The organism is Ruegeria sp. HKCCSP346, assembly GCF_017872595.1.
Lineage (GTDB): Bacteria > Pseudomonadota > Alphaproteobacteria > Rhodobacterales > Rhodobacteraceae > Ruegeria.
In genome coordinates this window covers 173,014-223,055 of record NZ_JAEDOT010000005.1, presented here as the reverse complement: position 1 = coordinate 223,055, position 50,042 = coordinate 173,014, and the positions used below count along the sequence as shown (strand labels likewise).

The following is a 50,042-nucleotide window of genomic DNA, read 5'->3' as shown; positions in this document are numbered from 1 at the left end:
GAGCATGCGCTACCAAAACTAAGCTTGACCTGACAGGTGGGAACAAAGTTTGCGACAGAACCCATGCTCGGGTCAACAACTTGGCAATACCCAAGAAACCGTTTCCCAAAAATTATCGTGTCGCAATCCCCATACCTGCTTTACGCGCAAAAACAGACTATTTTGATCGTTACTTTCGTCATTCCATCAAATTTCAATTAAACCTGATAAGTACCGCTTATCAGATGTGATTGATTTCCCGCCGATTTGCGCGCAGAGTGGCCGCAATGTCACCCGTGTTCTCGCGTCACATATTGCAAATTGCAATCTCGAGCCAGAATCGAGACTCCTACCGTGACCTGAACGTACGAACCCGGACAAGACGCCGTGATGTTAGGCCCCGACAGCACTCCGCGAAACCGACTGTTCCAGAACCAACGTTAATGGCTGACTCCACATGCCTCGACCTCAAGCCCCTGCCCCACCGGTTTCAGGTCACAGCTTCAAGGCAAGAAGACATATGGCAGGAATCCACTGCTGAGAACGCCCTGGCATTTGCGACAAGACAACGGCGCCGGATTCGACCGGCGCCTTTTCTCAGACCTTCAAACCAAACCTTACCCGTGGGTAAGATCGTCTTCCTCGGGAAGAGCATCGATGAAAGCAGCTATTGCCGCCTCAAGTTTGCTGCGATCAACACGCGTAAAGTCCAAATCATATCTCAACTCAATTCGACCACTGGATGCCGAGCACTTGGCGATCCCTGCCCGCCCTGATACCTGAAACGTGGTCTTTGCACGTCGTGGTTTATCGGCGCTTTCAACCGGAGCCTTCTTCGCCACGCTTGTTTCCGGCGCGCCCAGAAATGACCTGAGGATAGCAACCTCACGCGCTCCGTCACGGTCCGGCTCGCTCATGACCGCGGCACTCACCTGGCGCACCAAACCGGGCGTTGCATCCAGTTTGCGCTTCAGCTCTACGCCTACGTTGCGCGGAATGTCGTTCGGATGTTTCAGAACCTTGTCCAACATCATCAGCAAACTGGCAAATGACCTAATGTAACTCCGCTTTGTGTAACTGGCGGATTTGAACAGCGTGGACACCGCCTTGTCTACATCCGGGCAATCATTTGCCGGGTCCTCGGCATACGCGCGTGCCAAAGCACCCATTTCCGCAAACGAGATATCCTTGCGGATCAGGTTCTCATCCACCATGCGCCGGTAGCTGCTGTCGAGATCGCCCGCCTCTGAAATTCCGGCTGGAATTCCGGCATAGGACTCATCGCCCGTTTCTTCATATAACGCCCGATAGGCAGACAGGCGCCGCATCCCCTGGATCAGTTCAAATCGTCCATCTGAGCGTCGCTCAAGTCGGATGGGGTTGGACAATCCAATTTCCTGAATTGACGCTTTTAGCTCGTCCAGTTCCGGATCCGGCCCTGGTTTGCGATCCCGCGTCAGCTTTTCAAACAGAATGTCATCCAGTGCTACGCGTTCGGTCACAAGACCTTCGGAACGCAGGCGCACAAGTTCATGCGCAAGACGATCGTTTTCTGCTCGAATGGTTTCTTCCGTCGATTGCTGGTCGCGCAGCGCATCGGCATTTTCCGAAATGGCCGCAGCCATCGGGCCCCGCCGCTTTTCAAGAACCTTGTCCGGAACCTTGCCGACAGGAATGTCATCCATTGCAGGCAGGTCGATATCAAACATTCTGCGCTTGCGGCTCATGCGTCATCCTCCAGCTTGTCCCAGGCAGACAGCATCACTCCCCGGAATTCTTCGTAAACATTGTCGAATGTCGAGCGGGCCCGACGCCAGGTTTCACGGGTCATCTCTCGGTAATCCATCTCGTAAACCGAGCTCAAAAAACGGCCGGATTGTTCGACCGCGCGGGTCATTTCAACAGGGTGCTGGGCGACGTGGTCTCCGAAAACCTTCTGAAACGCGTCGAACATCGCCAGATGCAACGCGTTTCCGGGCTCGTACCGTGTAAGCAGGAACCGCAGCTCGCAGAAGGTTTTGGGAAGACCAATCTTACCCGTGGGTAAGGTTTTGTCGAACCCGTAGGCCAGGTCCTCCAAAGCTTCTGCCAGCTGACCTATAAAGGACGTGGTCGAGTCGTATTCCCAGTATCCCGGTCCGGACGGGATGTACAACATGTCTGCCGCGAACACCGCGTTCATGGACTGATACCCAATGGCCGGCGGGCAATCGAACAGAATCAGGTCATAGGCGTCGTCGGGAATTTGATCCAGATACCGGGACACTGCGGCAAAGAAAGACCATTCAGGGTTCAAGTGGCGATACTGTGCCGAGGCAAATTCGACGAAGGCTGCGTTCGCGCAGGAAGGGATCGCATCGATGGTGGACCAAGACGTCCGTCTGATGAAATCGCTGATCCGCAGATCTCCAAGCCCCATATCGGTGATCGCCGGGGGCAATTCCCGGCGGGGCAGGGCGGTGCCGGACTCGGCCGCGGCAGGCCGGTTGTTCATGCGCTCGGTCTCGCGGATCAGGTCACGCGCCATGATCCCCCAGACAGTGTAATCCTCGGCGACATCGGTCAGTCCCATTGAATGGCTCAGCGTGGCCTGCGGGTCGAAGTCAACGACAAGAACACGGTACCCATCAAGCGCGGCGGCATGCGCAAGATGCAATGCCACCGTTGACTTGCCCGCCCCGCCCTTGAAGTTCGCCACGGCTGCACGAATAGCCCGCTTGCCCTCGGGACGCGGCGGCATGAGGGACTTGCGGTTCACCTTGAGCCGTCGCCGCAATTCATTCACCTCTTCCAGGCTGAACCAGCGCTGCCGCCCCTCGGGCTCGACCTCGCCTCCGGGCAGAGACGGATCAGCGGCCAGCTTTCCGCGAAAGGTTGACTGGTTGACCCGGAATATCAGCTCGGACACTTCCCAGCTCGAAAACCGGCGGAGTGTCTTCTCCATCTCCGGGCTAAAGGTCTGCTGACGAATCCACCCCTGGAGTTTGAGAGATTGATTGCGCAATGCATTCAGGTCTTCGTGCGTGTACATGCCTCATGTCTCTTTGTTTGGAACGTAAATTTATGTTCGTTTCTTTTTTACGCCCGATTTGCGCTTTACGCAAAAGAAAATATGATGAAACTCAAATCTTACCCACGGGTAAGAAAATAAGGCCCTGCAAGGCCATCGCCGATTCGGCAGTGCTGAAGAAGAAGGGTGGCGATTCGCAACACGTCCTCAACCGTATTTAGGGGGGCATTCTTCCAGGACCGGCGACATATAGGGGGACATAACAGGCAAATAAGGGGTCATACAGAATGTCCCCCATCACCAATACTTCACCAGATTTCTTTTATTTTTTGATCTGGATTGGCGCAATTTTCTGACCTGTTTCAGACTCTTCTTGACAGAATCGAAGCTTTGGACGCTAATTAGGCCAAGATGACGAAAAGCGTTGGCAAACAGCGCAAGAACGGCGGGACACACCCGTCTGAGGCAGACAGAGCGGTGAGAACGGGTATGCAGCTGGCTAGACCGGTCGGGCGAAATGCGGCGGCCTTAAAATACGATATACTTTCTGCGCTCACCATATATGCGTTGTCAGGCGACAAGCATCGGCAACGCAGCGTACTTCGTATCATCGCATTGATCACGACACGATATAACTGGCGAAACAACGAAGTATCGATTGGGCGCGAAGAAATTTCGCGCCTTTGGTCAGTGAATGAAAGGACTGTAAAGCGCGAAATGGCCAGATTTCGCGCATTAGGTTGGGTAACGGTCAAACGGCCTGCTGCACGGGGTCGGGTCGCGGTCTATGAAATCGACCTCAAACAGATCATGATCGATACACAGGAGGTCTGGTCGATCATAGGTTCCGATTTCCAGGCCCGGATGACCGAGGATTCTGAGCCCGTTACAAATGTCGTGCCTTTCGCGGCAAAACCCCAGGGGCCAGAAATCGACACCCCCGAAGCCAAGCCCGAGGATGTCTGGTCGCAGGTGCAGTCAATCCTTCACGGGCGCGATCCCGAGTTGTGGACAAGTTGGTTCCAGCATCTGTCCGAGTCGGAAAGGGCAGGGGGGCGCGTCATTTTGGTTGCCCCCTCGCGGTTCATGGCTGATTACATTGCACAGAAGTGGACGGCACGTTTGCTGGCCGCCTATAGCCGCGTCGATCCCAGTATCAGAACGGTTCATGTAAACGCAGCCGATTGAGGCTGTCAGGTGCGCAGCACGGCCCAGCAAAGGATGCATCATGATCAACCGAAATTTTCAACCATTTCGGGTCGAACAGTTCCTGTCCGAGACGGAACACGGGGTGGTCTTCAATTTCTCGGAAAGCGGCGTTCATCCCATGTCGTTGCAGGGATTGGTAGAACTGGCCGGGATTGATCTCGGCGCTCTGCTGAAGACGATGATCGACTATCCGCAAGTCAATGGAAAGAAATCCCTGCGCGACACTGTCGCAGGCTTGTATCCGGGGGCCACGGCAGATGGGGTATTGGTCACGGTCGGCGCAACCGAAGCGAACACTCTGGTGGCCAACACCTTGTTGGAGCCCGGCGACAATGTTGTGTGTTTCCGACCGACCTATGAACAGATTTCAGGAAACGCCGCCAATCTAGGCAACGAAGTGCGTTGGGTAGATCTGATCGAATCCGAAGAGTGGGCCATAGACGCAGAGGCGCTTGAGCGGGCGGTCGATGACAGGACCCGCATCATCCATGTGGTGAACCCGAACAATCCAACGGGCCGTATTCTGACCGAAGCGGATCGCGCCCGTATCGTATCGGCTGCCGAGCGCGTTGGCGCCTGGATCGTTTCAGACGAGGTTTATGCCGGAACCGAGCGGGAAGGTGACACAGAAACCCCTTCGTTCTGGGGAAGTACGGACAGGGTTCTTGTGGTGAATTCCATGTCCAAGGCCTATGGGCTTCCGGGGCTGAGGCTGGGATGGCTGGTTGGGCCCGAAGACATCATTCAGCACTGTTGGCGGCGGCACGAATATGCCTCGATCGCGGCATCCATGTTGTCGATGGAGCTGGCGGACAAGGCGCTTGCCGAACCGGCACGGTCCAAGTTGAAGGCCCGCGCGCGCCGTCTGATCCGCACGGGGTTCGACGTTCTGACGGAAGAACTGGCGCGGCATCAGGGGGTGTTTTCCGTTGTACCACCTCAGGCGTCGGCCATGTCGTTCGTGCGGTTCAATCTACCGATCGCATCCGAGGCGTTCAGCATGCGCCTGTTGCGCGAAAAAGATGTGCTGGTCATTCCGGGGTCACGGTTCGGGGTCGAGAACCATTTTCGGTTCAGCTCGGCCCTGCCCGAAGATCATCTGCGCAACGGGTTGGCAAAGTTGAATGATCTTACAGGAGACATCCTGAACGGACGCTGAGAGTTTGCCGCCGAACTGGTGCGAGTGGTTCGGTGACATTTCTTTTGCCTTTTTCATACGTGTCGATAGGCTTCGCAAATGGAAGATTCACCTGTGCTTTCCGCCGAAAAACCGCCGCTGGATCACCTGGTCGGGGCCGCAGTGAAAACGCATCGCGCGCTGGCCGGATTGACTCTGGCCGAACTGTCTCAGCGGTCCGGCGTGTCCACGGCGATGATTTCCAAGATCGAGCGCGGTCAGGTGTCAGCCTCACTGGCGACGCTTGAGGCCCTGGCCGGCGGAATCGGCGTTCCGTTGATCAACTTCTTTGCCGGCACGGTTGAACGCACGGATGTGTCATTTGTGGCTGCGGGTGAAGGTGTAACCGTGCAACGGTTGGGCACCGGTTTCGGGCACAGTTATAAGCTGATCGGTCGGGCGGAAGCGAAACATGTCAGTTTCGAGAGTTTCAGCGTTACATTGGAAGGTCCGTTGGACGAACGCCCGCTTTACCAACATCAGGGTGTAGAATTCATCCACGTCACCGCCGGCGAGATGGTCTATGGCTGCGGTGAAGCCGCTTATCACATGCGGCCGGGCGACAGTCTGAGTTTTGATTCAAACGCCACTCATGGGCCGTTGGAGTTGAAAACTGACACGGTCAGCTTTGTCACCGTGGTTGCCAAGGCCGTGTCGGGCGACAACTGAAAAACGCCCGGCGACCGGGCCGGGCGTTTGGGAATCAAGGTGATCCGAGAAGAGTCAGAGACCCCATTTCTTGCGGTTTTCCTCGAAGAACCCTTGCGCCTTTTTGACTTCGATCCAGTTGTTTACATAGTTGATCCACACCTGATCGGCCTGTGGCAGGATCATCGCGATGGGTGACGGCGAACGCGGGCCTGCGTTCTTCACGCGTACCACCGGAAATTTCGCCTCGAGGGTCGAACCTTCGATGTTCGACGTAATGAAGACATCCGCGCGTCCTGCGATTACTTCCTGAAAACCGCGGGCCGGGGCCTCGACCACCTTGATTTCTGCGTTCGGGAACCATTCGCTGACGCGCTTTTCGAACGTTGTGCCCAGGGTGGTCGCGACTTTTACTCCGGGCTGGTTGATCGAGTCATAACCGTCGAATTGGTCGGCCTTGTCCTTGGTCGTATAGGGGAAGAGTTCCACCGAAATATAGCTGTCGGAAAAGCCCGCGACCTTCATGCGCGGTGGCGAAATCGATGCCGATCCGGTCAGGTGATACTTGCCTGCCACCACACCGTTGACCAGTGTTTTCCAGTCGGTGGGGACATATTCGACCTCGACCCCCAGATCGGCGGCCAACTCGTTCATGATGTCGATGTCGTACCCTTTGTAGCTGTTGGTTGCAGGGTCGCGGAGCGACATGGGATTCCAATCGCCCGTGGTGCCCACCTTGAGCACGCCGGAATCCAGCACCTCGTTCAGTGCAGATTGCGCCTGCGCAGCGCCTGACAAGACAAGTCCAAGCGCAGCGGCTGCCGCAGCTTTCCAAAATGTGTTCATCGGTTTCTCCCGTTGGTGGCATTTCTACCTTGTGGCCGTATTCTTCATTGATTTAAGCCCAAAGGGAAAGATAACCTCAAGAAAATATTATACTGGGACTAAAAACAGGGGCAGTTCATCTTATGCCAGACGCCGCAATCGAACTTGTGGGCGTGAACAAGTGGTTCGACACGTTTCACGTTCTCAAGGACATCAATCTGACGGTCAACAGCGGCGAAAAGGTGGTGATTTGCGGGCCTTCCGGGTCAGGAAAATCCACCGTTGTGCGATGTATCAACCAGTTGGAAAAACATCAGAAAGGAACCATCCGCGTAGACGGGATCGAGTTGACGGATGACGAGAAATCCGTGGCCAGGATCCGGTCCGAGGTTGGAATGGTGTTCCAGCAGTTCAACCTGTTCCCGCATCTGACCGTTTTGGAAAACCTGACTTTGGGCCCGATCAAGGCGCGCGGTCTCGGCCGCAAAGAGGCAGAGGAAAAAGCACGTCACTATCTGGACCGGGTGCACATTCCCGATCAGGCCGACAAAAAACCCATTCAGTTGTCGGGTGGTCAGCAGCAACGCGTCGCCATCGCCCGGTCGCTGTGCATGGAGCCGCGCGTTCTGCTGTTTGACGAGCCGACCTCGGCACTGGACCCCGAGATGATCTCGGAAGTGTTGGACGTGATGGTCGAGTTGGCCAATGAGGGGATGACCATGGTGGTTGTCACGCATGAGATGGGGTTTGCCCGAAAGGTGGCCGACAAGATGATCTTCATGGATGCCGGTGAAATCGTCGAAGAAGGCAACCCCGAACATTTCTTCACCAATCCTCAGTCCGATCGGTGTCGCAAATTCCTGTCCCAGATCCTGCAACACTGAGAGCGGCCGATGAAAAAACTTCTTCTCATATTGCCTCTGCTTCTGCTGGCAGGCTGTTCGTCGTCACAGACCTGGGGCTGGTACGTTATCGATCCGACCACGGCCTCGGGGTGGACCAATGTGAAATTCCTGATCTCGGGGATGGGCGCGACGATCCAGATTTCCCTGATCGCCGCCGTTCTGTCGATCGTCATCGGATTGCTGGTCGCCCTGCCGGGATTGTCCGAAAAACGTGGCTGGCGGGTTGTGAACCGGGTTTACGTGGAGTTCATCCGCGCCATTCCCCTGTTGCCGATGCTGTTCTGGGTGTTTTACGGCTTGCCCATCGTGTTTCAGTCGATGGGTCTGAACATCCCCATCGATCCCTTTTGGGGGGCAATCATAACGCTGGCGATTTCAGACAGCGCCTTTACGGCCGAGATCTATCGCGCAGGTATTCAATCCATTGCGCGTGGACAACGCGAGGCGGCGCAGACCATCGGGCTGAACTATGTGCAGACCATGCGCTATGTGATCCTGCCGCAGGCGATCCGGCGCATTCTGCCGCCTTTGGCAAACCAGTTCATCTACATCGTCAAGATGAGCGCCTTTGCCAGCGTCATCGGGATGCAGGAACTGACCCGCCGTGCGAATGAACTGGTGGTGACGGAATACCGCCCGCTGGAAATCTATACCCTGCTGATTTTTGAATACCTGATCCTGGTTTTGATCATCTCAGCCGGGGTGCGCTGGCTGGAGCGTCGCATGGGCGCGGACGAGCGCGGATAAGGAGTGAAGAAATGAACTGGAAAGATTTCATGGCCGAGACCGAGGCCAATATCGGAACCTTCTCGAAAGAAGTGCCGGAAACCGTGCGCGGCTTTGGCATCATGGGCAAGGCGGCCAAGACTGACGGGGCGCTGAGCGAGAAAACCAAAGAGTTCATGGCGCTCGGCATTGCTATCGCGACCCGCTGCGACAGCTGCATCGGATTCCACGTGCGTTCGCTGGTTCGGCTGGGCGCCACCCGCGAAGAAATGTGCGAGGCGTTGGCCATGGCCACCTATATGGGCGGGGGGCCGTCCTATGCCTACAGCGCCAAGGCGCTCAAGGCTTTTGATGAGTTTTCGGAGTAAGAAACATGCGTCCTGATCTGGCCGGAGCAGAGGGGTTTATTCGCAACAGCTGGTACGTCGCCGGACGGTCCGAGGATTTTGGCCGCAGCCTGAGCGCCGTGCGAATGTTGGGCGATGAGATCGTAATCTATCGTGACACAGCGGGCAAAGCGATCGCGTTGGAGGATGCTTGCCCGCATAGAAAGCTGCCGCTGTCTCGGGGCACCATCGAAGGGGATCATGTGGTTTGCGGCTATCACGGTCTGACATTCGGCTGCGGCGGTGAATGTGTCAGCGCCCCGACACAGCTGGACAATCCTCCGCGCCGCGCCGCCGTGCATGCATACCCGGCCGAAGACCGCTGGGGATTTCTTTGGCTCTGGATGGGGGATTCGGACAAAGCCAGCACAGACGATATCATCGACATCCCCAATTTCGACAACCCGTCTTGGGGCAGGACCCGGACCGGTGCGATGGAGATGGCGTGCCACTACCTTTACATTATCGATAACCTGCTGGATCCAAGCCATGTGGCCTGGGTGCATCTGACCTCGTTTGCCGGGGCGGGAACCGACAACCGCCCGCTGGATCTTGAAGAAACCGAAAGCGGCGTCATTGTTTCGCGCTGGATCGCGGATGAACCCGCGCCGCCCTACTATGCGCCGATACTGCCGTTCGGGCCAAGTTGCGACCGCAAGCAGCATTACGAATGCCGTCTGCCGTCCACTGCGATCAACATGTCCATTTACACTCCGGCCGGAGAAGGAGGGGCGGATCGGCCGATGTCGCCCAATGCCTTTGTCAATATTTCGTACAACTTCATCACACCGGTAGATGCGGAAACATCTCGGTATTTCTGGTTCCAGCACCGCAACATGCACGCGGATGACACAGCCATGTCGCAGCGCATGTTCGAAGGCGCGGTCATGGCTTTCAACGAGGACAAAGAGGTTCTGGAACACGTTCAAACCGGCATGGCGCGGCGCAAGACCGGCTATATCAACCTCGGGCTGGACGCAGGCGCGATGCGGTTTCGCGCACGGGTTGCAAAGCTGATCGCGCAGCAGGCCGGCTGATCATCAGGCCGACAAGCGCCCGTTCGCGCCCTGGCCCACGTGTCGGGCCGGGGCGTCGAACACCGCTTTGATGCAGGGATACCGGTCGAGAATTTCAGCCCCACCGGGCAACAGATCGGCCCGGAGAACACCGGCATCCCAGATCGCAACGCCATCCACCCGGATCGTCGGGTCCAGAACGTTCAGCGAAATCTCACCCGGCGCGTAGTGCCCGCATGTGTGAAAGTGCAGCAGACGCGGATTGCCAAAGGCCGACCCGCTCCAACGTTCAAAATTGCTTCGGGCCGGGGTCGTGTAGGCGCAGCCCGGGTGGATGCCTGCGTGCCAGGAATGCATGGTCAGGGGGTCAAGGTCGAACATCTTGCCGACTTTTTCGTAATGCATCTGCGCGCAATGCACATCCATGGGATGGCCCTCAAAGCCGGTCAGGCGGTTGTTTTCGAACCGTATGGTCAGCGGTTCGCGCAGATCACAGCCGTATGGTTCGTAGAATTTCGAACCGGTGCCGACCAGAAACCCGTCCTGAACCAGCACTCCGGAAAACCCCTGCACGGGAACCGGGGCAAAGACCGACATCGGAAAACGCGCCACGCTGACATCCGCGGCACCTGCTGGGGGGAAGGCGGCGCCGGGGCCAGCGAAGTCGGTGCCCAATGGGCAGGTTACGTGGATGTGCCCGGCACTGGCCAGCAGCCGGTTGACCGCGTTTTTCAGTTCAACGAACCCGGTGTAGTTGGCGCGCCCAAAACCCGAGGCCAGCATTCCGGCGTCCAGCGCATATGACATGATGGGTCGAACGTCCCTCATTCCCGCGTCGAAACGAATCTGATCGCCGGTGCGGGACAGAAACAAGGTGCGATCCGCCGTTTCCATCGCCGTTTTCAGATCCGCTGGCAGCGATGAACCCATGGGATCAAATGCAAGGGTTCGAACTGCGGTCTTGATCCGGTTTTCCCGGGCGCAGTCCACGATAGCCTCGGTGATCTCGGCATCGTAATACCCGTTGGCCGCATCTTCGCAGACCACAAGCAACTGGTCGCCCGCCGTCAGGCCAGCGCATCTGAACAACAGGTTTTCGGCACCCGCCATAAGCTCTGGACTGTGCATTCGCGTCGATCCTCAACAAATCCCTCGCGCTGATATTTTACATCTTTCACGTTTCTGTGATCCAGAAAAATTTCACCTTAAGAAAAAAATTAACTGACATGCCTGTGGGCTTTGTACATAAGCTGAGCCCGAACAGGACAGGAGACACAGCAATGAGCGCTTGGATCGAGATGATCTCGGACGACAAGGCCAACGGCCGCCTGAAAGAGCTGCTGGACAAGGCCCGCACCCCTCATGGCACCGTGGACACGGTTATGCGTGTGCATTCATTGCGGCCCGAAACGATGAACGGGCATGTGACGCTGTACCGTTCGGTCCTGCATTCCGATGACAACCGGTTGCCATTCTGGTTTCTCGAGGTTGTCGCCAGCTATACCTCGATCCTGAACGATTGCACCTATTCACTGACCCATCACTTCATGAACGTGCGCAACCTGCTGAAGGACCAGCCGCGCAGCGACCGGATTTTCGTCGCGCTCAAGGCGCATCGGCCCGAGGATGAATTCGAGGGCAAGGAACTGGCGCTGATGCGCTATGCCGCCAAGCTGACGACGGATGTTGGCAAAATGGTCAAGTCCGACTTCGAAGCGCTCAAGATTGCAGGCTGTGAGGATGGCGAGATCCTGGAGGTCAATCAGGTCTGCGCCTATTTCAACTATTCAAACCGGTTGCTGAACGGGTTGGGTGCAACGACCGAGAATGATGTGATCGGCTATTACAAAGGTGACGACTGACGGGTTACGCCGGGTCTGGCCTTCGTGCCGAGGAACATCGTTTCGGGCGGGTCAGCCTGTTATTTCAGGCTGTGGCGGTTTCACGCCCCACGTGTTTTCTTCCGCTGTTTTGCGGATGATCGCACCGATCTTCAACAAGTTTTCGCTGAGCGGGTTGGTCTTTCGCCAGATCAGACCAATCGTCCGTGTCGGCGGCGTGTCCTGAAACCGGGCAATGGACACATCCGCGGATCGGGTTTCCAGCCCGACCGCCATTTCCGGTATCAGGGTCACACCGATGCCGGCGCCGACCATCTGAACCAGTGTGGAAAGCGAACTGCCCTCCATGATGTGCTGCGGTTCGATGTTGCGGATCGAACAGAAGGACAGGGCCTGATCCCTGAAGCAATGCCCCTCTTCCAGCAACAGCAGGCGCATGGTTCTGAGCTGCGAGGAACTTGGCATCGGCAGGTTGGCATCCTGCGCCGGGCGAACCAGCAGAAAATCTTCGTTGAACAGCGAGAACTCTCGGAGGTTGGGTTCCGAGACGGGCAGGGCAACGACACCGAAATCCAGTTTCGAATCCAGAATTTCGCCGATCAACGTCTTGGTTATCGTTTCCTTGGGTTCGATGGTCAGTTGTGGGAAACGCTGCGACAGAGCTTTGATGATCGAGGGCAGCAGATAGGGCGCGACCGTGGGAATGACCCCGATTCTGATGCGGCCGGACAGGGCGCCCGAGGGAGATTGCACCAATTTCCCCAGATCCTCGACCCGGGTCAGGATTTCGCGGCCATGTTTCAGCACGTCTTCGCCAAGTGCTGTCAGGCGGGTTTGCCGGGCCGCGCGTTCGACCAGCGGCCCACCCATGATTGCCTCCAGCTCTTTGATTTGTATGGAAAGCGCGGGCTGCGATATTGCACTGGCCGCGGCGGCCTTGCCAAAGTGGCCGTGCGTGGCGAGCGCCTCGAAATAGCGCAGATGTTTGAGGGTGAGTGCCTTCATATGAAAAATTAATCACAACGATAGTAATTACAAATTTCCAATTATCGAAGCCGTGGGGTACGAGTCAAGATATCTGAACCCCTAGGTAAATACTCAGGAGATTTACAATGGACGGTACCCCCCACAATCATCAATCCGGCGGCTGCCCCGTCATGCATGGCGGCAATACTGGAACGGGCAATTCCGTCACCAAGTGGTGGCCGGATGCGCTGAACCTGGACATTCTGAGCCAGCACGACACGCGCACCAACCCGATGGATGCGGATTACAATCACCGAGAAGCGGTCAAGGGGCTGGACTTCAAGGCAGTTCGTGCCGATGTCGAGGCGTTGCTGACCGACAGCCAGGACTGGTGGCCGGCTGACTGGGGTCACTATGGCGGGCTGATGATCCGTCTGGCGTGGCACTCGGCCGGGTCTTACCGTCTGGGGGATGGTCGAGGTGGCGCCGGTTCGGGCAACATCCGGTTCGCGCCGCTGAATTCATGGCCGGACAATGCAAGCCTGGACAAAGCCCGCCGTCTGCTGTGGCCGGTGAAAAAGAAATACGGCAACGCGCTGTCCTGGGCCGATCTGATCGTTCTGTCGGGCACGGTGGCCTATGAATCCATGGGATTGAAGACCTTTGGTTTCGGTTTTGGTCGCGAAGACATCTGGGGCCCCGAGAAAGATGTTTACTGGGGTTCTGAAAACCAGTGGCTGGCCCCGTCCGAGAATCGCTATGGCGATCTGGAAACCCCCGGCACGCTGGAAAACCCTCTGGGTGCGGTGCATATGGGCCTGATCTACGTGAACCCCGAAGGCGTGAACGGCAATCCGGATCCGGCCAAAACCGCGCTGCATATCCGTGAAACCTTTGCGCGTATGGCGATGAATGACGAAGAGACCGCAGCATTGACCTGCGGGGGTCATACCGTCGGCAAAGCCCATGGTGCGATGCCCGGTGACAATATCGGCGCCGAGCCCGAAGCCTGCCCCGTGTCCAGCCAGGGTATGGGATGGGAAAACCCTGATCAGAACGGTAAAGCGGCCAATGCCTTTACCTCGGGGATCGAAGGGGCGTGGACGAAAGAGCCGTTGAAATTTGACATGGGCTATTTCGATTACCTGTTCGGTTACGAGTGGGAACTGGGAAAATCACCCGCAGGTGCCCATCAGTGGCAGCCCGTCGACATGCCCGAAGACGAAAAGCCGGTCGACCCGACCGACCCCACTGTTCGTCGCATGCCGATGATGACCGATGCGGATATGGCGATGAAGGTCGACCCGACCTACAACGCGATCTGTCAGAAATTCATGGCGGATCCGGACTATTTTGCCGATACATTTGCACGTGCCTGGTTCAAGTTGACTCACCGCGACATGGGTCCGCGCGTCAACTATTATGGCCCGGACGTGCCGTCAGAAGATCTGATCTGGCAGGACCCGATCCCGGCTGGTTCGACAGATTACGACATAGATGCCGTCAAGGCCAAGATCGCAGACAGCGGTCTGACCATCGCCGAGATGATCACCACCGCCTGGGACAGTGCCCGAACCTTCCGCGGTTCGGACAAGCGTGGCGGCGCAAATGGGGCGCGCATCCGACTGGCGCCGCAAAAGGACTGGGCGGGCAACGAACCCGAACGTCTGGCGAAAGTACTGGGTGTGCTGGAGCCGATCGCGGTGGAAACCGGCGCCTCGGTTGCCGACGTGATCGTTCTGGCGGGCAATGTCGGGCTTGAGCGGGCGATCAAGGCCGCAGGCTTTGACGTGGCGGTTCCGTTCTCGGCCGGTCGCGGCGACGCGTCGATCGAGCAGACCGATGTGGACAGCTTCTCGGTACTTGAGCCGCTGGCGGACGGGTTCTGCAACTGGCAGCTGAAGGAATACGCGGTCTCGCCAGAGGCGATGATGCTGGATCGCGCGCAACTGCTGGGTCTGACCGCGGCCGAGTTGACCGTTCTGGTCGGTGGTCTGCGTGTGCTGGGTGCCAACCATGGCGGATCGCCGCATGGCGTCTTCACCGACCGGTTGGGCCAACTGACAAACGACTTTTTCGTCAACCTGACGGATATGTCGCTGAGCTGGCATCCGGTTGACGGAGGCACCTTTGAACTGCGCGACCGCGCCTCGGGTGAGGTCAAGTTCACCGCAACCAGCGCAGATCTGGTCTTCGGTTCGAACTCGATCCTGCGCAGCTATGCTGAGGTCTACGCCCAAGACGACAACGCCGAGAAGTTCGTGCGCGACTTTGTGGCGGCATGGACCAAGATCATGAACAACGACCGGTTCGATCTGGTTGCCTGAATCATGTAGTAAATCAGGCGGGGACACCCTCGCCTGATTTTCTTTTCAGGGGGCTGCATCCGCTGATCCCCGCTTTGCCGAGACTCGCTCACACGGTCATGAAGAGATCTTTGTATCGGTCACGCAGAATGTTCTTTTGAACCTTGCCCATCGTGTTGCGGGGCAGTTCATCCAGAACGATCAGCTTGCGCGGATGCTTGAACCGGGCCAGACCTTCGCGGACCGCGCCCGTTATCGCCTCCGGATCAGGGGTCTGGCCGGGCTCTGCCACGATGACACCAACAACCGTTTCACCGAAATCGGGATGTGGCACGCCGATCACGGCGCTTTCCAGAACACCGGGTTGATCATCGAGAACCATCTCGATCTCTTTTGGGTAAATGTTGTAGCCGCCCGAAATGATCAGATCCTTGTTGCGACCGACGATATGGACGTACCCATCCTCGTCGATGCGGCCCAGATCACCGGTGATAAAAAAGCCGTTGTCGCGCAGTTCGGCAGCGGTTTTTTCGGGCATCTGCCAATACCCTTTGAAGACGTTGGGCCCGCGCACTTCAATTATGCCGATCTCGCCCGCAGGCAGGGTATTGCCGTCTGAATCACAGATCTTCAGTTCGACCCCGGGCAGCGGGTGCCCGACCGTTCCGGCGCGCCGCTCGCCGTCATATGGGTTTGACGTGTTCATGTTGGTTTCAGTCATGCCATAGCGTTCAAGGATGCGATGACCCGTTCGTTCTTCGAACTGCACATGGGTTTCCGCCCGCAGCGGTGCCGATCCGGAAACGAAAAGGCGCATATGGGTGGCCAGTTCCCTGGTAAAACGCGGGTCGTCCAACAGGCGCGTATAGAAGGTTGGGACGCCCATCATCGACGTGGCACTGGGCAATTTGTCGATGATCTGGTCCAGATCGAATTTCGGCAGCCAGATCATGCATCCACCTGCGGCCAGCATGATATTGGTCGCGACGAACAGCCCGTGCGTGTGAAAGATCGGCAGGGCATGCAGCAGCACATCCTGCGAGGTGAAGCGCCATTCCTTGACCAGTGTCCGTGCGTTCGACAGCAGATTGTTCTGGGTCAGCATGGCGCCCTTGGACCGGCCTGTGGTTCCCGACGTGTAAAGGAACGCTGCCAGATCCTCGCCATCGCGGGCGACGGTTTCGAAACGTGTCGGCATGGTCGCGGCCAAATCTGTCAGAGACCCGGTGCCATCCGCGTTCAGCGTCTCAACCCGGGCGCCCAGCTGCGCGCCGACAGGGGTGAGTTTTCCTTCTCTTTCGGTGTCGCAGATAATCAGCGAGGCCCCGCTGTTTTCGATGAAATAGGTCAATTCATCGACCGTGTAGGCGGTATTCAGCGGCAGGAACACCAGACCGGCCTGGGCGCAGGCAGCATAAAGCGCCAGCGCCTCGGGGGTTTTTTCAACCTGCGCCGCAACGCGGTCACCGGGATTCAGGCCCAGATGCGTGGCCACATGCGCAATCTGCGCCGCTTTGCCGAGGAAATCCTGGTGAGAGATCGTTGTCCCGTCCAGCAACTGCAAAAAAGGTGTGCCTTTGCCGGCGTGGATGCCGAACAGGCCTTCATACAGAGGGTTAGCCATCAGGTTTACCTTTCTTGAGATATGAAAAGAGAGGTGGATGCAGCGAGGAAATTGATCTCGAACGAGGCGATCATCTCATGGGTCGTGGCGAATTGGTCTTGGTACTGGGCAACACGGGTCATTTCATACAGGCAGTTCACCAAAGTGCCAACGGATGGGGCCGTGATTGCGTTGCCCTGAACAGAATGAACAAAAGCACTGTTACCCAAATGAAACTGTGCAATTGAATCCAGAGGCGTGTGCCTCATTCCCCTGAGGCTCGGCAGTTACACCTGCCGACACCCTGCTGCGCATCGTGCTTTCAGAGTATCGGCGCGTGTCGACTGATTTCCCTATGAGAAGTGTTCTGGCAGCAATGCATCCGGCAGATTCTGATAGCAGACAGGACGCAAGAAACGCCGGATCGACAATGTGCCCACGGATGTGGCTCCGAAATTGGTCGAAGCCGGGTAGGGGCCGCCATGGACCATGCTGTCACATACCTCGACCCCTGTGGGGAAGCCATTGGCCAACACGCGTCCGGCCTTGCGTTCAAGGATCGGCAGCAGGGATCGCGCCATGCCCATGTCGGCCTCGTCCATATGCAGGGTGCAGGTCAGCTGCCCGTGCAATCCGCGCGCGACGTCGTACATTTCGTCGGGTGTCTCGGCGGTCACGATGATGCCCAGCGGGCCGAACACCTCTTCCGGGAGGGACGTGTTGGCCAGCCAGGTTGCGGCGCTTGTTCGATAAAGGAAAGGGGTCGCATTGCGCTGATCGCATGTCGAAGCCAGAACCTCGTGAACGCCAGCGGTTTCAGCAACACGGGTCTGACCGTTGCGATAGGCTTTGGCGATGCCGTCGGTCAGCATGGTCTGCGCCGGAACTTCGGTCAATGCGGTCTGTGTGATCTCGGCGAAACGGTCCGTTGCTTCACCTGCCGGCATCACAACGACGCCCGGGTTGGTGCAGAACTGGCCAGCGCCCATCGTCAGCGAGCCGGCCCAGCCTTTGGCGATATCTTCACCCCGGTTTGCCAGTGCCGCGTCCAGAATGAACATGGGGTTTACCGATCCAAGCTCACCAAAAAACGGAATCGGTTCGGGGCGCGCGGCGCACAGGTCGAACAGGGCGCGACCGCCCGCAAGCGATCCGGTGAACCCGACCGCCTTGATCAGAGGGTGCTGCACCAAGGCTGAACCCACAGCCGGTCCGCCGTCCTGGATCAAGCTGAAAACGCCGGGATGAATGTTGCAACGGCGGATGGCCGCAAGGATGGCTTCGGCGATGATCTCGCCGGTGCCCGGATGGGCGCCGTGGCCTTTGACGACGACCGGGCAGCCGGCAGCCAGTGCGGCGGCCGTGTCCCCCCCGGCGGTGGAAAATGCCAGCGGGAAATTTGATGCGCCGAACACAGCGACCGGGCCGATCGGGCGCTGGATCATTTTCAGATCGGGCCGGGGCAGGGGTGCACGGTTCGGCAACGCGCTGTCGTGGCGCCGGTCCAGATAATCGCCGCTGAGGATATGCGTTGCGAACAGCCTCAGCTGCCCCGACGTGCGGCCCCGTTCACCTTGCAGCCGAGCCTCGGGCAGGCCGGTTTCCTGAGTGCCAATCTCGGTGATTTCATCGGCGCGCGCTTCGATCTCGTCGGCAATGGCGTTCAGAAAGACGGCGCGTTCTTCCCGAGTGGAACAGCCATAGCTCCAAAACGCCTCTTCCGCGGCCTGCGCAGCGGCGTCGACGTCTGAAATTCGACCTTTCGAAAAGTCATGCGATGGCCCATGTGCGGGTTGTGATGCAAAGAAATCGTCACCGGCAAGCCAGTTGCCGGCGATCAGATGTTTGCCATGCGGAGTAAAGGTCATTTGGGCCTCGTATTTCGGGATGTCCAGATTAATGGATAATGTATCCAAAATGACAGGACATGCAAGACCGCCCTAGGGTTCGTCTGTCCCGCGCTTCGAGGCGATCATTTCCAGAAGCTGTTCCTTGGTCCGGCGAATATGCTGCGCCAAGACCTCGCAGGCTTTGTCCACATTGCCTTCCCGGGCTAGCCGCAACAGATCACGATGTTCCTTTTTTGCGGGTTCGCGCTGTTTCATCACGCTCAGATGCATCCTGACATAGCGATCCGATTGCAGGTTGACGCGGTCCAGCAATTCGTTGGTCAGCTTCCGCTGTGACGCCGCATAAAGCGCCGAGTGATACTGATAGTTCAATATCCCCCACTTGCCGACGTCATTTTCATCATATGACGCTTCCATCTGCTTGAGGATTTCGTCGCAACGCGCAAATTCCCTTGGGCCCATATTCGGGATGGCCCGGCGGAACAGATCGACTTCGATCAGGATGCGAAGATCGAAAATTTCACCGATTTCGTCGAGGGAATGCTTGGTCACCGAGCCGCCGCGATTGTTGGCCCATTGCACCAGACCTTCGGCATTCAGGCGTTTCAGCGCCTCGCGGATCGGCATGCGAGAGACATCATATTCCTCGGCCAGTGCTTCCTGCCGGATCGTTTCACCCTCGGCGAGTTCGCCGCTCAGGATACGTTCACGCAGATCATTTGCGATGACGTCCGGTAGGCTTTGTTTCGTGATCGCGCGTTTTCCTGCCATTTCCAATATCCCGCCACGGTTTTTTGGATACAATTACCCGTAATCACCAACTTTTCCAAGCCGAACTTGGATTTCGACCCATGTTCGAATCCTGTCCGAGATTTGGAAAAAGCCTGAATCTGATGATGAAACCGTAACGAGGACGCGTATCTTCAGACTTCTCCGTTTTTGAAAAACGTGCCTGCTGACATCAAACACCCCAGGTGTCAGACAGGCGATATCCACCGGGCCATGGATCTGCGGGGTCCAACATGTGCTGATGAATTCCGGTGATCCAACCGCGACCGCTGATTTCAGGAGCGATCGCCGCGCGGCCACCGACCTGCGCAGTGTCAATGATCCGCCCGGTGAATCGTGATCCGATGATCGAGACAGCCTCGAAGGTCTGGCCGGGTTTCATCACCCCCTTGGCCGCCATCAGCGCCATGCGCGCGGACACTGCGGTGCCCGTCGGCGAACGGTCGACCTTACCCGGCTGGATTGCCACGGCGGACTTGCCGCTCAGACCGGTTTCCGTTTCATACAACGGGCCGCAAAAGGCGCAGAACGATATATGATCCCAGTCCGGGTTCTCGGGATGCGAGAATCCAAGCTGCTCATTGGCGGCGTTTGTGATCTTTACCCCCAGCCGGGCTATGTCGCGGGCCTCGTGGTCGACGATTGTGAACCCAAGCGCCTGCGCATCGACGACCACGAAACTGTCACCGCCATAGGCGGTGTCTACCGTGATCGTGCCCAGTCCGGATACCTCAAGCGGGACGGACAGCTTGTCGGCGAAGCTGGGCAGGTTCTGGACAAAGATGCGTTGTGCCTTGCCATCGCGGCATTCCGCACGTACCCGGACCAGCCCACCCGGTGCCTCGAGCACCATGTGGGTTTCCGGCTCGTGCATTGGAATGATCCCGCCATCCAGCAACACGGTTGAGACACAGATCGAGTTGGACCCCGACATGGGCGGCGTGTCTTCGGGTTCCATGATGATCCAGGCGGCGTCTGCCTCGGGGTGTTTTGGCGGAACCAGAAGGTTGACATGCCGGAACACACCGCCGCGTGGTTCGTTCAGAACAAAGTTGCGCAGGGTCTGGTCCCGCGCAATGAAGCTTCGCTGTTCCCAGAGAGTGTCGCCCGGCGGTGGGGCGACGCCCCCAACGATGACATCTCCAACCTCACCTTCGGCATGGGCCGAGATCACATGTACGGTTTTTCTGCTGCGCATGTTTACCTCAGCTATATTGCGCGACGGGGGCACCCAGCGCGTCGAAGATCGGTGTCACGCCCAGACCCGGACGATCTGCTGCGGTCATCCGGCCATTGACACGCTTTGGCGCGCCTTCGGCGATGTCCACGGTACCATAGGAATTGAAATCGGTGGCCGAGAACGTGAATTCGGACGGTGTCGACCGCGCCAGATGAGCGATGGCAGCGGTGGTGATATCGCCCCCCCAGGTGTCTTCGATGGTCATCGGGATACCATGCGCGACGCACAGATCGCGCATCAGCCTTGCTTTGCTCAAACCTCCTACCTTGGAGATTTTCAGGTTGATAACGTCCATGGCGTCTTCGGCTATGCCGCGGACCAATATGTTGGGCGTGTCGATGACCTCATCCATCACGAAGGGCAGCGCGGTGCGCCGGCGGATCGACACGCATTCCTCATAGGTCAAACAGGGTTGTTCCACATAGACATCCATGCCCGCGATGGCGCCTACGACACGCGCGGCCTCGTGCCGGGTCCAGCCAGTGTTGGCATCCGCCACCAGCAGGTCGGTCTTTTTCAGAACCGCGCGGGTGGCGTGAATGCGGTCGATGTCGTCATTGGCGTCGCCGCCCACTTTCAGTTGAAACTTCGTATAGCCTTCGGCCGCATAACCTTCGATCTTTTGCGCCATGATTTCCGGTGCTTCCTGGCTGATCGCGCGATACAGCACCACGTCCTGTTGCGCGTCGCCGCCCAACAGGGTGTAAAGGGGTTGCCCGGTCGCCTTGCCCAGCAGATCCCAGCAGGCAATATCAACAGGCGCCTTGGCATAAGGGTGGCCACGCAGGGCTGCATCCATGGTGCGATTGATCTGGCCGATATTCAGCGGATCCTGCCCGATCAGATGTGGCGACAATTCCGCCAGCCCGGCCCTGACGCCCAGGGCAAAGGACGGAAGATAAGCCGATCCCAGCGGGCAGCATTCGGCATACCCCTTGAGACCTTCATCCGTGATGATCTCGAGAACGGTGCTGTCGAAGACCTCTACATAGTTGCCATTGGACCAGCTGTAGCGGCCTTCCTTCAGCGGCAGATCCACCTGATATACGTTCAGTGCAGTGATTTTCATAAGGTGTTCTCCTGATCAGAAGCGTGTGGATGCGAAAGGCTTCATGTCGAGCGCGGGCTTTGTGTCCGTGACCAGATCCGCGACCAGTTCCGCCGTGCCTGCGGATTGCGTCAGACCCAGATGGCCATGTCCGAAGGCGTAAAATACCTGTGGCGCACGCGCCGAGCGGTCGATCAGCGGCAAACTGTCGGGCAGTGACGGCCGAAAGCCCATCCATTGCGTGCCGCCTTCCAAGTTCAGGCCAGGCATGAAGCGCCCGGCCTTTGCCAGAAGCGCGTCGGCGCGTTTGTAATTGGGTGGCAGTTCCAGCCCGCCCAACTCGACCGCGCCACCGATGCGCACGCCGCCGTTGATCCGCGTCACCACAAAGCCGTGGCCACCGAATGTTAGATGGGTGCGCAGATCAAAGGCCCCTTGGGGCAGGGTCGTGTTGTACCCTCGCTCGGTTTCCAGAGGGATGCGATCGCCCAGGGTTTTCGCCAAGTGATGAGACCACGCCCCGGCAGCCACGGTCACCTGTCTTGCATCAATTTCACCGATCGAAGTCGTCAGGCGAACGCCCGCATCCATGGGCGTGAGCGCGCTGATTGTCGCGATTTCGACCTGACCGCCACGGGCGGTGAACCGGGTGGCCAAATGTCTTGTCCAGCTGGCCGGATCGACCGTGTTCATCCAGGTGGGCGTAAAACCCGCATGGGTAAATCGTCGGTCAAGCCCGGGCTGGATTTCCTCAATCGCGTCGGGGCTGTCCAGCAGGTCAAAGGGGATGCCGTGATCCTTGCGCCTGTCCCATGTGGGCAGACTGGCGCGGAATTCACCTTCACCCTCGAACACCTGCAACTGGCCGTCGCGTTGCATCAGCGCTTGGCCGTCGACATCCGCGATCTGGCGTTCCAGCGCCGTGCGGCTGTGATCCATCAAAGCAGCCTGCGCAGACAAGGCCGCAGCATAGCGATCCTGCCAACTGGCCCGCCAGAACCGCAGCATCCACGGCGCGATGTTCAAAGCGTAGGAGGGTGGAATTGAAAGCGGACCCAGCGGATCAAACAGCCATTTCGGAGCCTTGCGCATGATCCCGGGGGTGGCCATTGGCACGATGTCGGTAAAGGCAAAGGCTCCGGCGTTGCCCTTTGACGCCCCGGCTGCAACGCCTTCGCGATCCAGCACCAGCACGCGCCGGCCGCGTTTTTGCAATTCAAGTGCGGTGCTGATGCCGATGATACCGGCACCGATCACAACGATATCCGTCGGGTTGTCTTGCAGCATGGCCAGATCTTCTCAAACTGTGGCTCGGTTCCGGGGGCTGGATTGCGCCAGTCCCCGATAATTTTGTCAAAGAAGGATCCCACCGCGAAACGGATCGTTCTGCGCGAAAATCAATGTGCCCTCGGCCATGATATGCGCCTGCCCGGTCAGGGTCGGAATGACGCCGCCGTTGGGACCGGGCTGATAGCTCAGCCGGTAAGAGCTGCCGATCACGCTTTCCTGCACGATCTCTTGCCCCGGAACCAGAACCCCATCCGCCGCCAGACAGGCCAGACGCGCCGAACTGCCGGTCCCGCACGGCGATCGGTCATATTGATCGTCCGGGCACAGGACGAAATTCCTGCTGTGAACGTCTTTGTCCGGGGATTTGTCCTGCAAGATCACGTGGTCCACTGGTTCCCCGTTCTCGCCACGCACGTTCTGGTCGATGCAGGCTTTGCGAATTGCAATGGTCAGATCGGTGAGGGCACGGATGTTGCCGGGCGTCACGTCCATCGGGCTGGGATCGACAATGAAGAACCAGTTGCCACCATAGGCCAGATCGCCGGTCACTTTTCCATGGCCTTCGACGTCAACCGACACCGAAGCCTTGACCCGGCGGCTTTCGATATTGGTGACGCGCACCGTATTGGCGTCCAACAGGTCAACCGAGATGACGCCGGCCGGCGTTTCGACCCTGTGCGTCCCAAGACCGATCCGGCCCAGATGGGCCAGAGTGACCCCAAGGCCGATGGTGCCATGACCGCACATGCCGAGAACGGCGTCGGCATCGAAATAGATCACGCCGGTTTCGCAGCCGGACGTTTCCGGGGCGACCAGAAGCGCCCCGACCATGCCGGGTTGACCGCGTGGTTCCAGAAGGACCGATTTGTAGAAAGCCTTGTGCTCGGTGGCCAGGCGTTGCGCGCGCTCGGCCAGCGGGCCCGACCCCAGATCGGGGCCGCCGTTCAGGATGACCCGCGTGGGCATGCCTCCGGTATGGCTGTCGATCACATGCATTCAGCGATGACCCCGCCCTGGCTGGACCAGTCGGCAAACCAGGTGCGGAACAGTTTGTATTGCTGTTCGCAATAGTTGCGCTGGGCATCCGTCAGCTCGTCGGTTTCGTTGAAGTGCAAGCGGTATTCCTCTTCACCGTTCAAGACCAGCAGGTGCTTGTAGTACAGCACCAGATCGGTGCCTTCGTCAAAGCTGGCCAGCACGCCAAAGGCTTCTTCAAGCTCGCGCGCGCGCAGGCGCGCTTCGGCGTGGCCCGCCGCCGCTTTCTGACACAGGGCGGCCAGCAGCAATGCTTCTTTGGGCAGGGCGGTGCCGATACCTGTAATCGAGCCCGTGGCGCCGCAGTTGACGAAGCCATGATAAACCTCGGTGTCCACGCCCACCATCAGCGTGACCTGATCATCTTTCGAGGTGATGTGTTCCGCGGCGTAGCGCAGGTCGCCTTTGCCTCCGAATTCCTTGAACCCGACAAGGTTCGGATGATCTGCACGCAATTCCAGGAACAAATCAGCGCGGGTGGCGAAGCCGTAGACGGGGCTGTTGTATATGATGGCCGGGATATCCGGCGCGGCTGACAGGATTGCCTTGAAGTGGTTGCGCTGTGCCGGGACGGACGATCCGCGCGACAGCACACGTGGGATGACCATAAGCCCTGCCGCGCCGACCTTTTGCGCATGTGCAGCTAGCGCCACGGCAGATTTCGAGTTTATCGCACCAGTGCCGACGACGACAGGAAGGCCGGCGTCGATCAGGCGTTCGACACCTTGCATACGTTCGGCATCCGACAGCAACGGCCAGTCGCCCATCGAACCGCAATACACCACGGCCGACATGCCGGCCTCGATCATTTCCTTGCCCTTTTTCACCAGGGCATCGAAATCCGGGGTCCGGTCGGCTTTGCACGGGGTCATCAGGGCTGGCATGGTGCCGGTGAAGATATTCTTGGACATGAAGGTGATCTTCCTCGTTGTTTCTGGGGGCCAGTGCACTCAGCGCACGTTGGCCAGGAATTTACGGGTGTGTTCGGATTGCGCAGCACCGAATATCTGCCTGGGCGGGCCGATCTCTTCCATCACGCCCTGATGGAAGAAAGCAACCCGGTCCGACACATCGCGTGCGAAACCCATCTCGTGCGTGACACAGATCATGGTCATCCCTTCTTCGGCCAAAAGGCGCATCGTGTCGAGAACCTCGCCCACCAGTTCGGGATCCAACGCTGACGTCGCCTCATCAAAAAGCATGTATTCCGGCTCCATCGCCAGCGCGCGGGCGATGGCCAGACGCTGTTGCTGGCCACCCGAAAGGGCAGATGGGTAGACGCCCAGCTTTTCGCCCAGGCCAACATGGGTCAGTTGGCGGGCGGCGATATCGCGGGCTTCTGATTTTGACAGTCCTTTGACGATCTTGGGGGCCAGCGCGACGTTTTCCAATGCGGTCAGGTGAGGAAAGCTGTTCCATTGCTGAAACACCATTCCCAGCTTTGTGCGCAGCTTGTTGATATCGGTGCCTTTGGCATGAACATCTGTGCCATCGACCCTGACCGAGCCTTGCTGGATCGGTTCCAGCCCGTTGATGCAATACAGCAGGGTCGATTTGCCGGAGCCCGATGCGCCGATCACCGACAGGACCTCTCCTTTCTGCACATCCAGATCGATGCCCTTCAGCACATGCAGCGCGCCGAAATACTTGTGCAGGTCGCGAATTTCGATCATTGGGCCCACCTTTTTTCAAGAGACGCGGAATAGCGCGAAATCGGATAGCTGAGCGCGAAATAGAACGCGCCCGCGATTGTCAGGATCAGGAAAGGTTCCTGCGTCCGGGTGATCAGGATCTGACTGGCCTTGAGCAGTTCGACATAGCCCAGCACCGAAACCAACGCGCTGTCCTTCATCACTCCCAGTGCGACACCGACCCAGGCCGGGAACACCGCGCGCCCGCCAATCGGGAAGACGACATAGCGCAGATCCTGCCAATAGGTCATGCCCAGACTGCGCGCGGCACGGCGCATCGGCGCGCCGACGGCCTCGATCCCGCCGCGTGCGACATTCGCAACCAAAGCGGCCGTGTAGATCGACAGGATCACCACGCCCGAGGCGAAGGGGTCCAGATTGAGCCCGACAATGGGCGCAAAGTTGTAGAACAGCACCAGTTGGATGATCAGCGGGACGGATCGGAAGACATCCAGAAACGGGGCCACTGTCAGGGCTGCGGCCAGCTTGCCCTCGTACAGGATCCACCCGCATACCACGCCAAGAAGCGTTCCGATGGATATCGACAGAACCGAAATCCAGAGTGTCCGCAGGGCAGCTTCGCCCAGGAACCACAGATCATTGATGGAGAAGCCGCTGAAAAAGCTGACAGTGGGTTGCATCTGTGCCTCCTTCAATAGCGGAAAAGCCGGGACGCCAGCAGGCGCGAGGCAAGAAGGATGATTTTGACGATCACGTAATAAATGACCGCGGTGACGGCGAAATATTCAAAGATGCGGAAGGTGCGCGAGGCAAAGAACTGCGTCTCGCCGGACAGCTCGCGGAAACCGACCAGCATGCCCAGCGAGGACATGAGCACGGCCCAGACCATCTGATTGGTGATCGGGTGATAGACGATGCGAAACACCTGCGGGATCACCACGCGTGTGTAAGCCTGCCACGCGGTCATGCCCAGGGAACGAGAGGCCCGCAACTGCGTCTCGGGGACGGCCTGAAAACCTCCGCGAAAGTTTTCGGCCAGATAGCCGGCGCAATTGAAGGTCAAACCCGCCAGAACGATGAAATATGGCGACAGGTGCAGGCCGAATGCGCCAAGCCCGAAGCCGAAAAAGAACAGCTGAAACAGGGCGGGCGTGTTTCGGGCCAGTTCGACCCAGGCCGAGGCGAACCAGAACAGCGGCCCCTTCAGGTACAGCCGCGTCAGCGCAAGACACAGGCCGATAAGGATGCCCAGGATCATCGCCAGAACCGCGACTTGCAAGGTCAGCAGCGATGCCTCAAGCAAGTCCGGCAGGCTTTTCATGACCGGCCGCCAGTGGAAGTTGTAATCGAACACAGGTTTTTTCCGAATTGACCGGCTCTTTCGCCCGGCCGAAACCCGACGAAAGAGCACTGGGGGGTGAAATCAGTACATCACGCCGGGGATGCGCAGCTCGGGTGCTTCGCCTCCGACATATTTGCCCCACAGTTCCTGGTACCGGCCCGAGCGCACCTGATGCGTGACAAACAGGTTCAGGAAATTCAGCCAGGTGACGTCCTGTCGTTTGCCCACCACCGAGGTGTAGTCAGTGGTCCAGGGCATACGGGGGCCGGCCAGCACGGTTTCATACTGCTGGGTGATCGGCAGAACGGCGGTGTTGGTGGTGATGCCGATATCGGCCTTGCCCTGCGCGACCGCCAGAAACACCTCGTTTTCCGACTGATAGCCCTGATAATTGCTTTCCTCACCCCATTCGGCGGCAATCTTCAGCCATTCCTGTTCCGGCACGGTGCCAATCGCGGCGGCGACGCGTTTGCCGCGGATGTCTTCTAAGGTTTCGATTCCGCTGTCCGCGTTTACGACGCCCTGCGCATAGTAGATTGCATAGGGAATGGTAAAGCCCACGGTCCGCGCCCGTTCAAGGCTGTCCGAGGTTGCGCCGAACACGACGTCGGCGCGCCCGGTCACGATGACCGGCAGGCGTTCGGCCCAGGTCAAAGGCAGGATTTCCGCCTCGACTTCAAGCGCCGCGGCCAGATCATTGCAGTAATCCACGTCAAAACCCGCCGGTTCGTTGTTGGCGTCGCGATACCCGATCGGCGGAAAGTCCAGAACAACGCCGCAGCGAAGAGTACCGCGATCCACGACATCGTCGAGCGTGTCCGCCATCGCAGGACCTGTTGTGAAAAAGGTGAAGGCCGCCAAAGCGACGAGTTTCTTGAGCATGTGATCCTCCCTGAATCAAAGATGCGATCACGAATAAAGGATATTGGATCCAACATCCATAAAAAAAATTCCACCGGCAACCGATACGGGCCCGTACCCGGCTAAAGCATGGATCAATTGTTCAAGAAACGCCCTTGGCTGATTGATCGTCTTGGGGGTGGCGGTAAGCCGATGATCCAATCGTTCAAAACGTTGTGGAGACGCTTTTTACGCAACATCCGCATGAAGAACCGGTCATTCTGATCCGGTCCGCGTGGCGCAGCTTGCACCGGGCCAGGATGGATGAAGACAACCCCAACACGTTCTGGAACCGTCCGCCAGAAGACTGGGTGCCCAAGGTTCACGGAACCGACATGCACAACCCGGACAGGTGCCACAATTCGCTGTCAGACAAAGCGCAGGGAGATTTTCCGTTTCCCGATGCTGCCAATGGCGTTCAGTCTGTTCGGATGACGCCGGTTTCCACCCACGTGTCAAATCGCGACAGAACAGCTTGACAGAAAGCCGCGTCGTTGATGTGAACATCCAGCTCGGTCATCGGCACCCGGCCGGGCATGACCTTGCGCGCCTCGTCCACCATTTCGGCCAGAGCCTCTGGATCATGCGCCTCTTCGCCTTGCCTGTCCCAGGCCTCGACACCCTGAACGGGCAAAAAGAAATGCACCGGCCCGGTTGCGGCTTCCAGCCGGTTGGCGAGTTCCCGAATCCAGGCGCGCCGTTCGGCGCCGTTGAAGACCGAGCTTTTGATCAGGCGGTTGTGTTCGTGGAACGGGCGATCGGCATATTGTTCGGGGATGTCCTGCCAACCCGCAAAATCCAATAGATCCAGCGCACCGGGTGCCACCATCTGGGGCGTCCCAACGCGCCCGGCATTTGTGACCCGGTCATCGCCGCTGGATACGACAGAGCCCGCCATCAGGTTGCCAAATTCCTGCATGCAGAAGTCCATCACGCAGGCAAACGCGCCTTCGCCCGCCAGTTTTTCATAGGCCATGCCGCCCATGCCGGTAGAGTGGAACACGGCCACTTCAAAGCCGCGGTCTTCTAGTGCCGGTTTCAGAATTTTCATGTAGCGCAGGCAGGACGAACCAAGGCTGGTCATCCCGATCAGAGGTTTGCTGCGATCGGGGGCGGTCGCCGCCTTGGCTGCGCCCACGACGGCCCCGGCAGCCTGGCTGAGCGACGATTTGCAGATCGAATTCATGCCATACAGGCCGCCGGCCCACAGGATCATCTGAACATCCGGCGCCAACCGGTGCGGAGGGATCAGAGGCGAGAAGCTGACCGTTGACACGATATATTTGGGAACCCCCATCGGCAAAGCCTGTGCACAATCAAGTGCAAGGTCTGTGCCCATGGTCCCGCCCGTGGCCAGCAACCCGTCAAATCGACCTTCTGAATAGGCCTGTGCAACAACTTTTGCGGCCCCTGCGGACATCACGCGAAAGGCTTTGTTCTCGTCTCCTTGCGCGATGACCTGTTCTATTGTCATGCCACCGGCAGCGGCAACGTCGTGTTTCGAGATATCCGTCGGTTCGGACGGATCACCCAGAACCGATACATCCATGGTCAGCACGTCAGCGCCCTGCGCTCTGACCGCCTTTTCGATGAACCGCATTTCGGGCTCTTTCGTATCATACGTACCAATCAGCAGGATTGTCTTTTCGGCCATCGGTGCCTCCTGTCTAGATGTGCTGTTGAAGGTATTGGGACATCAACGCCCGGGCGGTTTCAATGAACCGCTCATTGCGTAAGCCCGATCCATCTTCGTTCAGTCGGGATGCAACCCATCCCACATAGGTTACGGCGCGCAGTGCCATGAACAGGTCGAGTTGTTGGGTACAGATCGTTCGTTCAGATCGATACCCCGCCAGCAAAGCACCGCGCAGCCGGTTGAAATCAGGTTCGTGCAGGTTCTTGAGAAGCGTCGTTGAGATATCAAACAGGCGAAAACCGAACCCGGCATCGTCGAAGTCAATCAGCCACAGTTTGTCACCGTCAACCATGACGTTTTCGCGGACAAGATCGGCGTGGATCAGCCCGTAATCCAACTGATTTTCCACGCGCCGAAGGTCACGATCTGCGATATCCCGAAACGCCAGGAAAAGGGCCCGGTCCGTTTTTCCAAGCGTTGGGTTTTCCCAGAAACGACCCCAGACAGGGGCGGCTCCAAGCAGCCCGCTGCGATCCCATGACCAACGCACGAAGCCCTGAGGGGGTGCCCATTGGTCGCTGATGTGGTGCAGCCGTGCCATTTCCCGGCCAATTGAACAAAAGACGCCTGTCCGGTCCTGATGCGTCAAAGCCTTTTCGGTCGCACCCAGAGGGCGGCCCGGCAGCCAGTCGAGCATGTCGACCTGAATGTCGTCCACCAGATGCAGATAGCGCCCATCCGCGGCCGCGACGGGCGTTGGAACCCGGACCCCGTTTTTGCCGAGAACGGCCATCCACTGTAGCTCTGACCGGAGTTCGGCATCCGTTCGCAAGCCCTTGCGATGCAGTCTCAGGGCATAGGCGGTCTGGCCTACCTGAACGCGATAGACACGGTTTTCCCGAGCCGCCACGAGAGACGCCTGGCCATCAGCCAGCCCCCAAAGGGACAGCGCATGTTCCACGATCTGCTTCATGCGACCCGTGGCGTTTCCGCCAACACGTCGTCCAGCGTGTCGAAAAGAAGATCCGCGTTTTCGACAGAGAATGGCATGGGTGGGCGAATTTTCAGAGTATTCTTGTGACGCCCAAGCTTGGAGTGAATGATCCCGCGCTGGCGCATGGCGTTGATGATACGGTCAGTGAATTCACCGGCGGGTTCCTTGCTGTCGTGATCAAGGACCATTTCAGCCCCGAATATCAGCCCCGAGCCGCGTATGTCTCCGATGACGTCATACTTTTCTTTCAAAATGTTCAGCCGTTTTCGCGCGTGGTCGCCAACGGATCTGGCATGTGCGACCAGGCTATGGTCTTCGATCTCTTCCAAAACCGCCATCGCGGCAGCACAGGAAACAGGGTTTCCGCCAAACGTGTTGAAGTACCGATATCCCTTGCGGAATGCCGAAATGATCTCGGAACCTGTGACCACGCCGCCCACCGGATGGCCGTTGGCCATGGGTTTGCCCAAGGTCATGACATCCGGCACAACGCCCAACTTCTGATGCGCCCACATGTGGGTGCCGGTTCGGCCAAAGCCTGATTGCACCTCGTCGCAGATCAACAGGCCCCCGGCCTGGCGCACGACCTTGGCCGTGGGTGCCAGCCAACCGTCCGGTTTGTCAGGAAACCCCTCGTTCAGGAAATAAGGGCAGAGGATCAATGCGGCAAAACCGATGCCGGCCTTTTCGTGTTCCGCAATCTGTTCCGCCACCGCATCGGCGAATTTTGACCCGTCCGGGTCGGGATGGCGATAGCTGTCGGGCGCGCTGACAAAGCGGAAGTACCGGCCCAGACCGAAGCCGACTGTCGGGATGTTCGATCTGCTCAACTGGCTGACCAGCGCGGTATTGCCGTGATAGGTGGCGTCGGTGCCAATGATCCCTCGTTTTCCGGTCATCGCCTCGGCCATTCGCAGAGCAATGTCATTTGCCTCGGAGCCGGTACAGGTGAGGATGGCCGAATCCAGGGATTCGTCCATCGTTCCGGTCAGTTTTTCCACATAGTCCAGAATCCCGTCATGCAGATACCGGGTGTGCGTGTTGAGTGTGCGCGCCTGACGACAGATCGCCTCGACCACGCGCGGGTTGCAATGCCCCACATGAGGCACGTTGTTGTAGCAATCCAGATATTTGCGCCCGTCCGCATCCCACAGCCAGACGCCTTCCCCTTTCACGAAATGAACGGGTTCGTCATAGAAGGTCGATACATTGGGCCCCAGCAACCGGGCCCTGCGTTCAATGAGTTCCACAGATTTCGCTGAAAGGGTCATGCGGGCGGCCTTTTCTCAGAGTTTTATCCATGCGGTTTTCAGATCGAAGTATTTCTCGATCGCGTGCAGCGATTTGTCGTGCCCGTTTCCGGACTGGCGAACGCCGCCCAGCGGAACGGTCAGGTCGGCACCGCCATATGTATTGACATGCACAACGCCGGCGCGAATGCCGCCCACCATGCGATGCGCGCGGCTGAGGTTCGAGGTCCAGACACCACCGGCCAGCCCATAAACGGTGGCATTGGCAAGGCGCAGCGCTTCGTCTTCGTCCGCAAAGGGTGTGACGGCCAGAACAGGGCCAAAGACCTCATTTTGGAACAGGGTGTCGGTCTCTTTCACGTTGGCCATTACGGTCGGCGCCATGTAATAGCCTCCGGTCTTTGTCAGGATGCGGTTTCCGCCGGTACGGCGCTCGGCGCCTTCGGCCTCGGCCTTGGTGACGAAATCCAGATTGGCCTGAAGCTCTGGCAGGCTGTGGACCGCACCGATCTGGCTGTTCAGATCCAGCGGGTCGCCGACGCGAAAGCCTTCGGCGTGGCGGCTGATCTCGGTCACGAAGTCCTCGTAGATCTCTTGCTGGACCAACAGGCGCGATCCGGCGACGCAGACCTGACCAGAGTTGCGGAAGATGCCCGCCGCGGAAACCTTGGCCGCTTCGGCCAGATCAGGGGCGTCGGCAAAAACGATGTTCGGGGATTTGCCGCCCAGTTCAAGATAGCAGCGTTTCAGGTTCGACCGCGCCGAATACTCCAGCAGCCGCCGCCCGGTTGTACCCGACCCGGTAAACACCATGATGTCGACATCCATCGACAGGGCCAGCGCCTCACCCACGACCGAGCCACGCCCGGTCACGACGTTGAACACCCCATCGGGCACTCCGGCTTCCGCGGCAAGCTCGGCAATCTTGAGCAGGCTGAGTGAGGCGCTTTCGGCAGGTTTCAGCACGACGGAATTGCCTGCGGCCAGTGCCGGTGCAATTTTCCAGCTGCCGATCATCAGTGGAAAGTTCCAGGGCACGATGGCCCCGACAACCCCGGCCGGAGCGTTATGCACAAGACCCAGGACGTCACCGCTTGTCGGGGCGATTTGTCCGTAGATCTTGTCGATCGCCTCGGCATAGTACCGGAAAGTGGCCGCCGCCGAGAGCGCCTCGGCCTTGTAGGCCATGGTGATTTCGGTTCCGTTGTCGCGCACGCCCAGCACGGCCAGTTCAAGCGCGCGGGCTTCAATCAGGTCGGCCAGCTTCAGAAGCACTTTCTTGCGGCCGGCAGGGGCCATGCGCGACCATCGCCCGTCCTCGAAAGCACTGCGTGCCGCGCGCACGGCCATGTCGACATCGGCCGGTGTGCCTTCGGCGATCAGCGCCAGAGGTTGGCCGTTGATCGGAGACAGAACCTGATGCCGGGCCCCGGTTTCGCCATCCTGACTGCGGCCGTTTATGAAATGCCCGCGCGGAGCAATGTCCTGCGCACGCAGCGCATCAATCGAGGATTGGTCCATGGGGTTATCCTTGCTGAGTTGAGTCTTCGTCGAGAACCGGCTGCGGTCTGATACGTTCCTTGTGTTCCTTGATCAGCGAGCGAACGTGCAGCAGAAGGATCCCGAGGATCATGATGAAAAGCATTGCGGCAATCGGTCGGTCGATGAAATCAAATGGCGACTTCACCCGCGCCATGGCGCTGCGCAGTTTGACTTCCATGATCCCGCCCAGAACCATGCCCAGAATGATCGGAACAATGGGCAGGTTCAGGCGCTTCAGGATCAGCCCGAACACGCCGAACCCGGCGGCAATAGCGCAGTCCGTGACTGAGTTGCGCAGGCTGAATACCCCGACAAAGGACAGCGTCAGGATCATGATCCCCAGAAAGCGCGTCGGGATCTGAATGATCTTCAGCAGCAGGTTGGTCGAGAACAAAAGAAAGACCAGAACAATCACGTTGAGCAGGATCAGCGACATGTACAGCGCCATGACAAAATCCATCTGATCGGCAAAAAGCTGCGGTCCGGGGATCACGTTGTGAACGTAGAAGACGGACAGCATCATCGCGGTCAGCGCCTCGCCCGGAATACCCAGCGCCAGCAGTGGAATCATCGCGGCCCCGGGAACGGCATTGTTGGCCGCCTCGGACGCCACCAGACCTTCGGGTGACCCATCGCCGAATTTGTCCGGGTCCTCAGAGGTTTTCTGTGCGTATGTGTATGACAGGAACTGTGATGTGAATTCGCCTGTGCCCGGTATCATGCCCATGAGCACACCCAGCGATGACGAAACCGTCGCGATGCGTTTCAGGCCCAGCAGCTCTTTGAGGCCCGCGAAGATGCTGCCGCGCACATGGGCTTCGCCCGGCGCGTGTTCTTTGTCGACCAGCAACAGCAGCGCCTGACTGATGGCGAACAGCCCAAGAACGACCACGATCAGATCGACACCTGACGAAAGCCAGGTTTGGTCAAAGGTGAAACGTTTGGTGTATTTGACGGGTTCCAGACCGACGGTGCTGAGGAAGATGCCGAAGAACGCCAGCATCGCGGCCGAGAAGGTTTGCCCGCGATGGGCCAGGATCACCAGAAGGATGCCCATGAGTGCGGCCAGAAAAATCTCGCGGCTGCCGAAATGCGGGGCAACCCAGGCCAATACGGGCGACAGGATGATCAGACAGAGGATCGAGAAGATGCCGCCGAAAAACGACGCTGAATAGGCCAGCGACAGGGCCCGGTGGCCCTCGCCGCGCTTGGTCATGGGATAGCCGTCATAGGTGGTCAGTGCGTTGACGGCCGTACCGGGCGTGTTGATCAGGATGGCGGGGATTGCGCCGCCATACATGGACGACCCGTAGATGCCCAACAGAAGGGTCAGGCCGACGATGGGCTCGAACGCGAAGGTGGCGGGCAGCAGGATGGCAATTGCGACAGCGGCGCCGACGCCGGGCAACGCGCCGATGATGACCCCGCCCACCGATCCGATGATCAGTGCCACGATGACCTGCCACTGTGCCAGAATTGCAAAGCCGGAAATCAGATTGTCCATCTTGGCCTCACAAATAGGTCAGCGCAAAGGCGCGCAGCCCGTCGGGCAGATATTCGTATATCCGACCCGCAGGAATGTTCACCTGAAGCAACGCGCGGAAAACGACTGCCACGACCGCGCCGAAGCCAAGTGCAACGCAAAAAGCCCCGGGCAATCGAAACCCCAATCGTATCGTCAGCAGGGCTGCAAAAAGCATGGTCGATGGCAGGTATCCAAGCCACGGAACCGCCACGACATAGATCAGGAAGTAGGCAACGTATTCGAGGGACATCAACCAGAACGTCACCTCTCGCAACCGTCCGGGAATGCGTGGGGACAGGAAGGAGCCCAGCAAGTGGAGGCCGCTGAACAAAACCATGCCCCAGATCGCGATCTTGGGCCAAAGGGCGGGCTGGGCAAACCACTTGGTTCGTTTGACGGCCTGAGTCTCAGCGCCGATCTGGCTGAGAAGGAACAGGGAGAAGCCGAAGAAAAGGAAGGCAAAGACAATATCGCCAGGACGTCGATACCGTCGGAACATGTCTTGCAGCGTCTTTGCTATCATCTTGGCCTCCTGTTTGAATCAAACAGACCCGGCGTTGTTCGATCTGGCCGGGCCTGTTTCGGATTATTCGCCCAGAATCTCTTCGATCTTGGCGAAAGAGGCTTTGTCCTGCTCGATCTGAGCATTCGAAGCGTCCGGGTCCTGCCAGTAGATCAGGGCGCCCGTTTCCTCAGCCAGCTTTTTGGCCTTGTCCGAGGACAACGCTTTCTGCGCGGCAGCCGAGATCTTTTCACGCGCGTCGGCGGGCGTGTCCTTGTGCACGAACAGCCCGTTCCAAAGGGCCAATGGCAGATCCGGATTGAGTTCCACGATCGTCGGCGTATCCGGAACCAGTGAAATCCGCTCGCCGCCGATGCTGGCAAGGACGTTCACCTGATCAAGGCAGGGAAGGATAAGCTGTAGCGTCGTATTGATGACATCCACGTCGCCTGAGGCCAGCGTGTTGCAATCCAGGGCGTCGAAAGCCGCTTCGCTGGCAAAGTCGAACCCGCTGCTGACCGCAGCTGCAAATGTGACCTGAGTGGGGGGCAGAACCGATCCGAAATGGCCAAGCGCTACGTCATTTTCCTTGCCGTGTTCGGCCAGTTCTTCCCAGCTTGAAAACGGCGCGTCTTTGCTGGCCGCGATGACGAAGGGATAGGTCAGGAAGATACCAATTGGATCAAAAGGATTCGGGTTGAGTTCGGGAATTCCGATTTCGGGGCCGATGACAGGTACGCCGATGACGAATGAGCCGATGGTGTAGCCATCCGCCGGAGCGGTTGCCACCTCGACCGCGCCGGGGAATGGGCCGCCTCCGCCGCCGGGTTTGTTCACGACAGCGGCAGGCACACCGTACATGGCCTGGAATTCGTCGGCGATCATCCGGGTAAGGACATCTTCCAGATCACCCGGAGGCCAGGGGACGACAAAACTTACCGGCTTTTCAGGGTATTCAGCCAGTGCGGCAGTGGCCGAAGCCGCAAAAGCGGCGGCTGTTAGAAATTTCTTCATTGACACCTCCCGATACTGGTTCATTAATTGAACCGCGTTAACAATAATAATGTTGCTTTGTTAAGTTAGTTCTGTCAAGTAATACCTGAGCAAGAGGACCACACGCACATGGGTACAGCCCTTAACGCCTTAAAAATGCTGGACTACTTTTCCAATGCCCGCCCAGAGATCGGGTTGAGTCACCTTGCGAGGTTGTCCGGGCTGAACAAAGCAACGGCATTGCGTCACCTGCGCGCGCTTGAGGAGTTCGGGTTGATCGAACAGAATCCGATGACGAAATCCTATGCGATCGGGCCGGCGGCTTTGCGTTTGGCCGCGCTGCGAGAGATCGCCAGGCCCGGCATTGAGGGCGCGCGCCAAAAGATGCAGGCCGCTATGCAGGTGGTCGGTGAATCCCTGCATCTGTCTTTGCTTGAGAAAACGGGGTTGCAGACGGCGCTTGTGGTGGAAACAACGCAGCACAGTGTCCGCGTCAGTCTGGATCCCAGCGAGATGCTTCCGCTCAATGCAACGGCATCAGGTCTTTGCATGCTCAGTTTCGGGCCGGCTCACCTTTTGGAGCAGTTGGATCAGCACGTGCAGGCACGGTTTACGCAAGCGACGCTTACTGATCCGAAGCTTATCAGGGAACGGGTCGCAAAGATCAGAGTTTCAGGCTGGGCCGACAGCCGTGGCAGTTACGAAGAAGGTGTTTTTGGATATGCCGCGCCGATCTTCGGCATCGATCAGGTCGCATTGGGAACCATCGCGATAGCTGTCCCGGAAACCCGGGCAACCAGCGACCGCCTTCCGGCAATACTGTCCACGTTGCATTCACTTTCGGTTGATCTGACTGCTGGTTTTGGCGGCCAGTTGCCCGACTCCTTTCCAACCGGATTCCACCCGTGACCCGGGGCGGATTCAATACTCGGAGACCCGCGACATGAAAGACTCCAACTTTCTGAAGGAAAACAACGCCCGGTATTTCTGGCACCCGATGGCGCACCCCGCCGACAGCCGGAAGAACCCGCCGACCATTCTCAGCGGTGGTGAAGGGGTCAACATCACTGATATCGATGGTCACACGGCGCTGGACGCCGTAGGGGGGCTGTGGAACGTCAATCTGGGCTATTCCTGTGAACCGGTGAAACAGGCCATAGCGGATCAGCTGAACGCGCTGCCCTATTACTCGACCTTTCGCGGCACCAGCAACGACAAGGCGATCGAGCTGTCCTATGAGCTGGCCCAGTTCTTCGAGGCCGACGGGCTGACCCGTTCATTCTTTACGTCGGGCGGGTCGGATTCCGTCGAAACTGCGCTGAAGCTTGCGCGTCAATATCACAAGGTTCGGGGTGAAGCAGGGCGCACCAAGTTCATCAGCCTGAAGCAGGGTTATCACGGCACCCATTTTGCCGCCGCTTCCGTCAACGGCAACCAGAAATTCCGCGCGGTGTATGAGCCGATGATGCCCGGCTGTTTTCACGTGCCGGCGCCGTGGACCTATCGCAACCCGTTTGACGAAACCGACCCCGAGCGTCTGGCGCAGCTTTGCGTCAAGGCGCTTGAGGCCGAGATCGCTTTTCAAGGTGCAAACACTGTTGCCGCCTTCATCATGGAGCCGGTGTTGGGCGCGGGCGGTGTGATCCCGCCACACAAGAGCTTCATGCCCATGGTGGGCGAGGTCTGTTCGAAACATGGCATCCTGCTGATCTCGGACGAGATCATCACCGCTTTTGGTCGCACCGGCAGCGAAAGCGGTGCGCGGCACTGGGGTGTTCAGCCCGATATCATGACGACGGCCAAGGCGATCACCAACGGGTATTTCCCTTTTGGCGCGGCCATGATTTCCGGTGCGGTCGCTGAGGTATTTGAAAGCGATACCACGGGCCTGGCATCCGTGGATCAGGGGTACACCTATTCTGGCCATCCGGTCGGGGCGGCCGCGGCCTTGGCCGCCCTGTCCGAGATCAACCGGCTGAGGATCTGGGAAAACGCTGCTGCGCGTGGGGATGAGTTGTTTGACGGCTTGCAAAAGCTGGCCGACAAGCATGACGCTATCGGGGACGTGCGGGGCGGCGAGGGACTGATGTGCGCATTGGAACTGGTTTCGGACCGGGCGACCAAGGCGCCTGTCGCAAAACACCTGCCGCTTCAGGTTCAGAAAGCCGCATATGAAGATGGCGTGATGGTGCGTGTGTCTGGCAACAACATCATTCTATCGCCGCCGCTGATCGTCACTTCGGAAGATGTGGCCAAAATTCTGTCGGCGCTGGATACCGGTCTTGCCACTTTGTAGGCGGTTGAACGACCCCTTCGGAACCTGGCGGGGTCAGACTTTGATAGCTTGCAGATCCTCGAGCAGGTCCAGCAACTGATCCAGTTTCTCCTTGCCCATCTGCGCTTCGATATTGCTGGAGATCGCAAGTGAAGTGGCCAGGTTTTCCCTGAGGATGGTGCGGCCTGCTTCGGTGATCTTGACCATGGTGCGGCGTTTGTCTTCGCTATCCTGACGGCGGGTAATCTGGCCGTCAGCCTCCATCGTGCGCAAAATGCGGGTCACGCTGGGCAGCAACAGGCACGCCTCGTGCGCGATGGTGCTTTGCTCCACTTCGCCCAACTCGTCCAGAACACGCAGGATGCGCCATTTCTGCTCGGTCAGTTGAATGCCTTGCAGCATATCCCGGATCGGAGCCATGACGGTTTCGCGGGCACGCAGCAACGCGATCGGAAGGGACCGGGCAGTGCTTTTGGAGTGGCTTTGAGTGTTCATGCGGCCTTCTAGAACGCCGTTTTGGGAATTGCAAAGATTAACAAAGCAATCTCTTGACAGGGGGTGCATTAAAAACTAAACATGTTAACTAATAAAGGAGAGACCATGCCTCACTTCCACGTCGAATATTCCGGCAATCTTGAAGACAGGATCGACATGGATGGCCTGTGCGAGTGCATTCGGTCAACGGCGGCCGGGATCGAGACCTTTCCCATGCCCGGCATTCGTGTGCGCGCGACACGGGTCGATCATTACGCCATAGCGGACGGCAACCCGGCGCATGGGTTCATTGACATCTCGATCCGCCTGCGGGCAGGCCGATCCGCGGATGTCAAGGAAGATGCGACACAGCGCATATTCGAGGCGGTCAAAACATATCTGGCGCCGGTTTTTTCACAGCATTCCATCGCGCTCTCGCTTGAGATGCGTGACATCGACCCCAAGCTGTCGCCCAAGGCCGGTACGATCCGCGACCACCTGTCGGCGACCACGCAGGAGACCTGACGCATGAGCGCACTGGACACAAACATCGAAAAGCTGAACGGCTTTCTGGACCGGTTCCGGGAAACGGGCATCCACAACCGTATAGCGGGTGAAGACCGGGACGGATCCGCCGGAGTGTTTCAGTCGGTCTCACCCGTCGACAAATCCGTGATCTGTGATGTTGCCCATGGCACGGCAGATGACATCGACGCGGCAGCCAAGGCCGCCCACGCAGCCTTTGCGGAGTGGCGAGACATGCCCGCCACCCAACGCCGTCGCATCTTGTTGAATGTGGCTGATGCCATTGAAGCGCGCGCCGAGGAAATTGCACTGTGCGAGTGCTGGGACACGGGGCAGACCCTGCGTTTCATGTCAAAGGCAGCTTTGCGCGGGGCAGAGAACTTCCGGTATTTCGCGGATCAGGTGATTCAGGCGCGGGATGGGCAGCACCTGAAGTCTCCGACGCTGATGAATGTGACGACCCGTGTGCCGATTGGCCCGGTTGGCGTGATTACCCCGTGGAACACGCCGTTCATGCTGTCGACCTGGAAGATAGCACCGGCCCTGGCTGCGGGTTGCACGGTGGTTCACAAACCCGCCGAGGATTCCCCTCTGACGGCCCGTCTTCTGGTGGAAATCGCCGAGCAGGCAGGGCTGCCCAAAGGTGTGCTGAATACGGTCAACGGGTTTGGCCCCGACGCTGGCAAGGCTTTGTGCGAGCATGCGCTGATCAAGGCCATTGCCTTTGTGGGCGAAAGCCGTACCGGCAGTCTGATCGTCAAGCAAGGCGCAGATTCCCATAAGCGCAACCATTTGGAACTGGGTGGAAAAAACCCGGTTGTCGTGTTTGATGATGCGGATCTGGACCGTGCTTTGGATGCCGTGATCTTCATGATCTATTCGATCAATGGCGAGCGCTGCACCTCGTCTTCGCGGCTTTTGGTGCAGGACACGATCAAGGAAGACTTCGAAGCCAGATTGATTGAGCGCGTCAACAACATCAAGGTGGGGCACCCCTTGGACCCCGAGACCGAGATCGGGCCGTTGGTGACCGAAGAACACTACACCAAGGTCACGAGCTATTTCGACATCGCCAAGGAAGATGGCGCAACTGTCGCCGCTGGCGGCGTCACGGTGGGGGATGCGGGCTATTTCGTCCGGCCGACCCTGTTCACCAATGCCACCAACCAGATGCGCATTGCGCGTGAAGAGATATTTGGCCCTGTCCTGACCTCGATCCCGTTCTCGACCGAGGATGAGGCGCTGGAGATCGCCAACGACACGCCATATGGCCTGACCGGCTATGTCTGGACCAATGATCTGACCCGCGCGCTTCGGTTCACAGACAGGCTGGAGGCTGGAATGATCTGGGTGAATTCCGAGAACGTGCGTCACCTGCCCACGCCGTTCGGTGGGGTCAAGGCGTCCGGCATTGGCCGGGATGGCGGCGACTGGAGCTTTGAATTCTATATGGAACAGAAACATATCGGCTTTGCCACCGGTCAGCACAAGATCATGCAGTTGGGTAAATAGATCACGTAGGCCGACCCCGGCTGGGGCAAGCCCATTACACGAGGAGGAATTGCCATGGGAAAGATAGTACAGGCCGCAAAGATCACGCATGTACCCAGCATCTGGATGTCCCACACGATGCAAAAGTACAAGGGCATCCGGCAATCCGCCATTGATGGATATGCACGCCTGCGTCAGGACGCGATCGACCGCGGGGTCGAGACGTTCATCGTGTTCGACACCCATTGGATCACCAATCAAGGGTTTCACCTGAACACGAAGGAACATCACAAGGGCCGGTTCATAAGTCACGAACTGCCGCATATGTTGGCGGATATGGAGTTCGACTATCGCGGCGATCATGAACTTGGGGAAACCATCCTTGACGTTCTGCGCGAACGGGGAGAGCGGGCGCTGGGCCATTCGCACCCCGACATGGGCATGGAATACGGCACCCTGCTGCCGATGCATTTCATCAATGATGGCGTGAATGCCCGGGTTTTGCCGGTGGCGGTCAATCAATTCTCGTCGATTGCGGAAAACCGGGCCTGGGGCGAGGCCATTGCCGAGGGTATCCGACGTTCGGACCGCAATGTATCCATTCTGGCGTCCGGCTCGCTCAGCCACGACTTTACGCCGAATGAACGCTCGGTCGACGGGCTGAATGCCGTGAATGGCGAGTTCAACCGCCAGATGGACATGCGCGTTCTTGAGCTGTGGCAGCAGGGCCGATTTGAAGAGTTTCTGGAAATGCTGCCGGACTATGCAAAAAAATGCACCGGTGAATGCGCCATGAATGACACTGCTTTGCTGTTTGGTGCGTTGGGGTGGGGAAGCTACAAGGGTGAGATCGACATTTACACCCCGTATTTCGGCAGCTCTGGCACCGGTCAGGCCAATGTCAGCTTTTCGGTGTGACGCACGCAACGGAACAAAAGGGTTTGGCGGTGATCCCGTCACAAAGGAAAGTCAGCAGATGAACTGGGACACGTTTTCGCATTGGGGTCAGCACATCTCGAAGTGGGCGGCGGATTATCACAAGACACTTGCTGAACGTCCCGTGCGGGCGCAGACCGCGCCGGGGGAAATCGCGGCCCAGCTTGTTGCAACTCCACCCGAGACAGGCGAGCCGATGGACGCCATCATGGCCGATTTCGAACGGATCGTGATGCCGGGCATCACCCATTGGCAGCATCCGCGCTTTTTTGCGTATTTCCCGGCCAACGCTGCACCCCCGTCCATGTTGGCCGAGATGCTGGTGACGACCATCGCGGCCCAATGCATGTTGTGGCAGACCTCGCCTGCCGCGACCGAGGTCGAGGGCGTCATGGTCGACTGGCTGCGGCAGGCCGTCGGATTGCCCGAGGGTATGACCGGCGTCATACAGGACAGCGCCTCTTCGGCCACCTTGTCGGCGGTACTGACCATGCGGGAACGGGCCACCGGCTTTACCGGCAACCGGGAAGGCCTGAACGCCAAGGGGGCGCTGCGGATCTATTGTTCCGATCAGGTGCATTCGTCGATTGACCGGGCATGCTGGGTTGCCGGGATCGGTCAGGACAATCTGGTCAAGTTGCCCACGCAGGGGCCGAATTTCGGGATTGTTCCCTCGGCGCTTGAGGCCGCCATTATGAATGACGTCGCCGCCGGACATATCCCGGCCGGGATTGTTGCAATTACCGGTGGCACAGGTGTGGGGGCCTGCGATGATCTGATGGCCGTGGCTGATATCGCCCAAAAATACGACCTCTACACCCATCTTGACGCCGCCTGGGCGGGTTCGGCCATGATCTGCCCCGAATTCCGCAGGGCTTTGTGGCAGGGCGCCGACCGCTATGACAGCATCGTCTTCAACCCGCACAAGTGGATGGGTGCGCAATTCGATTGTGCGATCCAGTTCCTGAGGGACGCCACGCCGCAGCTCGATACTCTTAAAATCGAGCCGGAATACCTCAAGACGACCGGAGCCGAGGTGACGAATTACTCGGAGTGGACCATCCCGCTGGGCCGCAGGTTCCGGGCGTTGAAAATCTGGTTCCTGTTGCGGTCATACGGGTTGGAGGGATTGCGCGAACGGATCCGCAACCATGTGGCATGGGCCGGTGAACTGGCGGAAAAGATTGGTGCGATCGAGGGGTTCGAGATCACAACCGGCCCTATCCTCAGCCTGTTTTCCTTCCGCTGCCCAGGGGACGATGCTCAGCAGCAGCGTCTGGTGGACGCGCTGAATGACGATGGCCGGATTTACCTGACGCAGGGCATGTTCGACGGCCGCAAGATCATCCGCTTTCAGGTCGGGCAGTTCGATACCACCCGCGACGACGTGTTGATGGCTGCGGACGTGATCCGGGACGTGTGGGAGACTATGAAATGAGGTTTGCCACTTTCGTATCGGGCGAAGAACGTTTCTTCGGGGCAATCACCGACGGTGGTGCCATTGCCTTGAACCAGGAATTCCCGGAACACGACAGCCTTTATGAGGTGATCGCGGCCGGGGCGTTCGATCAACTGGCAGAGGCGGCCGGGGGGAAACCTGTCACCCATCCCGATTTCATCTACGACATGGTGATGCCGGACGCGCGACGTATCCTTTGCGTCGGGGTGAACTTTCCTGACCGGAACGCAGAATACAAAGATGGCAGCGCGCAGCCGAAATACATGTCTCTGTTCCCGCGTTTCGCCAGTGGATTTACCGGCCATGAGCGGCCTCTGATCCGCCCGCCGGAAAACCACACGCTGGATTACGAAGGCGAAGTGGCCATCGTGATTGGCAAGGCTGGCCGCCGCATTCCACAGGAAGACGCGTATGATCACATCGCCGCGCTGACGTTGTGCAATGAGGGAACCATTCGAGACTGGGTTCGGCACGCCAAGTTCAATGTCACACAAGGCAAGAACTGGGACAGGTCCGGGGCCATTGGCCCGTGGCTGGTTCCGTTCACGGATGTGGCTCAGCTGGATGAGGCGCGTCTTCAAACCCGCGTGAATGGCGAGCTGCGACAGGATGATACGCTGAACCGCATGATGTTCCCGATCCGGCGCGAGATCGAATATATCTCGACTTTCATGACGCTTCAGCCCGGCGATATCATTGTGACCGGTACACCGACTGGGGCGGGCGCGCGGTTCGACCCGCCAAAATACCTGGCACCCGGTGATGTGGTCGAGGTCTCGGTCGACGGTATCGGTATTCTGCGAAACACGGTTGAGGATGAAATAGTATGACGCCTGAAGACCATGCGCGCGCGGCCGCTGACCTTTTGCAGGCGGAACGAACGCATCAGCAGATTGGCCTGCTCAGCCTGCGCCACCCCGAGATGGGCATGGATGACGCTTACGAGGTGCAGAACGCCATCTCTCGCCAGAAACTGTCCGAAGGGCGCAAGGTGATCGGGTGGAAGATCGGCCTGACTTCGAAAGCCATGCAATACGCGTTGAACATCGATATTCCTGACAGTGGAATTCTGTTTGACGACATGGTGTTTGCACAGGGTGCCACCGTTCCGGCCGGGCGTTTCATTCAGCCGCGGATTGAGGCCGAAATTGCCTTTGTCATGAAATCGGCCATAGGCGGGGAAAACGTGTCCCGCGCAGATATCATCGCGGCGACGGATTATGTCGCGCCGTCCATCGAAATTCTGGATACGCGGATTCAACGGGTGGATCCCGAAACCGGCGCGGTCCGCACGGTTTTTGACACGATCAGTGACAATGCCGCCAATGCCGGTATCGTTTTGGGCAACGATCGCCACAGGGTGGATGCCTTTGATCTGCGATGGGTTGGCGCGCTGACCTTCCGCAATGGCGAGATCGAAGAAACCGGTCTGGGTGCGGGGGTGCTGAACGATCCGGTCGAAAGCGTCGTGTGGCTGGCGCGTCGCATGGCGCAATACGGTCAGAGCATCGCGCCGGGCCAGGTCGTTCTGTCCGGCAGCTTCATCCGCCCGGTCGAATGCCCCCTGGGAACAGAAATCCACGCGGATTTCGGGCCGTTCGGCTCAGTCGATATCAATTTCGCCTGAAAGGAGTGCCAATGCCTGCGCCAATCAATTCGTTCAAGGCCGCGCTGAGGGCGGGAACCCCTTTGATCGGGTGTTGGGTTGGGCTGGCCAATGCCTATACAGCCGAGATCGCCGCAACGGCGCAGTTTGACTGGCTGCTGGTTGACGGAGAGCATGCACCAAACGATCTGCGCTCGATCCTCGAGCAGGTGAGGGTGATTGAAGGATCTGGCAGTACACCCGTCGCCCGCCTGCCGATTGGCGAGACCTGGATGATCAAGCAATATCTTGATGCCGGTGTGCAGAACATTCTGGTGCCGATGGTGGAAAGCGGCGATCAGGCGCGCGAACTGGTGCGGGCCGTGCAGTATCCACCCCGTGGCGTTCGGGGCGTAGGTTCCGCTTTGGCGCGGGCCTCGCGTTTTGCGGCTATCCCGGATTATCTGAAAACGGCGGACGAGCAGATCTGTCTTTTGGTGCAGGTCGAAAACAGGCTTGGGCTGGAGGCGCTGGACGACATACTGGCGACCGACGTCGATGGGGTGTTCGTCGGCCCGTCGGATCTGGCCGCAGATATGGGCCATATCGGCGATGCCGGGCACCCGGACGTGATCGCGGCCGTTCTTGATGCGATCCGGCGCATCGTTGCGGCAGGCAAGCCGGCAGGGATATTGTCACTGGACCCGGTCATGCAGCGAAAATGCCTGGATCTGGGGGCAACATTCGTGGCCACGGACATCGATGTGACTTTGTTCGCCAAGGCAATCCGGGCCGCTGCTACTGATGGGCTCAGCCTGCTGCCCGATCAGGTGGCTTCGGGAATCGCACAGACAGGCGCGGCGTCGAAATACCTGCAACAGCTTTGCAAACACTGGTCGCGCAAGGCTCAGGTAACATTTGATGAAACGCAAGGCAGCGTGAGCTTTCCGGACGGGAACCGCGTCACGCTTTCGGCAGGTGATACCAGCCTGACCGTAACCGCCGCCACCCGGGCGCGCGGTGATCTGGCCCGATGGCAACAGGTCATCGAGGCTCATCTGGCGCGTTTTGCGTTTCGGGAAGAGTTCCGCATTGATTGGTCAGGATGAGGAAAACACGTTGCGGCCCTGAATCCGGCTCTGTGGCAACAGGACAAAGGCAGGCACACCTGCGTTGGATTTGAAACGGTTTTGCCCGAAAGGCCACAACTAGAGCTTGTGGATACCATGGACGGTCAGCGTACTGACCAGATCGGCATAGTCTTCGCGGGCTTTGGGGCCCGCGCCGGTGTTCCACATGTAATACCAGTTCAGCATCCCAAAAACTGACATCGTGGTGCCGCGCAGCTTGTCCTTGTCATCATTGAAGGCTGTCGGGGCCAGCTCTTTCAGGATGTCGCGCACAAAATTTACCAATTCCAGCTGATACCCGCGCAGAAGTTTCTGCTGTTCCTCGGTCAAGGCGCTCATGCCGCTGATCTGCACCCGGTGTTCGTCATCTGCGCCTTGATAGGCAAACAGGATTTCGCGCACCGCTTTCCGCAGCTTCTGTTCAGACGTAAGACCGTTCAGATCCACATTGCAGATACGGTCGCGAAGCTCGCGCAGGTAGGTTTCAAGGATGTCATACAAGATGGCATCCTTGCTGTCGTAATAGTGGTAGATGTTTGCCTTGGAAATCCCGCACTCTTTTGCCAACAGGGTCATCGAGGCGCGATCAAACCCTTGGTCGGCGAACACTTTGGCGGCCATTTTCAGGATTTGCTTCCGCTTCTGGTCGTGATCTTTGGCGATTGTACGGGCCACGGCTTATTCCTTATCGCGATTGTCGACGACGCGCTTCGCCTTGCCCTGAGAGCGTTCGACGTCGCCGGGGTCACCTACAACAATTTCCGTTGAGACGCCAACGACGTCCTTGATCCGCTTGGTCAGCATCCGTGCCGCGGCCGTCTTGGACAGTTCGTCGGTGGAATCCGGGGACGATTCAACATAAACCCGCATGGCGTCCATGCGGCCAGATTTGTACAGCTCTATCTGATAATAAGGGGCAAGGCCCCCCGTCGCCATGACCTGTTCTTCAATCTGGCTGGGAAAGACGTTGACCCCGCGCAGGATCATCATGTCGTCGCTGCGACCGGTGATTTTGGCCATCCGGCGCATGGATCGTGCTGTCCCCGGCAGCAGGCAGGTCAGATCGCGCGTGCGATAGCGGATCATCGGCAAACCTTCCTTGGTCAGGGTCGTGAACACCAACTCGCCGGTTTCGCCATCGGGCAGGACCTCTCCGGTCGTGGGATCAATGATTTCAGGCAGGAAGTGATCTTCCCAGATCACCGGGCCATCCTTGGTTTCAACGCATTCATTGGCCACCCCGGGCCCCATGATTTCGGACAGGCCATAGATGTCGACCGCATGCATATCAAACGCATCCTCGACTTCGGCGCGCATGGCGTCCGTCCAGGGCTCGGCACCGAACACGCCAACCTTCAGCGAGCTTTCACGCGGGTCGAGCCCGGCCTTGTGGAACTGTTCAAGGATATTGAGCATATAGGAAGGTGTAACCATGATCCCGTCGGGCCGGAAATCGTTGATCAGGTTGACTTGCTTTTCGGTTTGCCCGCCGGACATGGGGACGACGGTCGCGCCAAGCCGCTCGATCCCGTAATGTGCGCCAAGACCGCCGGTGAACAACCCGTAACCATAGGCATTGTGCACCATGTCCCCCTTGCGCAACCCCGATGCGCGCAGGGACCTTGCGCCCAGATCCGCCCAATTGTCGATGTCGTTTTTCGTGTAGCCCACCACCGTCGGCTTGCCCGTCGTACCGGACGAGGCGTGCAGACGAATGATCTGGCTGCGTGGAACGGCGAACAGGCCGAACGGATAGTTGTCACGCAGATCATTCTTGTACGTGAACGGAAACTTCGCCAGATCCGAAAGCTGCTGAAGATCGTCGGGATGCACACCGGATTCGTCAAACCGTTGCTTGTACATCGGAACGTTCTCGTAGGCGTGGCGAACGGACCATTTGAGGCGTTCAAGCTGCGTCGCGCGGATTTCGTCGATCGAGGCGATCTCGATCGGGTCCAGATCCGCTTTGTTTGGGGAAAGGTCTTCCATCGCGTCACTCCTCCAGTCGCGAAGCTATTCCTGAAAATTCTGCCCGCCGACCGCGCGGGACATTCCGCGAAACTCGGCGATCAGGGTGTTGTCTTGGTTGGTGACGTGCACGTCATAGATGCCACTGCGGCCGGTGACGGCAACCTCTGTCGCGGTTGCGGTCAGATGGTCCCCTTTTTTTCCGGGCGCGAGGTAGCTCATCATTGTATGCTGGCCGACGGTTGCCACGTTGCGGCTGTTGCAGGCGAAGGCAAAGGCGCTGTCGGCCAGGGCATGAGTGACGCCCCCGTGGCAAATGCCGTGCCCGTTGCAGTGATGGTCCCCGACTGTCAGGGTCAGAACTGCACGGCCTTCGTCGACTTCGACCAGATCCATCCCGAACCATTTGCTGGCTTGGTCATTTGCCCACATCGCTTCAGCGGATTTCGTGGCACGTTCCTTGGGTGTCATCATCAGCATCCCTGGAAATTCGGTGTCCGCTTTTCAAGAAAACTGGATACGCCTTCGGCGTAATCCGCGCTTTCCCCGCAGGTCTTCATTGCGTCTGCTTCGATCTCAAGCTGATCCGAGAGCGACGTGGTGGCAGCGGTTTGAATGCACTGTTTTGTCAGCCCGAGCCCGAGGGTTGGGCCGTTTGCCAATTGCGCGGCAAGTGCGCGCGCTTCGGTCATCAATTGATCATCGGCCACCGCCTTCCAGATCAGCCCCCAATCTTCGGCTTGCTTGGCCGGAAGGGGTTGAGCTGTCAGGGCCAGCCCCTTGGCGCGCGCCTCGCCCAACAGGCGCGGCAAGTGCCAACTGCCGCCCGTGTCGGGAATCAGGCCCACCTTGGAAAAGCTCTGAATGAATTTTGCACTTTCCGCGGCCAGAACCATATCACAGGCCAGCGCCAGATTTGCACCCGCCCCGGCGGCTACTCCGTTCACGGCGCAGATCACCGGGATATTCACTGACCGGATCAACCGGACAAGAGGGGCATAGAATCTGCGTACCGTTTTGCTTAAATCCGGCGGGCCATCCATTTTCGACGGGTCGCGATCGCCGAGGTCCTGACCGGCACAAAAGCCTCGTCCGGCACCGGTCAGCAATATCGCGCGGGCCCCGCCGTCGCGCGCGGCTTTCAGCGCATCCTGAAGCGCCAGGTGCATTTCTTCATTGAACGAGTTCAGCTTGTCCGGGCGGTTCAGGGTGATTTCGGCCCAGTTCCCGTTGTCTTGTACAAGAATCGTATCGCTCATGACTGTCTCATCTGGTCTCGTTTCAACTTAATCATTGCATTAACCGAACGGTTGGTCAATATATAAACCCGAACCGAATCTGAACCGATCAAAGGGATTGCAAATGTCGCAGTCGTCGCTGGTGAGCGTTGAATTTAAGGGCGACGTGGCGTGGGTCACCATTGGCAACCCGCCGGTAAACGCGACGTCGACAGGAGTTCGCCAAGGGCTGTCTGACGCCGTTGATGCGGTCAAGGGGGCGCGGGTGGCGGTGCTGTGTTGCGCTGGAAAAACCTTTGTCGCAGGCGGCGACATGTCCGAATTCGATGCGCCGCCGGTCGAGCCGCACTTGCCCGACGTGGTTCAGAAAATCGAAGACAGCGAGGTTCCGTTCATTGCCTGCATGCATGGCAACGTGCTGGGTGGTGGGTTCGAAATCGCCATGGCCTGTGCGTGGCGGATCGCAGCGCCGGGAACGGGTTTTGGCCTGCCGGAAGTCAATGTGGGCTTGATCCCCGGGGCAGGGGGCACACAACGATTGCCGCGTCTTGTCGGGATGCAGGCTGCAATTGACATGGCTTGTTCGGGCAAAATTTTCAAGGCAGAGACACTGGCCGAGCTTGGCGGCGTCGACCGCATCGCCGAAGACCCCAGGGCTGCTGTCCTGGAGTTGATTGCCGACCTGCCCGAACGCCCAATACCTGTCAGCCAGCGTGCTGTGGCGGAATTTTCGCCGGATCTGTTGGAGACGAGCCGCGAGGCTTTGAAGAAACGCG

49 protein-coding genes (1 of these 49 running past the window's edge) are annotated in these 50,042 nt (G+C 58.6%); 20 read left to right on the top strand and 29 right to left on the bottom strand.

Going from position 1 to position 50,042, the window contains the following annotated elements; all coding sequences use genetic code 11:
• Positions 1-230: hypothetical protein (locus tag I9185_RS15420; protein ID WP_210093493.1), on the top strand; the 230-nt coding region annotated here is incomplete at its 5' end.
• Between the two features lie 366 nt (positions 231-596).
• Here the strand turns inward: I9185_RS15420 and I9185_RS15415 are convergent.
• Together I9185_RS15415 and I9185_RS15410 are read right to left on the bottom strand one after the other, a co-directional pair.
• Entirely contained in the window at positions 597-1,706 is a 1,110-nt protein-coding gene (locus tag I9185_RS15415) for a ParB N-terminal domain-containing protein (RefSeq protein WP_171636590.1), read from the bottom strand.
• Positions 1,703-3,010, bottom strand: a complete 1,308-nt coding sequence (locus tag I9185_RS15410; RefSeq protein ID WP_171118234.1) for an AAA family ATPase — start codon at positions 3,008-3,010, stop codon at positions 1,703-1,705. Before I9185_RS15410 ends, I9185_RS15415 begins: the two co-directional genes overlap by 4 nt.
• Positions 3,011-3,706: 696 nt before the next feature.
• On the opposite strand from I9185_RS15410, the gene I9185_RS15405 reads away from it, so the two are divergent.
• From I9185_RS15405 to I9185_RS15395, 3 genes are all read left to right on the top strand, one after another.
• Positions 3,707-4,177 (top strand): DnaA N-terminal domain-containing protein, encoded by a 471-nt coding sequence (locus I9185_RS15405; protein WP_245223588.1) that lies wholly within the window; start codon positions 3,707-3,709, stop codon positions 4,175-4,177.
• A gap of 40 nt (positions 4,178-4,217) precedes the next feature.
• Positions 4,218-5,357 (top strand): aminotransferase class I/II-fold pyridoxal phosphate-dependent enzyme, encoded by a 1,140-nt coding sequence (locus I9185_RS15400; RefSeq protein ID WP_210093491.1) that lies wholly within the window; start codon positions 4,218-4,220, stop codon positions 5,355-5,357.
• 78 nt (positions 5,358-5,435) lie between these two features.
• Positions 5,436-6,044, top strand: a complete 609-nt coding sequence (locus tag I9185_RS15395) for an XRE family transcriptional regulator (protein WP_171636584.1) — start codon at positions 5,436-5,438, stop codon at positions 6,042-6,044.
• 54 nt (positions 6,045-6,098) lie between these two features.
• On the opposite strand, the gene I9185_RS15390 is transcribed toward I9185_RS15395, so the two are convergent.
• Positions 6,099-6,869 carry a transporter substrate-binding domain-containing protein gene (locus I9185_RS15390; protein WP_210093490.1) on the bottom strand — a complete coding sequence of 257 codons (771 nt, stop codon included), beginning with the start codon at positions 6,867-6,869 and terminating at the stop codon, positions 6,099-6,101.
• Between the two features lie 122 nt (positions 6,870-6,991).
• Here I9185_RS15390 and I9185_RS15385 point away from each other — a divergent pair, with 122 nt between their 5' ends.
• From I9185_RS15385 to I9185_RS15370, 4 genes are read left to right on the top strand one after another with little or no spacing between them, the layout of a single operon-like run.
• On the top strand, positions 6,992-7,732 hold the full coding sequence (locus I9185_RS15385; RefSeq protein ID WP_171614720.1) for an amino acid ABC transporter ATP-binding protein: 741 nt from the start codon (positions 6,992-6,994) through the stop codon (positions 7,730-7,732).
• Between the two features lie 9 nt (positions 7,733-7,741).
• On the top strand, positions 7,742-8,500 hold the full coding sequence (locus I9185_RS15380; RefSeq protein ID WP_171118222.1) for an amino acid ABC transporter permease: 759 nt from the start codon (positions 7,742-7,744) through the stop codon (positions 8,498-8,500).
• 11 nt (positions 8,501-8,511) lie between these two features.
• The gene (locus I9185_RS15375; RefSeq protein WP_171636580.1) at positions 8,512-8,847 is read left to right on the top strand and encodes a carboxymuconolactone decarboxylase family protein; all 336 of its coding nucleotides are present in this window, start codon (positions 8,512-8,514) and stop codon (positions 8,845-8,847) included.
• A 5-nt stretch (positions 8,848-8,852) separates the two neighbouring features.
• Positions 8,853-9,902 (top strand): aromatic ring-hydroxylating dioxygenase subunit alpha, encoded by a 1,050-nt coding sequence (locus I9185_RS15370; protein WP_210093489.1) that lies wholly within the window; start codon positions 8,853-8,855, stop codon positions 9,900-9,902.
• 3 nt (positions 9,903-9,905) lie between these two features.
• On the opposite strand, the gene I9185_RS15365 is transcribed toward I9185_RS15370, so the two are convergent.
• Entirely contained in the window at positions 9,906-11,009 is a 1,104-nt protein-coding gene (locus I9185_RS15365) for a hypothetical protein (protein WP_210093488.1), read from the bottom strand.
• Positions 11,010-11,161: 152 nt separating this feature from the next.
• On the opposite strand from I9185_RS15365, the gene I9185_RS15360 reads away from it, so the two are divergent.
• Complete coding sequence (locus I9185_RS15360) at positions 11,162-11,743, top strand: peroxidase-related enzyme (RefSeq protein WP_210093487.1); 582 nt, start codon at positions 11,162-11,164, stop codon at positions 11,741-11,743.
• Positions 11,744-11,794: 51 nt separating this feature from the next.
• On the opposite strand, the gene I9185_RS15355 is transcribed toward I9185_RS15360, so the two are convergent.
• Positions 11,795-12,727, bottom strand: a complete 933-nt coding sequence (locus I9185_RS15355; RefSeq protein ID WP_210093486.1) for a hydrogen peroxide-inducible genes activator — start codon at positions 12,725-12,727, stop codon at positions 11,795-11,797.
• Between the two features lie 107 nt (positions 12,728-12,834).
• On the opposite strand from I9185_RS15355, the gene katG reads away from it, so the two are divergent.
• Positions 12,835-15,015 (top strand): catalase/peroxidase HPI, encoded by a 2,181-nt coding sequence (gene katG, locus I9185_RS15350; protein WP_210093485.1) that lies wholly within the window; start codon positions 12,835-12,837, stop codon positions 15,013-15,015.
• Between the two features lie 88 nt (positions 15,016-15,103).
• Here the strand turns inward: katG and I9185_RS15345 are convergent, their stop codons facing one another.
• The 19 genes from I9185_RS15345 to I9185_RS15255 all read right to left on the bottom strand — a co-directional run bounded on the left by I9185_RS15345 (position 15,104) and on the right by I9185_RS15255 (position 36,206).
• Positions 15,104-16,618: a malonyl-CoA synthase gene (locus tag I9185_RS15345; RefSeq protein WP_210093484.1), complete on the bottom strand. Its 1,515-nt coding sequence runs from the start codon at positions 16,616-16,618 to the stop codon at positions 15,104-15,106.
• Positions 16,619-16,950: 332 nt separating this feature from the next.
• On the bottom strand, positions 16,951-18,465 hold the full coding sequence (locus tag I9185_RS15340; protein ID WP_210093483.1) for an aldehyde dehydrogenase (NADP(+)): 1,515 nt from the start codon (positions 18,463-18,465) through the stop codon (positions 16,951-16,953).
• A 72-nt stretch (positions 18,466-18,537) separates the two neighbouring features.
• Positions 18,538-19,218: a GntR family transcriptional regulator gene (locus I9185_RS15335; protein WP_171636564.1), complete on the bottom strand. Its 681-nt coding sequence runs from the start codon at positions 19,216-19,218 to the stop codon at positions 18,538-18,540.
• A gap of 190 nt (positions 19,219-19,408) precedes the next feature.
• A complete protein-coding gene (locus I9185_RS15330; RefSeq protein ID WP_210093482.1) occupies positions 19,409-20,434 on the bottom strand; it encodes a proline racemase family protein in 1,026 nt (341 codons plus the stop codon).
• A gap of 7 nt (positions 20,435-20,441) precedes the next feature.
• Positions 20,442-21,545: a cis-3-hydroxy-L-proline dehydratase gene (locus tag I9185_RS15325; RefSeq protein WP_210093481.1), complete on the bottom strand. Its 1,104-nt coding sequence runs from the start codon at positions 21,543-21,545 to the stop codon at positions 20,442-20,444.
• A gap of 15 nt (positions 21,546-21,560) precedes the next feature.
• Positions 21,561-22,811 carry an FAD-binding oxidoreductase gene (locus I9185_RS15320; protein WP_210093480.1) on the bottom strand — a complete coding sequence of 417 codons (1,251 nt, stop codon included), beginning with the start codon at positions 22,809-22,811 and terminating at the stop codon, positions 21,561-21,563.
• A 66-nt stretch (positions 22,812-22,877) separates the two neighbouring features.
• Complete coding sequence (locus tag I9185_RS15315) at positions 22,878-23,810, bottom strand: proline racemase family protein (RefSeq protein WP_171724633.1); 933 nt, start codon at positions 23,808-23,810, stop codon at positions 22,878-22,880.
• Positions 23,801-24,760 (bottom strand): dihydrodipicolinate synthase family protein, encoded by a 960-nt coding sequence (locus I9185_RS15310; RefSeq protein WP_210093479.1) that lies wholly within the window; start codon positions 24,758-24,760, stop codon positions 23,801-23,803. Before I9185_RS15310 ends, I9185_RS15315 begins: the two co-directional genes overlap by 10 nt.
• A gap of 39 nt (positions 24,761-24,799) precedes the next feature.
• Complete coding sequence (locus I9185_RS15305) at positions 24,800-25,522, bottom strand: amino acid ABC transporter ATP-binding protein (protein ID WP_171724632.1); 723 nt, start codon at positions 25,520-25,522, stop codon at positions 24,800-24,802.
• Positions 25,519-26,181, bottom strand: coding sequence for an amino acid ABC transporter permease (locus tag I9185_RS15300; RefSeq protein ID WP_210093478.1), 663 nt, complete (start codon positions 26,179-26,181; stop codon positions 25,519-25,521). The genes I9185_RS15305 and I9185_RS15300 overlap by 4 nt, the downstream gene beginning before the upstream one ends.
• A gap of 11 nt (positions 26,182-26,192) precedes the next feature.
• On the bottom strand, positions 26,193-26,855 hold the full coding sequence (locus I9185_RS15295; RefSeq protein ID WP_210093477.1) for an amino acid ABC transporter permease: 663 nt from the start codon (positions 26,853-26,855) through the stop codon (positions 26,193-26,195).
• Between the two features lie 69 nt (positions 26,856-26,924).
• Positions 26,925-27,725: a transporter substrate-binding domain-containing protein gene (locus I9185_RS15290; RefSeq protein ID WP_210093476.1), complete on the bottom strand. Its 801-nt coding sequence runs from the start codon at positions 27,723-27,725 to the stop codon at positions 26,925-26,927.
• Positions 27,726-28,161: 436 nt separating this feature from the next.
• A complete protein-coding gene (locus I9185_RS15285; protein ID WP_210093475.1) occupies positions 28,162-29,397 on the bottom strand; it encodes a Tm-1-like ATP-binding domain-containing protein in 1,236 nt (411 codons plus the stop codon).
• 13 nt (positions 29,398-29,410) lie between these two features.
• Positions 29,411-30,352, bottom strand: coding sequence for a phosphotransferase (locus I9185_RS15280; RefSeq protein WP_210093474.1), 942 nt, complete (start codon positions 30,350-30,352; stop codon positions 29,411-29,413).
• Positions 30,349-31,644 carry an aminotransferase class III-fold pyridoxal phosphate-dependent enzyme gene (locus tag I9185_RS15275; protein WP_210093473.1) on the bottom strand — a complete coding sequence of 432 codons (1,296 nt, stop codon included), beginning with the start codon at positions 31,642-31,644 and terminating at the stop codon, positions 30,349-30,351. Before I9185_RS15275 ends, I9185_RS15280 begins: the two co-directional genes overlap by 4 nt.
• A gap of 15 nt (positions 31,645-31,659) precedes the next feature.
• A complete protein-coding gene (locus I9185_RS15270) occupies positions 31,660-33,144 on the bottom strand; it encodes an aldehyde dehydrogenase (protein ID WP_210093472.1) in 1,485 nt (494 codons plus the stop codon).
• Positions 33,145-33,148: 4 nt separating this feature from the next.
• Positions 33,149-34,669 (bottom strand): tripartite tricarboxylate transporter permease, encoded by a 1,521-nt coding sequence (locus I9185_RS15265; RefSeq protein ID WP_210093471.1) that lies wholly within the window; start codon positions 34,667-34,669, stop codon positions 33,149-33,151.
• Positions 34,670-34,676: 7 nt separating this feature from the next.
• Positions 34,677-35,213 carry a tripartite tricarboxylate transporter TctB family protein gene (locus I9185_RS15260; RefSeq protein ID WP_152460588.1) on the bottom strand — a complete coding sequence of 179 codons (537 nt, stop codon included), beginning with the start codon at positions 35,211-35,213 and terminating at the stop codon, positions 34,677-34,679.
• 63 nt (positions 35,214-35,276) lie between these two features.
• Positions 35,277-36,206: a tripartite tricarboxylate transporter substrate binding protein gene (locus I9185_RS15255; protein ID WP_171724625.1), complete on the bottom strand. Its 930-nt coding sequence runs from the start codon at positions 36,204-36,206 to the stop codon at positions 35,277-35,279.
• A gap of 108 nt (positions 36,207-36,314) precedes the next feature.
• Here I9185_RS15255 and I9185_RS15250 point away from each other — a divergent pair, with 108 nt between their 5' ends.
• Positions 36,315-37,094: an IclR family transcriptional regulator gene (locus I9185_RS15250; protein ID WP_171636532.1), complete on the top strand. Its 780-nt coding sequence runs from the start codon at positions 36,315-36,317 to the stop codon at positions 37,092-37,094.
• 34 nt (positions 37,095-37,128) lie between these two features.
• Positions 37,129-38,481, top strand: a complete 1,353-nt coding sequence (locus tag I9185_RS15245; protein ID WP_210093470.1) for an aminotransferase class III-fold pyridoxal phosphate-dependent enzyme — start codon at positions 37,129-37,131, stop codon at positions 38,479-38,481.
• A gap of 33 nt (positions 38,482-38,514) precedes the next feature.
• On the opposite strand, the gene hpaR is transcribed toward I9185_RS15245, so the two are convergent.
• Positions 38,515-38,955 carry a homoprotocatechuate degradation operon regulator HpaR gene (gene hpaR, locus I9185_RS15240; RefSeq protein WP_171724623.1) on the bottom strand — a complete coding sequence of 147 codons (441 nt, stop codon included), beginning with the start codon at positions 38,953-38,955 and terminating at the stop codon, positions 38,515-38,517.
• A 105-nt stretch (positions 38,956-39,060) separates the two neighbouring features.
• Between hpaR and I9185_RS15235 the strand changes: the two genes are divergently transcribed.
• The 7 genes from I9185_RS15235 to I9185_RS15205 are packed head-to-tail and all read left to right on the top strand — an operon-like array spanning position 39,061 to position 46,039.
• On the top strand, positions 39,061-39,459 hold the full coding sequence (locus I9185_RS15235) for a 5-carboxymethyl-2-hydroxymuconate Delta-isomerase (protein ID WP_171229363.1): 399 nt from the start codon (positions 39,061-39,063) through the stop codon (positions 39,457-39,459).
• 3 nt (positions 39,460-39,462) lie between these two features.
• Complete coding sequence (gene hpaE / locus I9185_RS15230; protein ID WP_171636526.1) at positions 39,463-40,971, top strand: 5-carboxymethyl-2-hydroxymuconate semialdehyde dehydrogenase; 1,509 nt, start codon at positions 39,463-39,465, stop codon at positions 40,969-40,971.
• A gap of 54 nt (positions 40,972-41,025) precedes the next feature.
• Positions 41,026-41,868: a 3,4-dihydroxyphenylacetate 2,3-dioxygenase gene (gene hpaD, locus I9185_RS15225; RefSeq protein WP_171636524.1), complete on the top strand. Its 843-nt coding sequence runs from the start codon at positions 41,026-41,028 to the stop codon at positions 41,866-41,868.
• A gap of 58 nt (positions 41,869-41,926) precedes the next feature.
• Entirely contained in the window at positions 41,927-43,324 is a 1,398-nt protein-coding gene (locus tag I9185_RS15220) for a pyridoxal-dependent decarboxylase (RefSeq protein WP_210093469.1), read from the top strand.
• Positions 43,321-44,175, top strand: a complete 855-nt coding sequence (locus tag I9185_RS15215; protein ID WP_210093468.1) for a fumarylacetoacetate hydrolase family protein — start codon at positions 43,321-43,323, stop codon at positions 44,173-44,175. The genes I9185_RS15220 and I9185_RS15215 overlap by 4 nt, the downstream gene beginning before the upstream one ends.
• Entirely contained in the window at positions 44,172-44,972 is an 801-nt protein-coding gene (gene hpaH, locus I9185_RS15210) for a 2-oxo-hept-4-ene-1,7-dioate hydratase (RefSeq protein ID WP_210093467.1), read from the top strand. Before I9185_RS15215 ends, hpaH begins: the two co-directional genes overlap by 4 nt.
• An 11-nt stretch (positions 44,973-44,983) precedes the next feature.
• Positions 44,984-46,039, top strand: coding sequence for an aldolase/citrate lyase family protein (locus I9185_RS15205; protein ID WP_210093466.1), 1,056 nt, complete (start codon positions 44,984-44,986; stop codon positions 46,037-46,039).
• 99 nt (positions 46,040-46,138) lie between these two features.
• Here the strand turns inward: I9185_RS15205 and I9185_RS15200 are convergent, their stop codons facing one another.
• Genes I9185_RS15200 through paaG form a run of 4 tightly spaced genes read right to left on the bottom strand, consistent with a single transcriptional unit; the run spans position 46,139 to position 49,287 of the window.
• Positions 46,139-46,735, bottom strand: coding sequence for a TetR/AcrR family transcriptional regulator (locus I9185_RS15200; RefSeq protein ID WP_171636514.1), 597 nt, complete (start codon positions 46,733-46,735; stop codon positions 46,139-46,141).
• Between the two features lie 3 nt (positions 46,736-46,738).
• The gene (gene paaK, locus I9185_RS15195) at positions 46,739-48,049 is read right to left on the bottom strand and encodes a phenylacetate--CoA ligase PaaK (protein WP_171636512.1); all 1,311 of its coding nucleotides are present in this window, start codon (positions 48,047-48,049) and stop codon (positions 46,739-46,741) included.
• Positions 48,050-48,073: 24 nt separating this feature from the next.
• Positions 48,074-48,499 (bottom strand): hydroxyphenylacetyl-CoA thioesterase PaaI, encoded by a 426-nt coding sequence (gene paaI / locus I9185_RS15190; protein WP_171636641.1) that lies wholly within the window; start codon positions 48,497-48,499, stop codon positions 48,074-48,076.
• Between the two features lie 2 nt (positions 48,500-48,501).
• Entirely contained in the window at positions 48,502-49,287 is a 786-nt protein-coding gene (gene paaG / locus I9185_RS15185; RefSeq protein WP_210093465.1) for a 2-(1,2-epoxy-1,2-dihydrophenyl)acetyl-CoA isomerase PaaG, read from the bottom strand.
• Positions 49,288-49,390: 103 nt separating this feature from the next.
• Between paaG and I9185_RS15180 the strand changes: the two genes are divergently transcribed.
• Positions 49,391-50,042 carry the start of an FAD-dependent oxidoreductase gene (locus I9185_RS15180; RefSeq protein WP_210093464.1) on the top strand. Its footprint extends 1,382 nt past the window's final position, so 652 of the gene's 2,034 nt are visible here — the first part of the coding sequence; it begins with the start codon at positions 49,391-49,393; its stop codon lies beyond the right edge, outside the window.

Coding starts and splice junctions, on each gene's coding strand:
- I9185_RS15290 (WP_210093476.1), bottom strand. CDS start 27,725: ATGCTCAAGAAACTCGTCGCTTTGGCGGCCTTCACCTTTTTCACAACA.
- I9185_RS15390 (WP_210093490.1), bottom strand. CDS start 6,869: ATGAACACATTTTGGAAAGCTGCGGCAGCCGCTGCGCTTGGACTTGTC.
- hpaD (WP_171636524.1), top strand. CDS start 41,026: ATGGGAAAGATAGTACAGGCCGCAAAGATCACGCATGTACCCAGCATC.
- I9185_RS15410 (WP_171118234.1), bottom strand. CDS start 3,010: ATGTACACGCACGAAGACCTGAATGCATTGCGCAATCAATCTCTCAAA.
- I9185_RS15255 (WP_171724625.1), bottom strand. CDS start 36,206: ATGAAGAAATTTCTAACAGCCGCCGCTTTTGCGGCTTCGGCCACTGCC.
- hpaR (WP_171724623.1), bottom strand. CDS start 38,955: ATGAACACTCAAAGCCACTCCAAAAGCACTGCCCGGTCCCTTCCGATC.
- I9185_RS15380 (WP_171118222.1), top strand. CDS start 7,742: ATGAAAAAACTTCTTCTCATATTGCCTCTGCTTCTGCTGGCAGGCTGT.
- I9185_RS15215 (WP_210093468.1), top strand. CDS start 43,321: ATGAGGTTTGCCACTTTCGTATCGGGCGAAGAACGTTTCTTCGGGGCA.
- I9185_RS15260 (WP_152460588.1), bottom strand. CDS start 35,213: ATGATAGCAAAGACGCTGCAAGACATGTTCCGACGGTATCGACGTCCT.
- I9185_RS15405 (WP_245223588.1), top strand. CDS start 3,707: ATGGCCAGATTTCGCGCATTAGGTTGGGTAACGGTCAAACGGCCTGCT.
- paaK (WP_171636512.1), bottom strand. CDS start 48,049: ATGGAAGACCTTTCCCCAAACAAAGCGGATCTGGACCCGATCGAGATC.
- hpaH (WP_210093467.1), top strand. CDS start 44,172: ATGACGCCTGAAGACCATGCGCGCGCGGCCGCTGACCTTTTGCAGGCG.
- I9185_RS15275 (WP_210093473.1), bottom strand. CDS start 31,644: ATGACCCTTTCAGCGAAATCTGTGGAACTCATTGAACGCAGGGCCCGG.
- I9185_RS15395 (WP_171636584.1), top strand. CDS start 5,436: ATGGAAGATTCACCTGTGCTTTCCGCCGAAAAACCGCCGCTGGATCAC.
- I9185_RS15375 (WP_171636580.1), top strand. CDS start 8,512: ATGAACTGGAAAGATTTCATGGCCGAGACCGAGGCCAATATCGGAACC.
- I9185_RS15315 (WP_171724633.1), bottom strand. CDS start 23,810: ATGCATGTGATCGACAGCCATACCGGAGGCATGCCCACGCGGGTCATC.
- I9185_RS15235 (WP_171229363.1), top strand. CDS start 39,061: ATGCCTCACTTCCACGTCGAATATTCCGGCAATCTTGAAGACAGGATC.
- katG (WP_210093485.1), top strand. CDS start 12,835: ATGGACGGTACCCCCCACAATCATCAATCCGGCGGCTGCCCCGTCATG.
- I9185_RS15305 (WP_171724632.1), bottom strand. CDS start 25,522: ATGATCGAAATTCGCGACCTGCACAAGTATTTCGGCGCGCTGCATGTG.
- I9185_RS15285 (WP_210093475.1), bottom strand. CDS start 29,397: ATGGCCGAAAAGACAATCCTGCTGATTGGTACGTATGATACGAAAGAG.
- I9185_RS15385 (WP_171614720.1), top strand. CDS start 6,992: ATGCCAGACGCCGCAATCGAACTTGTGGGCGTGAACAAGTGGTTCGAC.
- I9185_RS15370 (WP_210093489.1), top strand. CDS start 8,853: ATGCGTCCTGATCTGGCCGGAGCAGAGGGGTTTATTCGCAACAGCTGG.
- I9185_RS15330 (WP_210093482.1), bottom strand. CDS start 20,434: ATGCGCAGCAGAAAAACCGTACATGTGATCTCGGCCCATGCCGAAGGT.
- hpaE (WP_171636526.1), top strand. CDS start 39,463: ATGAGCGCACTGGACACAAACATCGAAAAGCTGAACGGCTTTCTGGAC.
- I9185_RS15300 (WP_210093478.1), bottom strand. CDS start 26,181: ATGCAACCCACTGTCAGCTTTTTCAGCGGCTTCTCCATCAATGATCTG.
- paaG (WP_210093465.1), bottom strand. CDS start 49,287: ATGAGCGATACGATTCTTGTACAAGACAACGGGAACTGGGCCGAAATC.
- I9185_RS15220 (WP_210093469.1), top strand. CDS start 41,927: ATGAACTGGGACACGTTTTCGCATTGGGGTCAGCACATCTCGAAGTGG.
- I9185_RS15415 (WP_171636590.1), bottom strand. CDS start 1,706: ATGAGCCGCAAGCGCAGAATGTTTGATATCGACCTGCCTGCAATGGAT.
- I9185_RS15250 (WP_171636532.1), top strand. CDS start 36,315: ATGGGTACAGCCCTTAACGCCTTAAAAATGCTGGACTACTTTTCCAAT.
- I9185_RS15400 (WP_210093491.1), top strand. CDS start 4,218: ATGATCAACCGAAATTTTCAACCATTTCGGGTCGAACAGTTCCTGTCC.
- I9185_RS15355 (WP_210093486.1), bottom strand. CDS start 12,727: ATGAAGGCACTCACCCTCAAACATCTGCGCTATTTCGAGGCGCTCGCC.
- I9185_RS15360 (WP_210093487.1), top strand. CDS start 11,162: ATGAGCGCTTGGATCGAGATGATCTCGGACGACAAGGCCAACGGCCGC.
- I9185_RS15345 (WP_210093484.1), bottom strand. CDS start 16,618: ATGGCTAACCCTCTGTATGAAGGCCTGTTCGGCATCCACGCCGGCAAA.
- I9185_RS15310 (WP_210093479.1), bottom strand. CDS start 24,760: ATGTCCAAGAATATCTTCACCGGCACCATGCCAGCCCTGATGACCCCG.
- I9185_RS15335 (WP_171636564.1), bottom strand. CDS start 19,218: ATGGCAGGAAAACGCGCGATCACGAAACAAAGCCTACCGGACGTCATC.
- I9185_RS15265 (WP_210093471.1), bottom strand. CDS start 34,669: ATGGACAATCTGATTTCCGGCTTTGCAATTCTGGCACAGTGGCAGGTC.
- I9185_RS15325 (WP_210093481.1), bottom strand. CDS start 21,545: ATGAAAATCACTGCACTGAACGTATATCAGGTGGATCTGCCGCTGAAG.
- I9185_RS15245 (WP_210093470.1), top strand. CDS start 37,129: ATGAAAGACTCCAACTTTCTGAAGGAAAACAACGCCCGGTATTTCTGG.
- I9185_RS15280 (WP_210093474.1), bottom strand. CDS start 30,352: ATGAAGCAGATCGTGGAACATGCGCTGTCCCTTTGGGGGCTGGCTGAT.
- I9185_RS15320 (WP_210093480.1), bottom strand. CDS start 22,811: ATGCTGCAAGACAACCCGACGGATATCGTTGTGATCGGTGCCGGTATC.
- I9185_RS15270 (WP_210093472.1), bottom strand. CDS start 33,144: ATGGACCAATCCTCGATTGATGCGCTGCGTGCGCAGGACATTGCTCCG.
- paaI (WP_171636641.1), bottom strand. CDS start 48,499: ATGACACCCAAGGAACGTGCCACGAAATCCGCTGAAGCGATGTGGGCA.
- I9185_RS15205 (WP_210093466.1), top strand. CDS start 44,984: ATGCCTGCGCCAATCAATTCGTTCAAGGCCGCGCTGAGGGCGGGAACC.
- I9185_RS15340 (WP_210093483.1), bottom strand. CDS start 18,465: ATGACCTTTACTCCGCATGGCAAACATCTGATCGCCGGCAACTGGCTT.
- I9185_RS15365 (WP_210093488.1), bottom strand. CDS start 11,009: ATGCACAGTCCAGAGCTTATGGCGGGTGCCGAAAACCTGTTGTTCAGA.